Consider the following 55,736-nt stretch of genomic DNA (forward strand, 5'->3'; position numbering starts at 1 on the left):
CTGGACTCCCGCTTGCGCGGGAGTGATGACAGGGGGGCGGGCGTGACGGCAAAAGGGCAGCGTGACGGCAAGAGAGCAGAGCGACGGCAAGAGGGCAGAAGGCAAAAGGGTGGGACCGACGGTAAGGAGCGCTTCCGTCGGGGGCATGCGGCCTTCTCGGGCGTCACGGTCAGGGGCTTTTTCAGGGCCTACTCAGAACTTTTTCTCTCCCAGCAGGGCGGCGGCCTCGCCGGTCAGGCGGCCGTTGCGGGCGCAGTCGTTCATGGCGATGCCCCGGTACGCGTTGCCGGTCAGGTGCAGGCCCGGATAACGGCCCACGTGTGCCATCAGACGATCCATAGCTTCGATGTGACCCACCGGATACCCAGGCAGACCCCGCGGCCATTTCTTCACGAACTGTACGTCAGGCGAGACATCGATCCCCAGGGCCTTGCTGACGCCGTCGCGCGCGTGGGCAATGAGGGCGTCGTCATCCAGGTCGACCATGTGTGGATCCCGTTGTCCGCCCAGCATCACGCGCACGCATTTCATGCCTTCCGGGGCGCGATCAGGGAAGATGGAACTGTCCCAAAGGATGCCGAGGAAAGGCATGCGGGCGGCAGCCGTGGTCAGTACCCCGAAGCCGTCCAGAGGATGATCCAGGTGCTTCCAGCCGAAGCCCACCACGGCGATGGGGGCGTAGTTGACCGCATCCAACTGCCGTTCCAGTTCCTGATCCAACCCTGCCAGGATGCGGGCGGCCACATGGGCCGGCACGGCCAGGATCACCTGATCCACGGTAGCCGACTGGTCGCCGGCTTCGACCCGGAAACCCTTGCCTTCTTGAACCACGGCTTCCACCGGTGTGTCCAGGTGCCATTCGGCCTTGATCGTCTTATGCAGATGTTCCGTCAGGGCATTCATGCCACCCTTGAAACTCATCAGCACGCCGCCGGGGCCGGCGCTCTGCTTGCGGCGGGCGATCATGCCCTTGAACAAGCCGCCATGCTTACGTTCCAACTCCGTCACCAGGGGGAAGGCGGCCTTCACGGAGACCCGGTCGGCGGTGGTGCCGTAAATGCCGGCAGTCATGGCATCCAGGAAGATGTCGGTGAAGGCCTTGCCCAGACGACGGTAGCCGAAGGACTGCAGGGTTTCATCGCTGTCATCCCGCTTGGGGCGGATGAACAACTCGCCCATCACCCGCAGTTTCTGCGGCCAGTTGAGCAGTTCGGTCTTGAGGAATTTGCCCGGAGAGTCGGGCATGGGGTGCATGCGGTCGGTGTAAATGAAGCGTCTGCGGGAGGCATCCTGACTGCGCATGAGCACGTCGCCGGCGCCGCAGTCCGTGACCAGTTGCAGCATGTCCGGTTTGTTGCTCAGAAAACCGTTGCCGCCTTCCTCAAAGCGAAAGCCTTCGATGTCAATGGTGTGCAGGGTGCCGCCCACGTGGGGGTTGGCTTCGTAGATTACAATCTCCGCATCGCTTCGGGCGCGTTGCAGATAAAAGGCCGTGGCCAGACCGCTGATACCGGCCCCGATAATGGCTACCCGCATGGGTGTCTCCCTATTTTGTCTCTGAAATCGATGTTGTCAGGCCGCGATTCAGCCTGAAATGCTTGATGGCAATCGGATCATGTGCCCTGACATCCGGCACATCACATGGTGGCGGATGCCCCCGGTTTGCGGGCGATGAAGCGCGTCGAGATTCCCAGAAATTCATCCTTGACCTCCACCAACTCAAACCCGGCCTGGGTGAGTTTGTCACAGAGTTGCTGTGTGCTCATGAAGCCCTGGATGGACTCCGGCAGATAGGTGTAGGCCTCCTTGTCCCGGGAAATCATGGCACCGACACGGGGCAGCACCTTGCTCATGTACAGGCGGTTCATCCGATCCATCAGCGTGAGTTTTTCATGGCTCATGAACTCCAGGATCACCGCCAGCCCGCCCGGTGCCAGCACCCGGTGAAACTCCCTCAGGGCGCCTTCCACGTCGAGCACGTTGCGAATGCCGTAGCTGATGCTCACCAGGTCGGCGCTCCCATCCTCCAGGGGCAGGGCAGTGGCCGGCGCCTCCATGAACGTCGCATCATCCACCTTACGGCGGGCCAGTTCCAGCATCCCTACCGCCGGGTCCACGCCGGTGGCCCGTTCGATGGTCGTTCCACAGAATGCCGCCGCTTCGCGCCAGAACAGGATCAGGTCGCCTGTGCCGGTGGCCACATCCACCAGGTGCCGCACCGGACCGCCGTGGATCTGCATGGCTGCCCGGCATCCGTTGCGGCGCCACTGCCGGTCCACCCCGAAGCTGAGAATGCGGTTCAGTTTGTCGTAGGTAGGGGAGATGTCGTTGAACATCTGGATGATGCGTTGCTGTTTGTCCATGCAGGGTTCCAGTGCAAAGGGAGGGTGACGTGCGCCGCGACGTTATGTCTTTGATGGGGGCGGGCCATTGCGGCGCTGCGCCGCCTGGTCTTCGATCAAGGAACGGCGGATGCGTTCGAAGGCCTGGCGACTGATGTGATGAATGATCGGTCTGGCCACTCGGCCCACGGTCTTGTCCAGCAGTCGGGTGGGCAGATGGTATTCAATGGTGAGTTGCACCCGAGTGCCTCCGGGGACGGAGGAAAAGCGATAGTGCCCGGTATTGCGGATACCGCTGAGGGACTGCCAGCGGATCATGTGCGGCGGCTTCTCGTCGACGATGGTCACATCCCAATGAAAGACCATGCCGTTGGCGCGGACCTGCCAGCGATAGGTCTTCTCGTTCAGGGGCGTGACGGATTCCACGGCATCGGCGTAGCGCGGAAACTCATCCACTCGACGGATCATCCCGAAGACTTCTTCCTGTTCCGCCGGAAACAGCATGTCATGATCAACGACCGGCATCTGGTAATCAGCTCCCATGAACGGCGGGGTAAGAAAGACCCCGCGTGGTTATGTCAAACACCGCCGGATGGGTCAAGAGACGGGACGGTTTCGGCCCGCCGGGCGATCCCCTCGGCCAGCCCCTTGAAGACAAAGGCATGGGCCGGTGCCATCAGGTACCAGTACAGTAGCCCCCACACACCGGCCGGGTGCCAGTAGTTGGTAACGGTGATCCGGGTTCCCTGGTCCTCCGGCATCAGTTCGATTTCCAGGACACCCGCCCCGGGGGCGCGCATCCCGAATCCCAGGGTGAGGCGTCTTTCCTGTTCGATGGCCATCACCCGCCAGGAGTCCACCATGTCGCCGAGGCGCAGTTCGGTTGGGTGACGGCGCCCATAGTTGCGGCCGGGGCCTCCCAGCAGCCAGTCGATGCCTTCGCGGAGCTTCCACAGGGTCTCATAGGCAAAGTAGCGATTTTCTCCGCCGATGCGACTGACTACCTCCCAGACCTGGGTCGGGGTCGCCCGAGCCAGGGCGCTGCCACAGGCCCGCTTGGCGTAATAGGCGTAGTCCACCCGGTAGTCACGGAACATGAATGCCCCTTCGGTCCAGCGGGCGGCGACCGCGTGGGATTGTTCGGCTGCGAAGGTGGCGCGCACCGCAGTGCGAAAATCCATCAGGTCCTGGGGCATGAGACTGCGGGTACGCACATCATCGGCCACATAGTCTTCCTTGAGACCTTCGATCAGCGCCTGGGCGATGGCGGTGGGCACGGAGGTGACCAGGCGCAGCCAATAGGAGGACAGTTTGGGTGACAGCAGCGGGACCGGGACGATCCGTGGCGGTCTGCGCCCGGCCTCCTCGGCCAGGGTGCGCATCATGTCCGCGTAGGTGAGGTACTCAGGACCACCGGTGTCCAGGATCTCGCCGGCGGCCTCCGGGATGCGGGGGGCGCGCTCCAGGTAGTCGAGCAGATTATCCAAGGCGATGGGTGGGGACATGCGGGAGACCCACTTGGGGGTGACCATGACCGGCAGATGCAGGACCAGATCGCGCATCACTTCAAAGGCCGCCGAGCCGGGGCCGACGATGATGCCCGCGCGCAGTTCGGTGACCGGGACGCTGCCCTTGCGCAGTTCGTCACCGGTGAGGCGCCGGGAGACGATATGCTCGCTGCGGGCGGAGGCCGGGGCCAGCCCGCCCAGGTAGACGATGCGCCGGACACCGGCCTCGGCGGCGGCTTGGGCAAAATTCCTTGCCGCCTCCAGATCCAGACGGCCAAAGGACTTACCGGCACCCATGGAATGGACCAGATAGTAGGCGATCTGGACATCCTTGAGGGCCGGCCCCAGGGTCTCGGGCTTGAGGGCGTCGGCCGGGACCAGTTCGGCCCCCGTCCAGCCCCGGGCCTCCAGCACGCTCAGCGTACGTGAGCAGGCCCGAACCCGGATGCCCCGGTCCAGCAGGCGGGGTACCAGATTACTGCCGATGTAGCCGCTGGCGCCGAAAACCAGGGTCAGGGCATCCGGGCTGATCGCATTGTCTGCGGGTGTCTTCGAGGTGCCGGGTGTCGCCATGGGAGATCTCCGGTGAGGGCTTGTCACTTTACTATACGGGGTTTTTCTCCTGCCTTGATGAACGTCTGTGTTTGACAGGTTTGGGTGTCAGGGCGCCGACGAGGAAGATCGTTCCCTGAGCAGCACCGTCAGTCGGCAGACGCAGACGGTTGTCTCTGCCTCGTCCTCCAGCCGGATCTCCCAGACTTGGGTGTTGCGTCCCAGGTGTAGTGGCCGGGCACAGCCGAGGATCCGGCCGTGGCGGACGGACTTGAGATGACTGGCGCTGATCTCCATGCCCGCCGCCATCCATCCCGGAGGCGCCGCCAGGTTGGCGGCCACGCTGCCCAGGGTTTCGGCCAGGGCCACGGAGGCACCGCCGTGGAGCAGACCATGGGGTTGGCGGGTACGTGCGTCCACAGGTAGCGTCCCGAACAGGGCCGTGTCGGTGATTCGGGTGATCTCGATCCCCAGGGCTTCCATGAGGGTGCCCTGGTGGACGGCATTGATCGCCTCGAGGTCTATGGGGCGTTGCCACAGTGGCATCATGGTCAGCGCTCCCGAGGATGCGGGGTATTGGCCAGCCGGATCAATTCTCGGCGCTGAATCTTGAGATCGCCGGTGGGCGGCATGGGCAAGAAGGTCGTCGGCACCATGAAGGGCTTGAGTTGTTCCCTGAGCCAGGTGCGCAGGGCATGGTCGTCCAGTTCCGCGTTGGACTGGATGAAGGCCACGGGACGGTGGCCGAACTCTGCGTCCTGTCGCGGCACCACCACCGCCCGGAGGATATCGGGGTGGGTATGCAGCAGGTGCTCAATGGCTTCCGGCTGAATGTTTTCACCACCGCTTATGAACTGATTGTCCAGTCTCCCCACCACCTGGAAACGGCCGTCCTCCCATCGGCCCAGGTCACGGGTATGGAACCAGCCTTCCCCGTCGGTCGAGGGGAGGATGCCGCCCGAGTCCCGATACCCCAGGAACAGGGTGCCGCCGCGGACCAGGATCTCGCCATCGGCGTCCAGACGGCATTCCCGGTGCGGCAGGATGCGGGCCGGCCCTTCCGGGGGCTGGGCGATCACCTGGGAACTCATTTCGGTCAGCCCATAGCTGGTCCAGCAGGGCAGGCCCTGCCGGCGTGCCTGTTCCAGCAGGGAGGCACGCACCGGTCCTCCCCCCAAGAGCAGGCACCGCAGGGTCGAAGAAGCAGGGTTTCCCTGCTTCAGCAGACGGTGTAGCTGGGTTTCCACCATGGAGACATGGGTGACGCCCATGTGCAGCAGAAAGCCGGCATTCTCGGCACGCCCGTCCAGCACCAGGGCTGCGCCCCCCAGCAGGCAGCGAAACACGATGGCCAGGCCACCCACATGGTAGGTAGGCAGGGATAGCAGGTACCGGTCTCCCGGCCACAACGGGATGAGTGCCGCAGAACCGGCCGCACTGAGGACATGGTTGGCATAGCTGTGGACGGCCAGCTTCGGCCGGCCGGTGGAGCCGGAGGTCAGGATGCCCGTGCAAGGTGTGTGTGCCTGAAATCGGTGGCGTAGCGCCATGGCGGCAGGTGGCGAGGCCGAGGTGGTGACATCCCGATCGATCCTGACGCTTGGTTGGAGGGGCCGACCAGGCTCCCGAACCAGCCAGCGGATACCCTGTTCTTGCAGCAATGTGCCCAGCGGGGTTTCCGGTATTGCCGGATTGACGGGTAACAGACAGGCGCCGCTGCGGAGTACGGCCAGCAGGTCGATGACGCCGGCCACCGTAGCCCGGGTGCGCAGGGCAATCCAGTCTCCGGCCTGAACACCCCGGGCCAGAAAGGTTATGGCCCGCTGATCCACCCGTGCCTCCAACTCGGCGAAGCTCAGGCTGTCTTCGGGGGTGATGATGGCGGGTTCTTCGGCATGACGTCTGCCTGCCTTCTGCAGCAGGCAGGGCATGTCGGCACAGGGCGGGTGGGGGCTCATGTCCAGCATCCAAGGTATTCCAGTTCGGCTTGTGGTGTGATCGGCAATGCGTGGTGTTCCGGTTGGCTGAGAATGGGCATCAGCAGTGCCCGGGCAAATATACCGAAGGTATCCAGACCTTGGGGACCCCGGATGTCCCAGTGGTGGACGAGGCGTGCATAGAGGTCCAGGCTGAGATTGCTTTCGTAGGCGGCACTGAGAATGGCGGGAATGCCTCGTCGGCGGGCCTGATGAACCAGGATGCTGCTGCGGTTCAGGCCGGTGAGCATGGGCTTGATGACCAGGGCGCCCAGTCCCGGTGTCCACAGATCGGGTGTCTTCCCCTCTCTCAAGGTCTCATCCCAGGCGAAGGGGATGCCGGTGTGCGGCCACCACTGTCGGTAGTCGCTGCCGGCCCGCAGGGGTTCCTCGATGAATTGAATCCGTTGCCGGTCAATGGCCTGACAGAGCGTTTCGGCCTGTTCCAGGTTCCAGGAACGGTTGGCATCCAGACGCAGCCACTGGCCTTCGGCAAGTTGTGCCGCCACATGCTGGATCCTGTCGATATCCGTCGCCAGGGCGTCACGTCCCACCTTGAGTTTGAAGCAAAGGGGTTCCGGATCATCCGCAAGGTCCAGGGCGTCGTCGTGACGGATCAGGCAGCACCGCGGGACCGAGGCCGCTGGTGGCAGGTGTTGAGTCCATTGCAGCAGCCCGGCTTCCAGGCCGAAACGCACTTCCGGTGCGGTCGTGGTCGGCAGATGACGGAAGCGGTCGGCCGGTGCGCCGCCCCGGTCCAGGATCTGCCGGATCTGCTGCAGGCACTGATCCAGCGTGGCCTGGCTGAAACCGGGCAGGGGGCTGATTTCGGACCAGAGGCTGTCCGCGCGGGGACGACACCACTCCAGCAACAGTCCCTCTCGTTGGGTCAGGCGGTGCCCCGGCATGGGCAATGGCTGCCTGAGGGGAAGGGAGAAACGCCAGAGCCGCATTTCATGAGGGGGGCGTGCTTCCATGGGTGGTCCGTTCCTGTCGGTGGCCAGCCCCGGGTTTGCGCCCCTCTCCATGAAGAGGGGCCGGCACGGGTCAGGGCTGGCGTCTGAATTTACGGAAATCGGGCTGGCGCTTCTCCAGATAGGCGTTGCGGCCTTCCTGTCCCTCTTCGGTCATATAGAAGAGCATGGTGGCGTTGCCGGCCAGTTCCTGGATGCCGGCCTGGCCGTCGACCCCGGCATTGAAGGCGGATTTGAGCATCCGCAGGGCGATGGGGGAGTGCTCCAAGATCCGGCGACACCAGGCCACGGTCTCCTGCTCCAGTTGCGCCAGCGGAACCACGGTATTGACCAGACCCATGTCCAGGGCTTCCCGGGCATCGTACTGACGGCACAGGAACCAGATCTCCCGGGCCTTTTTCTGGCCCACCACACTGGCCATATAGCTGGCACCGAAGCCGCCGTCAAAGGAGCCCACCTTGGGGCCGGTCTGGCCGAAGCGGGCATTGTCCGCGGCAATGCTCAGGTCGCAGATCAGGTGCAGCACATGGCCGCCGCCGATGGCGTAGCCGGCCACCATGGCGATCACCGGCTTGGGGCAGGAGCGGATTTCTTTCTGCAGGTCCAATACGTTCAGATGATGGACGCCCTGTTCATCCTGGTAGCCGGAATCACCGCGGACTCGCTGATCACCCCCGGAGCAGAAGGCCAGATCCCCCCGGCCGGTGAGGACGATGACGCCGACCGCTTCGTCAAAGCGGGCATCCGACAGGGCCTGGCGCAGTTCCTTGACCGTCCGGGGACGGAAGGCGTTGCGGACCTCCGGGCGATTGATGGTGATTTTCGCGATGCCCTCGGCTTTGTGGTACAGGATATCTTCATAAGGGGCCGAATGGTCCTGCCAGTCCAGTGCCGGGGTGATGGAAGAGACTGCTGCTGTACTCATGAGGATGCTGTACTCGTTTGTGTGAAGTGCATGGGATGGCAGAGTCGGCGCATGACGGCGGCCACCTGCTCGGGTGCCTGAGCGTGGCAGTTATGCCCCAGACCGTCCAGTTTGACAAGTTCAAGCCCCGGGCAGGCATGGGTCAGCCCCTGCCCCAGGGCGCTGAATTTGGTGTCCCGGGTGCCTGCGATGAAGGCCCGGGCACAGGTCAGTCCAGCCAGACCGGGGCGAAGATCCGGCTGACCACTCAGACCAGCGGCACGCAGTACCCGGGCCAGTGTCATCGGGTTCTGACAGGATCGGGCCTGGACGAAGGCATCACGCTGGGCGGGGGACAGGTCGGCAAACACCGGTTGCTGATACCAGTCCTCCAGGACCCGGGGCCAGGGTTCCTGTTCGAGCCGCCGGGCCCAGGCCTCGTCATGGCGCCGCCGCGCCAGCCGCTCCGTTTCGCTATTCAGGCCCGGGTGGGCGCCCTCCAGGAGTAGGACGGCGATGCGTTCGGGATGGCGGATTGCCAGCCAGGCGGCTATGCGCCCACCCATGGAATAGCCCGCCAGGCCGACGTGCGGAGGCAGTGCTGGCGCCAGTTGCTGCCAGAGCCGTTCACAATACTCCTCGAAGTTCAGGTCCGCGGAAAGGGATTGACCGGCATGGCCCGGCAGGTCGGGCATCAGGCAGTGGTACCGGTCTGAAAGTAGCCGGGCCGTTTGCAGCCAGTCATGGCCGCTGCCCATGAAGCCGTGGAGCAGGACCAGGGTGGGGTGATGGACGGCGCCCAGTGACGCTATGACGGGTTGCCGGGTCATGTCTCATAGCGGACTTCCACCAGGGCGCTGATCAGGCCCTTGATGATCCGGCTGCTCTGGTTGTGGGGAAAGTTCAGTTCGATCAGGGTAACACCGCCCTTGCGGCAGGCATCGCTATAGGTTTTTTCAAAACCGGCGGCCGAATCCGGGTTTGCGTAGGCCAGGCCGAACAGGGCCGCCGCGCTGCGAAACGTCAGGCCATGGGGCAACTGGAACAGGGCTTGGAAATGCTCCTTCTGTTCCGCGGCGGGTAGCAGATTGAAGATCCCGCCGCCGTCATTGTTGAGGACCACGATGATCAGCGGGTGGTGACAGCGGGGTGCCAGTGCCAGGCTGTTCAGATCATGGAGCAGGGACAGATCGCCGATCAGCAGGGTCGCCCCGGCTGGATGACCCATGGCCAGGCCCATGGCCGTGGCCACCAGCCCGTCGATGCCGCTGGCCCCCCGGTTGGTGATGCAGCGATTGCCCCGTCCAGGCCGGGCGACCATGTCCAGCAGCCGGATGCTCAGACTGTTGCCGGGCAGCAGCAGCATGTTCTCGGGGATCATGTCGGCGATGATGCGGGCAGCGGCCGGCTCCGAGAAGGGATAGGTCAGCGTCAGCTCCAGATGTTCGCTGAGTTGGGACTGCAGGGATTCGATACCCAGCCCCCGCTGAGGCGGGACTCGGAGCTGGTTGCAGAACTCAGGAATCGAGGCCTGTATCTGGGTGGCGTGGTGCTCCGGGTCCAGGCCGTCCTCATGGGGGCTCACCAGCCAGTACTGGCCCTGGAAGCACGCCAGCCATTGGTTGATTCGCTTACTGGTAATGCGGCCGCCGAACTGGACCACCTGATGCATGGCCTTGAGACGGCGCCTGACGTGGGTGATCGCCAGCAGCAGGTCCGGATGGGCCAGCACGCAGGGGTGCTCCCGGAGACGTAATTGACTGCCGATGTCGGCCAGAATGGGCACTGAGGCCGTTTCGGCCAGGGCCAGGACCGCCTCAGCCTCTTCGGTGTCCAGCTGGCCGGCGACGAAGATCACCGGCTCCCTGAGCCGGTGCAGGCTGAAACCGGGATGCGGGGGCGGAGACATTTCCACCGGCGGCACGTCGGCCAGCCAGGGACCGAAGTCGATGGAGTCCGAGGTGCCGTAGAGCGGTTCACGAAACGGCACATTGATGTGGACCGGCCCCCGGTCAGGTCCTCGCAGTCGGGCAAGGACCGCATCCAGCTGCTGGGCCAGCCAGCCGCCGGACAGCGTGGCGTCGGGGGGCGGCAGATTCAGGGCCGCCCGCGTATGGCTCTGGAAGATCCCCGGCTGGACGATGGCCTGGTTGGCGCCGCAGCCCACCAGTTCCTCAGGGCGATCGGCGGTGACCGCCACCAGGGGCTGATGGGTCTGGAAGGCCTCCACCAGGGCCGGGTGCAGGTTGGGTACGGCGGTGCCCGAGGTGGTGATCAGGGCGACCGGACGTTGCCCGGCCTTGCATAGCCCCAGACCCAGGAAGGCCAGGCCCCGCTCATCGAAGTGGGTATGCAGCCCCAGGTCGGGATGGTCGTCACGATAGCGGGCGGCCGCCAGGGACAGCGGTGCACTGCGACTGCCCGGCGCCAGACAAATATCGCGGACGCCGTGCTGATAGAGACGGTCTATCAGGAGGTGCGCCCACGCCTCGTTGATATGAGTGAATGCTGCCCGCATGATCGACACTCAGGATTCCAGCACGGCGAGAAAGGATTCGATCTTGGCTTCCAGCTCGTTCCATTCCGCCTCGGGATCGGAGCCTTCCACGATGCCGACACCGGAGTAGCACAGTGCCTGGTTGCGATGGAGCAGGGTGGAACGGATGGCCACGGCAAATTCCGAGCGCTGCGGACAGATCCTGCCGATCACGCCGCTGTACCAGCCGCGGTGGGCGGTCTCCTGTCGGCTGATCAGGTCCCGGGCCTCGCTGCGGGGAAAGCCGCAGACCGCCGGGGTGGGGTGCAGGGCGGCCAGCAACTGGTCATCGCGCACACCTTCCCTGAGGGTGGCGTGAATGGGCAGGTAACGGTGCTGGATGCGGTCCAGCTTGAAGATGCGGGCCTGGGCGGGACCCTCGATCTGTGTGATCCAGGGGGCGATCTGCTCGCGCACATACCGGGTGACCAGTTCATGCTCATGGATTAACTTGGGGTCCTGCAGCAGGATGCGCTCCAGTGCCGTGTCTTCTTGTGCCGTGCCGCCGCGGCGTACGGTGCCGGCCAGGGATTCGGTGAACACGTGGCGGCCCACGCGACTGAACAGCCGCTCCGGGGAGCATCCCATGAACAACCGTTCTCCGTTTTCCATGGCAAAGCAGAAACTGCCCGGGTTGCTCTGGTGCCAGCGCTCCAGGGTCAGGAAGGCAGGTGGGGGGGCAGTCAGCTGCAGATCCACCCGTCGGGCCAGCACCACCTTGCGGATGAGGCCCTGGGTGATGTGTGTGAGGATGTTGCCGATATGCCGACTGCAGGTGTCAAAATCCATGTGATCGACGCGCCGGGTGATGCGGACCGGCGGAGGGAGCGGACCGTCCGCCGTTGTCTGACGCAGGTGGCACAGGGCGGCGATGAGTCGCGTCTTGCGGGTCATGAAATCCCGCCGCGAGCCCGCCAGCAGGTTGACGCCCAGGCGGTATTGTCCCGCCTGTCGGCGCAGCTCGATGGCCGGCAGCACGAAGCGGGCCGCAGGAAACCCCTCCCAGTCATCCCGTCCGGGCAGGCCGTCGAAGGAGAGGCCGCCGATGAAGGCGGTGGCTTGTCCACCGAGGGTGTCATGGACCCGGCGCAGCAGGGCAGGATAGGCGGCGGCTTCCCGGGCGCTCAGCTCCACGGCGATGCCGATGCCGGCGATGCTTTCGTCCCCTTCCCGATTCTGCCACAGGCTGCGCTCGCCGGCCGGTGCGGCCTGCAGCCAGCGGAAGGGACTGGTCCTCGGGACGGGCACGCTCAGGTGCAGCAGGTGGTCGCTGCGGAAGGACCAGTTCTTGATCCGGCCCAGCAGGGTTTCCACCGCCCCATGCAGGGGGCTGCCGGTATCCAGACAGTCGCCTCCGGCATCTCGGCCCACGCCCGGAGTACCGGCGCCCAGGGGCTGGTCGAGTGATACCGGATATTGACTGACTGATGACACGGTACATCCTCTGAACAAGTGGCCGGCCTCGCGCTCCCGTTCCGGATCGCCCGGCGGCTCCGGGGGGCGGGCAGGATCCGTCGCCGTCGTGAAGCGCCGCCCGCCGAAAATTATAAAAACCGGTTAATGAGGGCAGATATGACTTATATCACTTTGGATTGTGCCACAGGAGGGACGTTCCGAAATGCCGTGATAGCGGCATCATGGATCACCGGGTCAGCTATATGTTAATAAAAATGGGTTGCAAGTCAGTCCTGCTTGAAAGCCCGCTGCCCCGGCCCAATATCCAGGATTAATCTGACATAGTCTCAAGGGGTTTTGCCACCATGCGCATGGACAAATTCACCAGCAAGTTCCAGATGGCACTGGCCGATGCCCAGTCCCTGGCGGTGGGCCGTGATCACCAGATGATCGAACCGATACATCTGATGATCGCCCTGCTGGACCAGGCGGGGGGATCGGTACGGCCCCTCCTGGCCCAGGCCGGTGTCAATGTGAACCTGCTGCGGTCCCAGTTGGGGGAGGCCCTGGAGCGCCTGCCCAGTGTGGAGGGGGCCGCCGGTGACCTGCATATCTCCAACGACCTGGGCCGGCTACTGAATCTGTGCGACAAGCTGGCGCAGGATCGCAAGGACCAGTTCATCTCCTCCGAGCTGTTCGTGCTGGCGGCCCTGGAACATCAGGGGCAGCTGGGAGAAGTGCTCAGAAAGACCGGGGCGGCCAAGGGGGCCATCGACCGGGCCGTCAACGATCTGCGCGGTGGTCAGCGGGTGGAGGACCCCAACGCGGAGGAACAGCGCAAGGCCCTGGAAAAATACACCATCGACCTCACCGAGCGGGCCGAGCAGGGCAAGCTGGATCCGGTGATCGGTCGTGACGAGGAAATCCGCCGTGCCATTCAGGTGCTGCAGCGCCGCACCAAGAACAACCCCGTTCTCATCGGTGAGCCCGGCGTGGGCAAGACCGCCATCGTTGAGGGGCTGGCCCAGCGCATCGTCGACGGCGCGGTGCCCGAGGGTCTCAAGGACCGGCGGCTGCTGTCTCTGGACATGGGATCACTCATCGCCGGGGCCAAGTTCCGCGGCGATTTCGAAGAGCGTCTCAAAGCGGTGCTCAGCGACCTGGCCAAGCAGGAGGGGCGAGTGATCCTGTTCATCGACGAGCTGCACACCATGGTGGGTGCCGGCAAGGCGGAAGGCTCCATGGACGCGGGCAACATGCTCAAGCCCGCCCTGGCCCGAGGCGAGCTCCACTGCATCGGTGCCACCACCCTGGACGAATACCGCAAGTACGTGGAAAAGGATGCCGCCCTGGAGCGGCGTTTTCAGAAAGTGCTGGTGAACGAGCCCAATGTGGAAGACACCATCGCCATCCTGCGCGGCCTGAAGGAACGCTATGAAGTCCATCATGGGGTGGACATCACGGATCCTGCCATCGTCGCCGCCGCGACCCTCTCCCATCGCTACATCACGGATCGGCAGCTACCGGATAAGGCCATCGACCTGGTGGATGAGGCAGCCAGTCGCATCCGCATGGAGATCGACTCCAAGCCTGAGAGCATGGATCGTCTGGAACGGCGTCTGATTCAGCTCAAGATCGAGCGCGAAGCCCTGAAGAAAGAATCCGATGAAGCCTCCCGCAAGCGTCTGGAGGCCCTGGAGGTGGAGATCGAAAAGCTGGAGCGGGAGTATTCGGACCTGGATGAGATCTGGAAGGCGGAAAAGGCCGCCCTGTCCGGCACCGCCTCCATAAAGGAGGAGTTGGAGCGGGCCCGTCTGGAACTGGAGACCGCCCGCCGGGCCGGCGACCTGGGCCGCATGTCCGAGCTGCAGTACGGCCGCATTCCCGAGTTGGAACGGCAACTGGACATGGCCGCCCAGGCGGAAATGCATGAGATGCGACTGTTGCGCAACAAGGTGACCGAGGAAGAAATCGCTGATGTGGTGTCCCGTTGGACCGGCATCCCCGTCTCCAAGATGCTGGAAGGTGAGCGGGAAAAGCTGCTGCGCATGGAAGAAGCCCTCACCCGGCGCGTCGTGGGTCAGGGCGAGGCGGTCAAGGCCGTCGCCGACGCCATCCGCCGTGCGCGGGCAGGGCTTTCCGATCCCAACCGCCCCAATGGTTCCTTCCTGTTCCTGGGCCCCACCGGGGTGGGCAAGACCGAACTGACCAAGGCCCTGGCTGCGTTCCTGTTCGACACCGAAGAGGCCATGGTGCGCATCGATATGTCGGAATTCATGGAGAAACATTCCGTGGCCCGGCTCATCGGTGCCCCGCCGGGCTATGTGGGGTACGAAGAAGGTGGCTATCTGACCGAGGCGGTCAGGCGCAAGCCCTACTCGGTGATCCTGCTGGATGAGGTGGAAAAGGCCCATTCGGACGTCTTCAACGTGCTGTTGCAGGTGCTTGATGACGGCCGTCTCACCGATGGCCAGGGTCGCACCGTGGATTTTCGCAACTGCGTGATCGTGATGACCTCCAATCTGGGTTCCCAGTTGATCCAGGAGATGGCCGGAGAGGAACGCTACGACGAGATGAAGGCAGCGGTGATGGAGGTGGTCGGCACCCATTTCCGCCCCGAGTTCATCAATCGTGTGGATGAGGTGGTGGTCTTCCACCCTCTGGGTCGGGAACAGATTCGCGCCATCACCACCATCCAGCTGGATTATCTGCGCCGCCGCCTGGCGGAGCGCGACCTGCAGCTCACGGTGTCCGAGGCGGCCTTGGACCGGCTGGGCGAGGCCGGGTTCGATCCGGTCTACGGGGCCAGACCCCTGAAGCGGGCGATTCAGCAGCAACTGGAAAACCCGCTGGCCCAGCGTATCCTGCGGGGCGAGTATCATCCCGGTGACGCCGTGGTGGTGGATTGCGCCGGGGAGGGGCTGACCTTCGGCAAGGATCGTCCGAGCTGAAGGAAAAAAGGACCGGGGAGGGGGCGGGTGGACCGCCCTTCGGGCTTTTCCATTTTTCCATTTCATCATATGCTTCGTCCATGAGCGAAACACTGCAATTATCAGGTGAACTGGTCCAGCAGCTTCAGGAGGTGCTGGCGAGTCACGATCCCCGCTGTGGGGACCCTCTGGTCGCGGTCCAGTACATGGCCGCCGTTACCGGCTATTTACTGGCCTGCCAGCATGTGCCGGATGATCGGCGCCGGGAGTTTCTGGAGCAACTGCAGTCCTTCATGGGGAGTGTGTTCGAGGACGTGGCGGCACAGCAGCGCCAAGTGCCGCCGGAACCTGTACACGCCCCTCAGGAGGCCTTCGGTATCTGGCGTCCGGGCGATCCGTGATCTCCCGGATGGTTTTCAGGTCCTGTCACGCGATGTGCGCCGACCCTTGTCGGCCTTCAACAGTGCCCTCAGCATGGCCTCTTGCTGATTGAACGCAGCCGGTTGTTCCCCGAGAGAAGGATCCTTTGCCGTTTCCGGCGCGTCCCTTCGCCCCTGATAGCCCGGTGGCGGCCGGTGTCCCGGTTGCAGGAAGTGACGCATGCGCAGGGCCTTGTTGAGGTGTGTAATACGGCGGTCGATCCAGAACAGGTCGAAGACCAGGGCGCCCAGCAGGCCCAGGCCCGGTAGCAGCAGCCAGACCCGGGTCCCGAGGAACAGGCCGGCGAGCAGCCACAGGGTCAGGAGCAGATAAGCCGCCCCGCCGAGGGGCTCCTTCAAATAGAATCGATGCAGGCCCAGCGGGAAACCGGCCATCAGACCGTAAGCAACCATAGGGCGGCGCATGTCGCGGACGTAGCGGGCATTCATCTGCTGCAGACCTGCCCCCTTGAGGTCCAGGCGCTTCCAGTCTCGGCCCATGCGTATCCTCCTGCTGCAATCAAGATGCCGACCATCAGAGTGTAGGACGAAATCAGGGATATCCCATCATGGCTGACCGACGACTGCAGGTGTTCTATACGGTGGCGCGACTGTTGTCGTTCACCAAAGCGGCGGAGGCCCTGCACATGACCCAGCCGGCGGTCACCTTCCAGGTCCGCCAGCTGGAAGAGCATTTCAATACGCGGCTGTTCGATCGTACCCATAACCGGGTCAGCCTCACGGAGGCCGGCCGGACCGCCTACGGCTATGCCGAGCGTATCTTCGAGGCCTATGCGGAGATGGATAATGCCATCCGGGAGATCACGGGCGATATTACCGGGGCCCTGACCCTGGGGGCCAGCACCACCATTGCCGAGTACATGCTCCCGGCCCTGCTGGGCAACTTCAAGCAGAAGTACCCGGAGGTGAGCCTGCGCCTGAAGGTGTCCAATTCCGAGGGGATCGTCTCCATGGTGGAGAACAACGTCATCGATCTGGGGGTGGTGGAAGGACCTGTTTCCAACCGCAACCTTCAGGTGGAGGTGTGTCGCTTGGATCAGCTGGTGGTCATCGTGCCGCCCTCTCACCCACTGGCGGCGAAGGATTGCGTGAGCATCGCAGAGGTCCTGCCGTTCCCGTTCATCTGCCGGGAGGAAGGCTCCGGCACCCGCGAGGTGATCATGGACTATCTGGCGGCCCAGGATGTGGATCGCAATGCCCTGGCCATCTGCCTGGAACTGGGCAGCCCCGAGGCGATCAAAGGCGCTGTCGAGGCCGGCATGGGTGTATCCATCCTCTCCCGCTCCACCATCGACAAGGAACTGGCCCTGGCGCGTCTGGTGGGCATCCCGCTGGAGCCGCCCCTGACGCGGCAGTTTTCGTTCGTGCATCAGCGTCAGAAGTTCCGGTTGCGGGCCATGGAGGAGTTGCTCTCCTTCGCTCGCGATTACTGCGAAACCCAGTCCGCTGCTGAAGGGGAGCGCTGTCTGTCTTCTTGATCGTGCAGGTTCGGGACCGGGTGTTTTCAGGCCGCGAGACCCTGCAGGGAGTCCGCCATGAAGAACTACGCGGTTGTACAGCACAGCTATGCGGAATTTCTCGGGCTGATCGAGAGCCATCTCGAGCGGCGGGACATTGGGTTCAGTTATTTCCGTCCCTTCGTGGGGCAGGGACTGCCGGGCTCCGCCGCCCCGTTCGATGGCCTCTGGCTGTTGGGTGGCGCCTGGTCCACCGCCGACGAGACCCACAATCCCCAGGTGCCCGACGAGTTGCATCTGATCGGTATTTTTCAGAAGGCTCGGCGTCCGGTGGTGGGGCTGGGCATGGGGGGGCTGCTGGTGGCGCAGGCGTCCGGTGGCGAGGCCTCGCGGGAGCCTGCCTTCAGGGCGGGTTTCGTCACCGCCCGCAAGACGGTGACAGGCGAGGGTGATCCGCTGGCGGAAGCCGTGGATGGGCGGCAGGTGCTGGTCATGCACCACGGCAGTGTGGCATTGCCTGAAGGACTCACCCCGATCCTGGTGGATGACTCGGGCCGCTGGCTGGCGATACGACCGGACCCCATGACCTACGGCCTGCTGTTCCGCCCCGAGCTCAAGCCGGGCATGCTGGAGGACATCATCATGGAGCCGGGCCACAACCCGCCGCCGAACATCACCGAACTGCTGGTGCAGGCCCGAGAGGCCTGGCCGGGGATGCAGGACTTGACGGCGCAGGTGGTGGCGGCCCTGGTGACCGCGCTGGGCCTGATGCAGGAACGTCGCAAGATGCCCGTGTTTAATCTCAAACTGGAGCCTAAGTGAGTCTGCCCCCCCCTTCCACCCATCGCGCCCCTGCGGCCTCCGAACGACGTCTGCGGGACCTGTATCGTGGCCTGTCGGCCCCGGATCAGGAGACCCTGCTGGCCTTTGCGGAGTTTCTTGCCGGCCGCACTCCGGCGGTGCCGGTCTCCATCCCCTTACCGGAACCCATTCCCCGCCCCGCCGAGGAAACGGTGATCCGGGCCATGAAGCGCCTGTCGGCCACCTATCCCGCGCTGGACAAGGCGCGTCTGCTCAACGAGACTTCTCAGCTCATGACGCAACATGTGATGCAGGGGCGTGGGGCCGTGGAAGTGATTGATGAACTGGAGGCGGTGTTTGCCCGCCATTATCAGCGTCTGTGCGAGAAGCCTGAATGATCCCGGTCCTGCGTCGCTGGTACGAACGCCATTTTTCCGATCCCCAGGTGGTGATCCTGGCGTTCCTGCTGTTGGTGGGTTTTGCCGTGGTACTGTTTGCCGGCAAGCTGTTGGCGCCGCTGCTGGCCAGCATCATCATTGCCTATCTGCTGGAGGGGGCCGTACGCCGCCTGCACGGCTGGCGTATTCCGAGAATGGCGGCGGTCACCCTGGTCTTCCTGGTGTTCATGGCCCTATTGGTGGCCACCCTGCTGGTGGTGGTGCCGGTAATGAGCCAGCAGATCACACAGCTGGTGCGCGAGCTGCCCAATATGGTGGTGCAGGGACAGAACATCCTGCTGCAATTGCCCGAGCGCTATCCCCAGTTCATCACCGAGGAGCAGGTGCGAGAGATCATGGGCGCCATCCGCGCCGAGTCCATCGCCCTGGGGCAGCGGGTGGTGAACCTGACCTTGGCATCGGCCATGCATGCGGTCACCATCATGGTCTATCTGGTCATCGTGCCCATCATGGTGTTCTTCCTGCTCAAGGACAAGGATGCCATTCTGGGCTGGATCACCGGTTTCCTGCCCCGGGACCGGGGACTGGCCAACGAGGTCTGGGCCGAGGTGAACATGAAGATCGCCAGCTATGTGCGCGGCAAGTTCGTGGAGATCCTCATCGTCTGGGCCGCCAGTTACCTGACCTTCATCTATTTCAACCTCAACTATGCCCTGTTGCTGTCCTTCATGGTGGGGTTATCGGTGATCATCCCTTACATCGGCGCCGCCCTGGTCACCATTCCGGTGGCGGTGGTGGCCTATTTCCAGTTCGGGGTGAGCAGCGAGTTCACCTATGTGCTCATCGCCTATGCGGTGATCCAGTTTCTGGACGGTAACGTGCTGGTGCCCCTGCTGTTCTCCGAGGTGGTGAACCTGCATCCGGTGGCCATCATCACCGCGGTGATCCTGTTCGGTGGGTTGTGGGGGCTGTGGGGGGTCTTCTTCGCCATCCCGCTGGCCACTCTGATCCAGGCGGTGATCCGTTCCTGGCCCCGCTACGACAACATAAACGATCATGAGGAACAGGCGGCCAGCTACGACGATGAGGCGGTTTGAACCGACGTTCAGAGATGCTCAGAGGCAAAATCCGCCAGCCGTGAGCGTTCACCTCGTTGCAGCAGTACATGGCCGGCGTGGGCCCAGTCCTTGAAACGATCCACCACATAGGTCAGGCCCGAGGTGGTTTCCGTCAGGTAGGGGGTGTCGATCTGACCCACGTTGCCCAGACAGACCACCTTGGTCCCGGGGCCGGCCCGGGTGATCAGGGTCTTCATCTGCTTTGAGGTGAGGTTTTGAGCCTCGTCCAGAATGATGAAGCGATTGAGGAAGGTGCGTCCACGCATGAAGTTCAGGGAACGGATCTTGATCCGGCTTCCGATCAGGTCGTTGGTCGCCGCCCGGCCCCAGTCCCCCCCGGTTTCCGAGCGGGTGAGCACCTCCAGATTGTCCATCAGGGCCCCCATCCATGGGGTCATCTTCTCTTCTTCGGTGCCGGGCAGAAAGCCGATGTCCTCCCCGACCGGTACCGTCACCCGGGTCATGATGATCTCCCGGTAACGGTTGTCTTCCAGGGTCTGCGCCAGACCCGCCGCCAGGGTAAGCAGAGTCTTGCCGGTGCCGGCGGTACCGACCAGCGAGACAAAGTCCACCGCCGGATCCATGAGCAGGTTCAGGGCGAAGTTCTGCTCCCGGTTGCGGGCGTGGATACCCCAGACCGTGTGCCGAGAACCGGTGTAGTCCCGAGCCAGTTCCACTATTGCGGCATCGCCCTCCCGGCTCCGCACCATGGCGGTGAACGAAGGATCGTCTTCCCGATAGAGGCACTGGTTGGGGTACCACTGGCCCACCATGGGGCCGGTGACGCGATAGAACGTGCGGCCGCTTTCCTGCCAGGACTCCATGGACCGGCCGTGGCTGTCCCAAAAATCCGTCGGCAGTTCGCAAGTTCCCCGGTAGAGCAGATTCACATCGTCCAGGACCTGGTCGTTGTAGTAATCCTCCGCATGGATGCCCAGTACCGCCGCCTTGATGCGCAGGTTGATGTCCTTGGAGACCAGGGTGACGGCCTCGTCCGGACGTTCTCCCTGCAGGGCCAGTGCCGTGCCCAAGATGGTGTGATCCGGGGTGCGTCCCGGTAGGCTGTCCGGCAGGTGGGAAGACAATACCCGGGTCTGGAAGAACAGCCGGCCGCCGCCGGCGGCGTCCATATCGCCCAGGCGTGCGCCGGCCAGCGACAGTCCCTGGGCAATCTGGGCATGGCTGGCATCAGCCATCAGTTCATCGATGAAACGGCTGGCCTGGCGCACGTTGCGGGCGACCTCCGAGACCCCTTTCTTGGCCTTGTCCAGTTCCTCCAGCACGACCATGGGCAGGAATACATCATGCTCCTTGAAGCGGAACAGCGCCGCCGGGTCATGCATGAGCACGTTGGTATCCAACACGAACAGGCGCTTGCCGTGGATCTCCTTCTTGACCATGGGAGGGCTCCGGGACGGGGGAGGGTGGGTCAGAGCGCGTCGATGGCCTCAAGCACCTCGTCTACGTGGCCGGCCACTTTCACCTTGCGCCATTCCCGGCGCAGGATGCCGTCACGATCGATGAGAAAGGTGCTGCGCTCGATACCTCGTACCTGTTTACCGTACATGTTTTTCAGCTTCATGACTCCGAACAGCTCACAGACCGCCTCGGACTCATCGGCAAGCAGTTCGAAGGGAAAGCCGTGTTTGGCCTTGAACTTTTCGTGAGACTTGAGGGCATCCCGGGAGATCCCGATCACCGCGACGCCGGCGGCGCGAAAATCTTCGTGCCGGGCGGTGAAATCCTTGCCTTCCGTGGTGCAGCCGGCGGTATCGTCTTTGGGGTAGAAGTAGATCACCACGGGTCCCGCCGCCAGCAGCCTGGAGAGCCGGATGGGTTCACCGCCGGTGGCGGGGAGTTCAAAATCGGGCACTGCCTTGCCGGTTTCGATCACGCTGTCCGTCATGGTCCTGGTCTCCTGGGCATGCCATCACTGAAAAAACAGCCGGGCGGGGAGGCGTTGCGTGGTGCGAACCTACCCCTTGATGGGTTCGATGACACCATCCAGATTCAGTTCATCACAGAAATCCAGAAAATCCTCCCGAAGGGAGGCGATGTGTTCCGTGGTGGGGATCTCCACCGACATGTGGGCATTGAACATGGGTGTCCCGGAGTGGGAGGCGACATAGGCGTGGCTGTTCAGCTCCCGGATGCCCACCCCGCGGGCGGTGAAGAAGCCCACCAGTTGATGCACGATCCCCGGCTGGTCCAGGGAAACCACATCCACGGAATAGGGCAGGCTTGGCCCCGTGTCCTGACACGGCCCCGTGCGCCGGGAGAGGATTTCCAGATCCGCCTGTCGCCCCAGGGCCGCCATCGCGCCGTCCAGCTTGCTCAGGGTGTTCCAGTTGCCCGATACCAGCATCAGGGCGGCAAATGTACCGCCCAGGGCCGACATGTGGCTGTCTTGGATACTGCACCCGCTTTCCAGGATCACCCGCGACAAGTGTTCCGCCAGTCCCGGTCGGTCATCTCCCATGGCTGAAATAACCAGATGGGTCGTGCGTGGATGCTTGGTGGGCTGGGGCATGGTCACGGGCAGGCAATGATGATGGAGCAAAGGGTATCAGTTTCCGGTTGCCTCGCCTATCAAGGCCGGCGGTAGAACATCGCCGCCGGCAGCGCGGAAACAATCCTGCAGGCATCACCGCCATGGCTTGATGGTGAGGAGGGCGGACATTACTATGTCCGCTTGCATTCAGCGCGGAGGTTTCGATGTTTCACGGCAGCATGGTGGCACTGGTCACACCCATGGAGGAGGATGGCTTCATCTCCGAATCGGCGCTGGAGCGGTTGGTGGAGTTCCATATCAGTCAGGGGACCGACGCCATCGTCGCGGTGGGTACGACCGGGGAGTCCGCCACCCTGGATGTGGACGAGCACTGCCGGGTCCTGCGTCTGGTGATGGAGTTCGCGGCCGGTCGCGTGCCCGTGATTGCCGGTACCGGGGCCAATTCCACGGCCGAGGCCATCGACCTCACCCGGGTGGCCATGCAGATGGGCGTCGATGCCTGCCTGCTGGTGACCCCCTATTACAACAAGCCCACCCAGGAAGGTCTGTACCGTCACTACCGTGCCATCGCCGATGCGGTGCCCATCCCCCAGATCCTTTACAATGTTCCCGGGCGTACCGCCGTGGACCTGCTGCCTGAAACCGTGGAACGCCTGGCGGATATCTCCAACATCGTCGGCCTCAAGGAGGCCACGGGTGACCTTGAGCGTGCTCGCCTCCTGCTGGAACGGTGCGGGGACCGTCTGGATCTGTATAGTGGTGACGATGCCACCGGCCTGGAATTCATGCTGGCCGGCGGCAAAGGCGTCATCTCGGTCACGGCCAACGTGGCACCGGGCGCCATGCACGACATGTGTGCCGCGGCACTGGCCGGTGACAGGGAGGCCGCTGTTGCCGCCGATGCTCCCGTCAAGGGGCTGCACGAGGCCCTGTTCCTGGAGTCAAACCCCATTCCGGTCAAGTGGGCCCTGCACGAGATGGGACTGATCCCCCAGGGGATTCGTCTACCGCTGACGCCCCTGTCCGAAAACCTGCGCGAGCCCCTGCGGGAAGCCCTGCGGGCCGCCGGCATACCTTTGAGTACCTATCCTGCATGAAGACATACCGCATTATGGCCAAGGCCTGGATACTGCTGCCGGGCCTGACTGCCGTCATGGTACTGACTGCCTGCGGGAGCCTTGGCTCCCGCGACGGTCATGCCGACAGTCAAGAAACCCGTGCCCTGGAGATCCCGCCTGATCTGGTGGCCCCGAACGTGGATCCGAGCTTCCGTATTCCCGATCAGACCGCGACCAGGGCGAGTGCCCTGGATGACCGCCGGCCGGTACGGGGGGACGCGCCCATCACCCAGGTCCGGACGCCGGTCCTGGTGGATGCGGCCACGTTGCAGCTTCGGCGTGAAGGCAATGTACGCTGGCTGGAGGTGCAAGACACGCCGCCTGTGGATCTCTGGCCCCAGCTGCGGGCCTTCTTCCAGGCTCAGGCGTTGCCCTTGAACCGGGAGGAGCCGGTGCTCGGGATTTTGGAAACCGAGTGGTTCCAGGCCCGTGCTCAGGTCCCCATGCAGGGCGGTATACGCGGTTTGCTGGGAAGGCTGTTCGGGGATTTCTATGATGCCAGCACTCGGGATCAGTACCGCATGCGGGTGGAGCCCCAAGGTGATTCCGGCACGGCGATCTTTGTCAGTCACCGCAGTGTCGAGGAGGTGGCCGAGCGGGAAGACATCGTGCGCTGGCGCGTCCGCCCCTCCGATCCGGAAGCCGAGGCCGAGATGCTGGTGCGCCTGATGGTGCATCTGGGGCTGGAACCCGAGCAGGCCGCCGAGGCGCTGGGACGGGCTCCCGATCTCACCCCAGGCCTTCGCCTGAGTGAGACGGACGGAGAAATGGCCCTGGAGGTTCGGGGAGAGTTCGCCGGACTGTGGCGCCGCATGGGGGTGTTGCTGGATCGTGCCGCCCTGCTGGTGGATGACCAGGATCGCAGTGAAGGCGTGTACTACGTGACCTTCCGGCCGGAGGCCCATGAGCGCCGGGGTGGTGGGTTCCTCAGTCGCCTGTTCAGTACCGGAGAGAGTGCCAGGTTACGGTCGGATACCCAGTACCAGATCCATCTGCGGCAGGCGGGTGAGTGGGTGCGAGTGATCCCACGCTCACAGACCGGGCAGGCCCTCTCCGCCAACGAGGCTGCGGCGGTACTGGAGCGGATCGAGCAGGAGTTTAGTCCCGGGGGCGAAGGGTAGGTAGGGCCATGCGTCCATGAAAGCAGGGGCATGGCCATGCCCCTGCTAGCCTGCCTTGTTCTTCTCGATCAGGGCGTAGGCGGAATGGTTGTGGATGGACTCGAAATTCTCCGAGGACACGGAATAAGCGCTGATCCGCTCATCCGCATTCAGGCGAATGGCAATGTCACGCACCAGGTCTTCCACGAACTTGGGATTGTCGTAGGCCCGTTCCGTCACATGCTTCTCATCCGGGCGCTTGAGTAGTCCGTAGAGTTCGCAGGAGGCCTGGGATTCCACCAGGTCGATGAGTTCCTCCACCCAGACGAACTGTTCCACCCGTGCGTTGACGGTGACGTGGGAACGCTGATTGTGGGCGCCATATTCGGAGATGCCCTTGGAACAGGGGCAGAGGCTGGTGACCGGCACCACTACCTGGATGTTCATGCATGGCTTGCCGTCACTGATCTCGCCGATGAAGGTGACCTCGTAGTCCATCAGGCTCTGCACGCCGGATACCGGTGCCGCCTTGTTGACGAAGAAGGGGAAGCGCATCTCGATGTGGCCGGTGGCGGCTTCCAGGCGCTCCGCCATCTCATGCAGCATGCTCTTGAAGGAGTCCACGGTGATCTCGTATTCGTGGGTATTGAGGATCTCCACGAAGCGGGACATGTGGGTGCCCTTGAAGTCCTGGGGCAGGTTCACGTACATGTTGAAGGAGGCCACCGTATGCTGTTCCTTGCCGGTGCGATCCCGCACCCGTACCGGGTGGCGGATGTCCTTGATGCCCACCTTGTTGATGGGGATGCGCCGGGTATCGGCACTGGACTGCACGTCGGGGATGGCCGAGGTGCGGGCCGGGGAGAGGGGTGTGCTCATGACGGTGTCCTTTGACTACGCTTCCGTATAGCGGACGCAGGCCCGCTCGGTCTCCCACAGGGTGATGGCGCTGACCCGGACGCCCGGTGCGTTCAGGCGGGCAGCCATCTCCCGGAAGAACCAGGCCGCAATGTTTTCGGCCGTGGGATTCACGTCCCGGAAGGGTGCCAGATCGTTGAGATAGGTATGATCCAGTTCGCCGGCAATCTCTCTTGCCAGCGACTTGATGGTCTTGAAGTCCACGGCCATGCCCAGGGGATCCAGCACCGTGGCCTCCACTTCGGCTTCGACCTTCCAGTTATGACCATGCAGGCGGGAACAGTTCCCCGGATAATCACGGAGCGTATGTGCCGACGCGAAATCGGTCAGCACCTTGAGTGTATATTTGGGCACGGGGGACTATTGTTTACCAGTTTTGTCGGATATTACGCGACTGTCATGAGCGGCACAAGCCGGCTGATCACAGGCGTGCCTTGATGGCGGCCTCAATGCCTGCCGCGTCCAGCCCCGCATCGGCAAGGAGTTCCTCGCGGGTGCCATGGCTCTGGAAGCGGTCGGGGAGGCCCAAGTGGAGCAGGCGGGCGGCCACGTCATGGCGTGCCAGGCACTCGGCCACGGCACTGCCGGCGCCACCGGCGACCACATTGTCCTCAATGGTGACGATCAGGCCATGGCGGCGTGCGGCTTCCAGCACCCGGGTTTCGTCCAGGGGACGGACGAAACGCATGTTGATCACTGTCGCATCCAGGCGTTCGGCTACTTCCAGGGCCTGGGTAAGCAGGGTGCCGAAGGCCAGGATGGCCACGTCCTTGCCCTTGCGGCGGATTTCGGCCTCGCCCAAGGGCAGGGGGATCAGACCTTCGTCGACAGTCACGCCGGTTCCCTTGCCGCGGGGATAGCGCACCGCCGCCGGCTGATCCAGCAGGTAGCCGGTAGACAGCATGCGGCGGCATTCATTTTCGTCGGAGGGGGTCATGATGACCATGCCGGGGATGCAGCGCAGGAAGGAGAGGTCGAAACTGCCCGCGTGGGTGGGACCGTCGGGACCCACCACGCCGGCCCGGTCGATGGCCAGCAACACCGGCAGGTCCTGCAGCACCACGTCGTGGATCAGCTGGTCGTAGGCACGTTGCAGGAAGGTGGAATAAATGGCCACCACCGGCTTGAGGCCCTCGCAGGCCATGCCGGCCGCCAGGGTGACGGCATGCTGTTCGGCGATACCCACGTCGTGGTAGCGCTCCGGATATTTGCAAGCGAAGGTCCGCATGCCCGAGCCTTCGCACATGGCCGGGGTGATGGCCACCATGCGCTCGTCGGCCGCGGCCTGGTCGCATAGCCAGTCACCGAAGACCTGGGTGTAGGTGGGGGTGCCGCCGCCGCTCTTGCCGCTCTGGATGCCCTGTTCCGGATCGAAGCTGCCCACGCCATGGTAGGTGCAGGGGTCTTCTTCCGCCGGGGCGTAGCCGCGGCCCTTGTGAGTCACTACATGCAGCAGCAACGGCCCGTCCATAGCTTGCAGGTTGCGCAGCATCTTGACCAGGCTGACCACGTCATGACCGTCGATGGGGCCGTAATAGTTCAGGCCCAATTCCTCGAACAGGGTGCCGGGGATGATCATACCCTTGACGTGCTCTTCGGCACGGCGCATGAACTCGCGCATGGGCGGCATGTGTTCCAGGACCTTCTTGCTGCCTTCCCGCATGGTTGAGTAGATGGGGCCGGACAGCAGACGGGCCAGATAGCGGTTCATCGCGCCCACATTGGCCGAGATGGACATGTTGTTGTCGTTGAGGATGACCAGCAGGTCGGCCTTTTCATCTCCGGCGTGGTTGAGGGCCTCGAAGGCCATGCCGGCGGTCATGGCGCCGTCACCGATGATGGCGATGGATTTACGTTTTTCCCCTTTCTGGCGGGCCGCCAGGGCCATGCCCAGGGCTGCGCCGATGGAGGTGCTGGAGTGACCGACACCAAAAGCGTCGTAGGGACTCTCTTCCCGCTTGGGGAAGCCGGCCAGGCCATCCTTCTTGCGCAGGGTATGCATGGCATCGCGCCGACCGCTGAGGATCTTGTGGGTGTAGCTCTGATGACCCACATCCCAGACCAGTCGGTCTTCCGGCGTGGCGAAGGTGTAGTGCAGGGCGATGGTCAGTTCCACCGTGCCCAGATTGGCCGCCAGGTGACCGCCGGTGCGTGAGACCGATTCCAGCAGGAAGGCGCGCAACTCGTCCGCCAGTACGGGGAGCTCGTTGAGCGAGCACTTGCGCACGTCTTCCGGCGAATGGATGCGAGACAGCAGAGGGTACGAAACGGTTTGTGTCATTTCACTGTCGACCGGCTAAAAGTGCATTATCCGGGGGGGCGCCCAGCCACGCAAGCCGAAACCTGCAGGGTCTGGGTGCCGCGGCGGTGGCTCAATGGATGCGTTCGATGATGTAGCGGGCGATCCAACGCAGCAGGTCGGCGCCTTCATCCAGATCCGTGAGGCTGTCCAGGGCGCGATCCACCAGTTCCCGGGCCTGCTGCTTGGACGCCTCCAGGCCGATGATCGCCGGATAGGTGGCCTTGCCCAAGGCCTGGTCCGCCCCCTGGGTCTTGCCCAGGGTCTGGGTGTCGCTTTCGATGTCGAGGATATCGTCACGGATCTGGAAGGCCAGTCCGATGGACTTGGCGAAGCAGTCCAGCTTGCCGGCCAGCGTCTCGTCCACCCCCGGGCAGCTGCTGAAACCCAGCATCACTGCGGCCCGGATCAGGGCGCCGGTCTTGTGGATGTGCATGTTCTCCAGTTGGGCGATATCCGGCGTCTGTCCTTCGAAGCCTAGATCGATGGCCTGCCCGCCGACCATGCCTCGTGAGCCGGAGGCCCGCGCCAGGTGCTCGATCATGCGCAGCCGGGCCCTGGGATCGTCCACCATGGCAGGGTCCCCGGCCAGGATCTGGAAGGCCAGGGCCTGCATGGCGTCACCGGCCAGGATTGCGGTGGCCTCGTCATAGGCCTTGTGGCAGGTGGGTTTACCGCGGCGCAGGTCGTCGTCGTCCATGGCCGGGAGGTCATCATGGATGAGGGAGTAGACGTGGATCAGTTCGACGGCGCAGGCAGGGCCATCCAGACGTTCCAGGGGGACGCCCAAGGCGGTGCCGGTGGCGTAGGTCAGGATGGGACGAATGCGCTTGCCGCCGTTGAGGGCCGAGTAGCGCATGGCCTCGTGCAGGCGCGCCGGGAGGATGGCATCCCCCGGCAGCCAACCGGCCAGGGCGTTTTCAAACCGTTGCTGCAGTTCGGAAATGCGTGACTCCACTCAGCGTTCTCCTTCCTCATCGGACCCTTGGCCCGGCGTGTCAAAGTCGATATCGGTGCCGCTCTCGGTGAGTTGGCGGACCTTCTGTTCAGCCTGGGTCAGGGCCTGCTGGCACCGGCGGGTAAGGGCGATGCCGTGTTCGAATTCCTTGAGCGAGGCCTCCAGGCTCAGTTCCCCCTGCTCCATGCGGGCGACCAGTGCCTCCAGTGCCTCCAGATCCTGCTCGAAGGCGGCGGGGTCGGTGGGCGGGGGCGTCTTTTTCGCCATCACTTCTGATCCTTGCCTGAAAGGGGATGTACCTGAAAGGCTGCTAACTTATAGGAATCCGGCGGGGCGGGAAAGCCCGGCGGTGAGTTTGCTTGTCCTGGGACGGATCAGATCCAGTCCAGCACGTCACCCAGGCGCTTGGCAGACATCACCTCCATGCCGTCGATGGGCTTTCGGGGCGCGTTGCCCATGGGCACGATGGCTCGGGTAAAGCCGTGCTTGGCGGCTTCCCGCAGGCGTTCCTCGCCGTTGGGGACGGGGCGGATCTCGCCGGCCAGTCCCACCTCGCCGAAGCTCACCAGTTCGTGGGGCAGGGGGCGGTCGCGGAAACTGGACAGGGCCGCCAGCAGCATGGGCAGGTCCGCCGCTGTCTCGGTGACCCTGACCCCACCGACCACGTTGACGAAGACATCCTGATCATAGAGGGCCAGCCCGCCATGGCGATGGAGCACCGCCAGCAGCATGGTGAGACGGTTCTGCTCCAGGCCCACGGTGATGCGGCGGGGCTGCGGGGCGTGGCTCTCGGCCACCAGGGCCTGGACCTCCACCATCAGCGGCCTGGTCCCCTCGCGGGTGACCATGATGACGCTGCCGGAGACGGGGGCTTCGTGGCGGGACAGAAAGATGGCCGAAGGGTTGGTGACCGGCTTGAGGCCTGTTTCCAGCATGGCGAACACGCCCAGCTCATTGACCGCACCGAAGCGGTTCTTGACCGCCCGCAGGACCCGGTAACGTCCCCCCGGATCACCCTCGAAATAGAGTACGGTATCCACCATGTGCTCCAGTACCCGGGGGCCGGCGATCTGGCCTTCTTTGGTGACATGACCGACGATGAACAGGGCGGTCCCCGTCTGCTTCGCGTAGCGTACCAGGACGGCGGCACTCTCCCGCACCTGGGCGACCGAGCCGGGGGCAGACTGCAGTTGTTCCGAATAGATCGTCTGGATGGAATCCACCACCATCACCTGGGGGCGCTCTTGTTGCGCGTGGGTGGTGATGCGCTCGACACAGGTCTCGGTCAGCAGACGCAGGTCATCACAGGGCAGGCCCAGACGGTGTCCGCGCAGGGAGACCTGTTCCGGTGACTCCTCGCCGGTGACATAGAGGCTGCGCAGGTCGGGCAGGGTGGCCAGGGTCTGCAGCAGCAGGGTGGACTTGCCGATGCCCGGGTCGCCGCCGATCAGGACCACCGAGCCCTGCACCAGTCCACCGCCCAACACCCGGTCCAGTTCGGAGATGCCGGTGCTGGTACGGGCCTGTCCGCCACCGGTGACCTCGCCCAGGCGGCGAACCTGTGGGGCGGCGATGCCGGCGTAGCCGGCAAAACGGCTGCCGACGGCGGCGGCTGGAGCGGAGACCGCGGTCTCCATCGCATTCCAGGCGCCGCAGTCCGGGCACTGGCCGCTCCACTTGGGAGACAGTGCCCCGCAGGCGGTGCACTGGTATTGGGTCCTGGGCTTGGCCATGGGGCGGTTCAGTCCTGCCCCGTCGGGTGTGGCGGCAGGCGCGGGCTGATGCGCACGGTACGGATGGCGTTGTTCTTCACCTGCACGATCTCCATGGGGTAGCCATCCATGAGGACGCTGATGTTGGCATCGGGGATGGTTTCCAGGTGTTCCAGCAGCAGCCCGTTGAGGGTGCGGGGGCCGTCCAGGGGGAAGTGGGATCCCAGTAGCCGGTTGAGTTCACGCAGGTGGATGGTGGCATCCACCAGGTAGCTGCCGTCCGCCTGGGGGAGGACTTCCGGGGTGATGGCGCCCGGGTCCGAGGTGAATTCGCCCACTACTTCTTCCAGTAGGTCCTCCAGGGTGACCAGTCCCTGAATGTCGCCGTATTCATCCACCACCAGGCCGATGCGGCGTTTCTCCCGCTGGAAGTTGAGGAGCTGGCGATTGAGGTTGGTGCCCTCGGGAATGAAATAGGGAGGTCGCAGGGACTCGCGCAACTGTTCGGGGGCCAGTTCATTGCGGTAGACCATGGGCAGGACCCGGCGCAGATGGATGAAGCCCAGGATGTTGTCCACGTTGCCTTCGAACACCGGCAGCCGGGTGTATTGGCTGTGGATGAGCTGTTGGGTGATCTCGTCCCAGTCATCTTCCAGGTCGATGCCCACGATCTCGTTACGGGGCACCATGATGTCTTCCACGGTGGCCTTTTCCAGATCCAGCAGGTTCACCAGCATGCGCTGATGCCGGGCCGGGATCAGGGCGCCGGCCTCATTCACGGCAACCCGAAGCTCCTCGCTGGAGAGGGCGTGCTGAGCACGGGTCTGGGCGCGCACGCCGAGCAGGCGCAGGACGGTGTTGGACAGTAGGTTGACCGTCCACACCAGGGGGTAAGCCACGACCATGAGGGGGGTGTAGACGTAGGCGGCCGGGTAGGCCACCTTCTCCGAGTGCAAGGCCGCCAGTGTCTTGGGGGCCACCTCGGCGAAGACCAGCAGGGCCAGGGTCAGTAGTCCGGTAGCGATGGCGATGCCGGCATCGCCGTAGACCCGGAAGCCGATGTAGGTGGCCAATTGGGTGATGATGATGTTGACGAAGTTGTTACCCAGCAGAATCAGGCCGATGAGTCGGTCCGGTTTGTCCAGCAACCGCTGGGCTCGGCCGGCGCCGCCGTGTCCGGCCTGGGCCAGATGGCGCATGCGGTAGCGGTTGAGCGACATCAGCGCGGTTTCGGAGCCGGAGAAAAAGGCGGAGCACAAGAACAGCGTCACCAGCAATATGGCCAGTACACTTAAGGGTATTTGTTCCAAGGGAGGTCCGGTACCACGGGGGGGTTGCACACCTGTGGAATTACACGTGCCGGATCAGGGGGATGTCAAGGGGGAAATGCCCCGGGACGGCAGGCCGAGGCCGTGTGGCCCGGGCCGCCGGGGGGCAGTCGTCGGTCTTGTCAGAGGCCCAGCACCATTTCCAGGACCATCTTGCTGCCCACGTACGCCACGAATAACAGGGCAAACCCGATCAGGGTCCAGCGGGCGGCGAGCCGGCCTCGCCAGCCGAAGCGGAAGCGGCCGATCAGCAGGGCGGCGAAGATCAGCCAGGCAATGATGGCGAACACCACCTTGTGAGCCAGGTGTTGGGCAAAGAGGTCGTCCAGCACGAACAGGCCGGTCAACAGGGCGGCAGTCAGGAAGATGAAGCCCCAGCCGATGACATGAAACAGCATGGAATCCATGGTGGACAGCGGCGGCAGGGCGCGGATCAGCCCGCCGGGGCGATGGTTATGCAGGCTGTAGTTCTGCAGGGTCAACAGGGCGGCCTGGATGGCGGCAATGGTCAGTAGGCTGAAGGCGATCATGGCCAGCAGCATGTGGGCGCGAAGCCCCGGGTCGGCGGCGGCGGTGGTGTGAAGGTCGCCCGCCAGGGCCAGTTCCAGGGAGACCGTGACCCCGGCAAAGGGGAGCAGCAGGATCCCCAGGATATGAATGGGGTAGCGGATGGAGGCCACCAGCAGGAAGAAGGCGATGAGCCAGGCCACCATGGAGACCACGCTGAAGACCCCCATGCCGGTGCCGTTGGCACTGAATATGTGGAGGTAGAGCAGCAGGGCGTGCAGGGCGACCGCACCCCCCCAAACGGAAAACAGGAGTATCTTGCCCCGGGCGGGCGGCGCGGCGCCACCGGAACCCTTGCGCAGCCGCTGCATGAGCAGGGCGCCCCCTGTGAAGTAGAGCACGGTGGTGATAAATCCGATGGCGGCTACGAACATTTATGAGCACCAAACCTTAGATTTCAATTGAGAATCATTGCATAAATTCCCTTCTCGGTGAAGGGATCAATCTTGATATCGGTCCCTGCGGACAGCGTGTTACGATCGGGTCCAATGTTCTGGTCCAGCAAGGTGCGCAAGGAGCATGCAGATCACGGTCCTGGGTTGCAGCGGCGGCATTGGCGACGGCCGTCGTACCACTTCCATCATGATCGATGACGACATCCTCATCGACTGTGGTACCGGGGTGGGTGATCTTTCCCTGGAAGCCATGGCCAGGATAAGGCATCTGCTGATCACGCATACCCACCTGGATCATATTGCCTGCCTTCCGCTGCTGGTGGATACCCTGTTCAGTCGGCTTCAGTCCCGGCCGCTGGTGATCCATGCCCGCGCAGATTGCATGCACATTATCCATGATCACATTTTCAATTGGCAGATCTGGCCGGATTTCTTCGAGCTGCCGGAGCGGGAGCGCCCGGTGGTGCAGTTCGATGCCATGGTGCCTGATATTCCCCTCCATCTGGACGGGCGTCGTATCGACATGCTGCCGGTGGCCCACTCGGTGCCGGCGGTAGGATACCGGGTGGAGCGGGACGGGGTGGCGTTTGCCTTCAGCGGTGATACCACCAGCAACGACGTCTTCTGGGATGCCCTCAACGCCCATGATGCCCTGGATCTGCTGTTCGTGGAATGTGCTTTCCCTGATCGGGATCAGGCTCTGGGTCAGCGAGCCGGACATTACTGTCCGTCGCTGCTGGCAAAGGATCTTGCCAAGCTGCGCCATGCGCCTCGTGTCGGTATCACCCATCTCAAGCCCGGTGAAGAAGACGGTGTGTTTGAGGCGCTGGAGGCCCAGGTCACCGGGCGTGATCTGCTGCGGCTCTGCAGTGGTGATATTTTCACGATATAATCCCTGACCCTTCCAACCGGTTGCATGCGGCGCCGCGGCGCTCCCAAGCCTATGTTTGACAGCCTTTCAGAACGCCTTCAGGGCACCATCAAGCGCCTTCGCGGCCAGGCTCGCCTGACCGAGGAGAACATCCAGGACACCATTCGTGAGGTCCGCAAGGCCTTGCTGGAAGCAGACGTGGCCCTGCCGGTGGTGCGTGAATTCATTGCCCGGGTGAAGGAGCGGGCGGTGGGGCAGGAGGTGCTGGCCAGCCTGACCCCGGGCCAGGCCCTGGTCAAGGTGGTGAACGACGAGCTGATCAAGGTCATGGGCGAAGCCAATGACGGCCTCAAGCTCAATGTGCAGCCGCCGGCGGTGATCCTCATGGCCGGCTTGCAGGGAGCGGGCAAGACCACCACCGTGGCCAAGCTGGCGCGCTGGCTCAAGGAGCGTCAGGACAAGAAGGTGATGGTAGCCAGCTGTGACGTCTACCGTCCCGCCGCTATCCGGCAGCTGCAGACCCTGGCCGGCGAAGTGGGCGTGAACTTCTTTCCCAGCGAGGCCGGTCAGGCCCCCCTGGATATTGCCGCCGCCGCCCTGGAGCAGGCCCGCAGACAGCACCAGGATGTGCTGATCGTGGATACCGCCGGTCGCCTGCACATCGACGGGGAGATGATGGATGAGATCCGTCGCCTGCACGAGCGCCTGAATCCCGCCGAAACCCTGTTCGTGGTGGACAGCATGACCGGCCAGGATGCCGCCAACACCGCCAAGGCCTTCAATGACGCCCTCCCGCTCACCGGGGTGGTGCTCACCAAGGCTGATGGTGATGCCCGGGGTGGTGCGGCCCTGTCGGTGCGTCATATCACCGGCAAGCCCATCAAGTTCCTTGGCATGGGGGAGAAGACCGCAGCCCTGGAGCCCTTCCATCCCGACCGCCTCGCCTCCCGCATCCTGGGTATGGGGGATGTCCTCAGCCTGGTGGAAGAGGCTTCCCGTCAGGTGGATCAGGACAAGGCCGAGAAGCTGGCCCGCAAGATCAAGAAGGGCAAGACCTTTGATCTGGAAGACCTGCGGGATCAGCTCGGTCAGATGTCCAAGATGGGGGGGATGAGCTCACTGCTGGAGAAGTTGCCCGGGGCGGGTGATCTGCCCGATGCCATCAAGAACAAGTCCCATGACAAGGATCTGCAGCGCATGGTGGCCATCATCAACTCCATGACCCCCAAAGAGCGGCGCAATCCGGATATCATCAAGGGCTCACGCAAGCGGCGCATCGCCGCCGGGTCCGGGACCCAGGTGCAGGATGTGAACCGCCTGCTCAAACAGCACCTGCAGATGAGCAAGATGGTCAAGCAGTTTTCCAAGGGCGGCATGAGTAAGATGATGAAATCCCTCAAGGGACGTATGCCGGGGGGGCGTTTGCCCTTCTGAAGCTTGTGCCTTGACGATGCGCGTGTATAATGGCGCGCTTTTCCGGGGCATGTCCCCCAAACGATACCAGACAAGCAGGGCTAACAGCAGATGGTAACGATTCGACTGGCTCGCGGCGGCGCCAAGAAGGCGCCTTTCTACCACATCGTGGTGACCGACTCCCGCAGCCGCCGCGACAGCGGCTATATTGAGCGTGTGGGCTACTTCAACCCCGTGGCCCGTGGTCAGGAGGTGCGTCTGCACCTGGATACCCAGCGCGTGGAGCACTGGCTGTCCAAGGGCGCTGCGGCTTCCGACCGTGCCGCCAGGCTGATCAAGGAATTCACCAAGCAGAACGCTGCCGCCGCCTGAGGCGACGGCCCGTTCGAGTCGCCCCGCAGATGAACCGTCCGGACTGGATCATACTGGGACGCATTGCCGGGGTGTACGGCGTCAAGGGCTGGGTCAAGCTGTTTTCCGAGACCGAGCCCCGTGAGGGCATCCTGGCCTATAACCCGCTGTCCATCCAGATTGACGGCGAGTGGCGAGTCCTCAGTGTGGAGTCCGGCCGGGCCCATGGTAAGGGTGTGGTGGCCAAGCTGACAGGCATCGACGATCGCGACGCAGCGGCCGTACTGGTCGGTGCTCCGATCGGCATTCGTCCGGAACAGCTGGAGCCCTTGCCGGAAGGCGAGTATTACTGGGCCGACCTGGTCGGGCTTGAGGTGATCAACCTGGAGGCCGTCAGTCTGGGCTGGGTGGATCACCTCATGGAGACCGGCGCCAACGATGTCCTGGTGGTGAGTGGTGATCGGGAACGTCTGATACCCTACGTCAGGGATCAGGTCATCCTGGAGATTGATCTGGAGGCAGGTATCATTCGCGTGGACTGGGATCCGGATTTCTAGGCCCGCCACGGTGCGATTCGATGTCATCAGCCTGTTCCCCGAGTGGGCTGCCTCGGTAGCCGACTGGGGCATTACGGGCCGCGCCCGCGAACGCGGACTGTTGTCCGTCCACTGCTGGGATCCGCGGGACTACACCCACGACCGGCATCGGACCGTGGATGATCGCCCTTACGGGGGTGGTCCCGGCATGGTGATGAAGGTAGAACCCCTGCGGCAGGCCATTTGGGCTGCTCGGGCCGATGACGAGGTACCGGCCCGGGTGATCTACATGAGCCCTCAGGGGCGGCCTCTGGATCAGGCCGGCGTGCGGCAGCTGGCAACCCTGCCAAGGGTCATTTTGCTGGCAGGCCGCTACGAAGGTATTGATGAACGGCTGATCCGGCTGGAAGTGGACGAGGAATGGTCCATCGGTGACTACGTGCTGTCCGGTGGCGAGTTGGCGGCCATGGTGGTGATCGATGCCTGCGCCCGGCTCTTGCCCGGGGCCCTGGGGGACGAATTGTCCGCCATGCAGGACTCCTTCAGCCAGGGACTGCTGGATTGTCCTCACTACACCCGGCCGGAGGTGGTGGACGGATTGGGCGTACCGGAGGTGCTTCGTTGCGGCGACCATGGCCGAATCGAGCGCTGGCGTCGCAAGCAGGCCCTGGGTCGAACCTTGGAACGGCGGCCCGACATATTGGCACAACTGGAATTAAGCGAGGCGGACTGCCGCCTGCTGGAAGAATATCAACGCGAGCTGGCGGACGCGCAGGCCGCGCCGAGCAGTGACTGACAGGGGTCGAAACATGAGCAACATCATCCAGCAACTGGAAGCCGAGCAGATGAACCGCGAGGTGCCCGATTTCACGCCAGGCGACACCGTTGTCGTCCAGGTGAAGGTGAAGGAAGGCAGCCGCGAGCGTCTGCAGGCCTTTGAAGGCGTGGTCATCGCCAAGCGCAACCGCGGCATCAATTCCGCCTTCACGGTGCGCAAGATCTCCCATGGCGAAGGCGTGGAGCGCGTGTTCCAGACCTACAGCCCGGTCGTGGCCGAGATCCAAGTGAAGCGTCGTGGCGCCGTGCGCCGCGCCAAGCTGTATTACCTGCGTGGGCGTACCGGCAAGGCTGCCCGCATCAAGGAAGACATCAAGTAACATTGATGGCCTTGAGGGGCATGAAGAAAGCGCTTCGGGAAACCGGGGCGCTTTTTTTTCGTCTGCATGAATGGGCCGCCGGAGGATGTGGTCAAGGAGTATCGTCATGCCTGGTTTGCTGATGCCGAAGGTTTTCCTGGTCTTTTTCCTGATGAGTCTGGTGCTGGGCTGGATGCCGCGGGTCCTTGCCGACCCGGTGGTGGATGAGGCCATGGCCCTGTCACGCCTGGGCGCTACCGACCTGGCCTTGGGGGTGCTGGCGAGGCAGTCGCTGGATCACCAGGCCCAGCCGGGACGCTGGATGGCCCGGGAACAGGCGCGTATCGAGATCCTCGGGACCAGCGAGCGCTGGGAACAGGTGGTGGAGCGGGCTCGGGGCGTGCCGGTGGAACTGCCGGTGGATTTCGTGATCTGGACCCGCACCCGACAGGCCCACGCCCTCATCGCCCTGGAACGAGGGGGGGAAGCGCGGGATGTACTCAGACCCCTGATCTGGTTTGGCGCCCCCAATGCCACGGAACAATGGTTTCGGGCCTGGCGCCGCATGCTGGCGGAATCCTACAGTCTGGATGGTCGGCCGGAAGACGCCCTGACCGCGCTGCGCCGTTACCGCCAGGATTACGGCCGCGAGGCCGGAGATGCCGCGTTGCTGGAAGCGCGCATCCTGCTCTCGGTGGGGCGGCATGAGGAAGCGGTCAATGCCCTGAGCGGCGTGGACGGTCACGAGGCCGGTGCTCTGCGAATCCTGGCCCGGTTCCGGGCCGGCGCGCTTTCCGCCGAGGATGCGGTTAGTCAGGCCGGTCGCGCCGCTCGTGTACAGGAAAAGGACTCGGTGGTGGCAGCTCGCTACCTGGCGGTGGCGGCCATGGCGGCCCAGTCGCTACGGGACCCGATGCAGCAGATTCCGGTGCTGGAATCCGCCCTGGTGGCGCAATCTCGGCTGGGTGCTGGGGATGACCTGTATCGGCTGACGGCACAGCCCCTTTGGCAGAGTTATCTGCGCCTGGGGGAGCGACTGGCCAACGAGCGTCAGCTTCTGATCGGCGATGATGAGCCCTGGTTCAAACTGGCGGATAGCCTGGAGGCCGGGCAGCCCCTGGCCTTCCGTGGCCTGCTGGCGGTTGTGGCCTTGAGAAGCCCCATGCCCCAGGGGCAGGCTCGGGCCCACCGCCGTCTGAGCGAGCAACTGGCGGGTATCGAAGGATTGGGTGAGCCGCTGCTGCAGGCCCTCTACCTTGGCGATGGCCCGTTCGGACAGGCCGATCGTGTCCCGGCACCGGTGCGCCATCTGTTGGCGGAAACCGCCCTGAGCCAAGGAGATCTGAATACCGCCTCCCGCCTGATGGCCGGGCTGGACCGGGCGCCCGACGGGGTGGACCCCTTCCTGTGGGGCTTGCGTCGGGCACGTACCCTGATCCTGGGCGGGCAGGAAGAGGCGGGTATCGATGGTCTCTACCGGGTGTTGTCCGCTGTTCGACAGCTGGAAGGGGAGGCGGCGGACCGTTTCATGCAGGTGCTGTTCGATCTGCAGGCGGTCCGCCGTCATCAGGACGCCCTGAACCTGTTCCAGGTGGTCGCTCCCCGATTGACGGAGCGTCGCAGGTTGCGGGAGCTGATGTTCTGGCAAGCCGATTCCCACGGTGCCCTGGGGGAGCATGAGCAGGCCGCCCGGCTGTATCTTCGTTCCGCCCTGCTGGGGGACAGTACCGACATGTGGGCGCTCAGCGCCCGGTTCCAGGCAGCCGAGGCCTTGGGCGAGGCGGGACTGGTCGGGGATGCCGGGGTCATCTACGAGGACCTGATCCGTCGTACCCCGGAGCCGGAGCGCCGGGTGATGCTCCGGCAGCGCTTGCAGCAGTTGCAGTTACAGCAGTAGGCTTGTGGGCATGGCCTCACCCATGCCCCGCAGTCCCGATTACGATCTGGTACTGGATTCGCCCTTGGGGCGACTGGCCCTGCGCTGTTCCGGGCAGGGTCTGACGGCGCTGGATTATGTCGCCGACGAAGTGCCCCTGCGCGATCCCTGCAATACCCTTTCCTCCCAGGCCGCGGAGCAACTGCGGCACTATTTCAAGGACCCCTCCTTCGTCTTCGATCTGCCTCTGGATCTGCAGGGGACCCCGTTTCAGCAGCGTATCTGGTCAGCCCTGATCCGTATTCCCAGTGGCAAGGTGCTCAGCTATGGGGCGCTTGCCCGCCTGGTGGGGTCCGGTCCCCGTGCGATCGGCGGTGCCTGCCGGGCCAATCCCCTCCCCGTGATCGTGCCCTGTCATCGCGTGATATCGACCCGCGGTGGCCTGGGTGGCTATGGGGGGGCAACCTGTGGGGCAGGACTGGAGGTCAAGTCCTGGTTGCTGGTTCACGAGGGAGCACTGTCGGGGTTTTCGTAGTGGGTCATTCCTTGCGGTTCTTAGGATATTTCCTTTTTATTGACATTTGTCCATGTTGCTCGCAGTCTATGGGGCAGGGCTTCGGGTGTCTGGTTGCAGGGGTTACGGGAGACTCGAAAACACAACAAAGACGTTGAAAAAACGTGTGGAGGACAGGGGTATGCTCAAAAAATTCTTGGCCGGCGTGGCGCTGGCCGGGGGGCTGGTGGGTGGTGCCATGGCCTCCGACTCGCCGTACCTGACCGGGCGCGAGCAGTTGTTGATGCTGGCCGACGATAATCCGGCGGAACTGACCCTGTGGCGTGGCGAAGAACTGTTTCATGAGGTTCGGGGGCCGAAAAATGTGTCCCTGGAACGCTGTGATTTCGGCCTTGGGCCCGGCGTGCTGAAAGGGGCCTATGTGAGGATGCCGCGCTGGTTCGAGGACGCAGGCAAGGTCATGGACCTGGAATCCAGGATCATCCATTGCATGAAGACCCTGCAAGGCTTTACCGACGAGGACGACCCTGTCGCCCGCAAGCACTCCAGTGATACCCGCGAGGCGGACCTGGTGGCCATCTACACCTACGTTGCCAGTCAGTCCAACGGCATGAAATGGAACCCTCCCATGAATCACCCCATGGAACGCCTGACCCGCAATGCAGGGGAGGTGCTGTTCCATCGTCGTGCCGGCAGCATGGATTTTGCCTGCGCCACCTGTCACTCCACACCCCGCAAGCGTATCCGGCTGTCCTTCCTGCCGGTGGCATCCAACGTTGAGGAATGGTCAAAGGCCGTTTCCTGGCCTGCCTACCGCATCGGTCATGGGGTGGTGCGCACTTCCCAGCACCGGGTCCGGGGCTGCTATTACCAGATGCGCCAGGCCGGCATCCAGTTCGGTTCGGATGCCTCCATTGCCATCATTTCCTACTGGACCCATCAGGCCCAGGGTGGTGTGGCTACGTTGCCTGATCTCAAGCGCTGATAATGGGGGGCGCAGACCATGAACAAACAGAACAATATTGTCGGACATACCCTCATTGCTATCGGCATGGCGCTGGTTTCGGTGACACTGATGGCCGGTTGTGCCCAGCCCAGGCCGGATACCCAGGCCGAACGGGACTTCAGTCGTCTCTCCCCGGAGGCCTATGCCGAGTATCTGATCTTCCGCTCGGGCAGTTTCAATCTCGCCCAGGAGACCCAGGAAGGCGGCACCGCGGCAGATCGCATGGCGCAGGATGTCCTGCAGCGCATGTGCAGCGAGGCTCGTAACCGTCCCCAGCCCGAGATGGCGGTGCGTATCGTCGGTGCGGCCCGGGACAGCATCGTCTATCCCGAGGGAGGGATTCAGCTGGGAGACTGGCGCCAGGGGGCTGAACTGGCCCGCAGCGGGACGGGGTTCCGTATTGGCCACAACGTGGATGACCACAGCCGGCCCGTGGGCGGGAACTGCTACGCCTGCCACCAGCTGGACCCGGATGAACTGGGTTTCGGCAATCTGGGCCCCAGCCTGGCCGCCTACGGCGCCCTGCGGGGGGACAGCGAGGCGGTGCGCAGGTTCGTCTATGACATGATTTATAATCCCCACAGTTATTTTCCCTGCACCCAGATGCCTCGCTTTGGTGTCAGCCAGTTCCTGAATCAGGAGAGCATCTCCCACATCATGGCCTATCTGCTGGATCCGCAGTCGCCGGTGAATGTCCGCCACAGCCGATAATGGTCACGCCGGGGACAGGGATGTCCCTAATCTTCCCCCTGGTTGCTGCAAAAGCTCTATCATTCCCACCGAGTACATCGGGCTTTCCGGTGGGCGGCCGTGTCTGTCCGCCGGTTTTCGTCCGTGCCATCTTCCTTGCCGCAAGTCTCGAGAGAGCCCCTATATGTTGAGTTACCGTCACGGCTTTCACGCCGGCAATTTTGCCGATGTGCACAAGCACGCGCTGCTGGCCTGTGTGCTGACGGCCCTGACCCGCAAGGACAAGCCCCTGGCGGTGGTGGATACCCATGCCGGGGCCGGTCTGTATGACCTGCAGGATCCGCTGGCACTCAAGACCGCCGAATACCGGATGGGGGTCTTGCGGGTGCTGACTGCACCCGATGCGCCTCCGGCCCTGGCGCCCTATCTGGGGATTATCCGTGCCCTGAATCCGTTGCTCGGGGAGCCGCAGCTTTATCCGGGTTCGCCGAAAGTGGCCCGCGCACTGATGCGCGAAGACGATCGGCTGATCCTCAACGAACTGCATCCGGCGGACCATGCCGTGCTGCGGGCCAACTTCAGTGATGACCCGCAGGTGGCCGTGCATCAGCGGGACGCCCGCGAAGTCCCCCGGTCCCTGCTGCCGCCGGTCATCCGACGCGGGCTGGTGCTGGTGGATCCACCCTATGAGCGGGACCGGGACTACCGGGTGACCCTGGACCTGGTGTTGGAGGCCCATCGTCGCTGGCCGACGGCGGTCTTCATGATCTGGTATCCCATTCTGGCGGCGGGACGCCACCGAAGCCTGGTCCAGGGGCTGGTGCGGGGCGGGGTGAAGGATCTGTTGGTGAGTGAGCTGTGCGTTGCGCCGCCGGAGACGCCCATGGGGCTCAATGGCTCCGGCATGGCCGTCATCAATGCGCCCTGGCAGCTGGATCGGACCCTGGCCGAGCTTCAGCCCTGGCTGCACGCGTGTCTGGACCCGCAGGGGCAGGGGGGCAGCACGCTGGCGTGGCGGGGTGTCCCCGCAAGCGCATTGAAATAACCCCCTTGAAACCTCGTTGATCGTCCCCAGATATCTCACGCTCGATCAGACCCAAAATCCTTAACCGCGGAGCATCCATGAGCGTCGATACCCACAAGGAAACCCGACAGTTCCAGACCGAGGTCAGCCAGTTGCTGCACCTGATGATCAACGCGCTGTACTCCAACAAGGAGATCTTCCTGCGCGAACTCATCTCCAATGCCGCCGATGCCTGTGATAAGCTGCGCTTCGAGGCCCTGTCCGATGATGCCCTGATGGAAGGGCAGGGCGACCTGCAGATCCAGGTGAGCTTCGACAAGGACGCCCGCACCGTCACCGTGCGTGACAACGGCATCGGCATGAGTCGGGAAGAGGTGATTCAGAACATCGGCACCATCGCCCGATCCGGCACCCGAGAGTTCATCGGCAAGCTCACCGGCGACCAGAAGAAGGACGCCCATCTCATCGGCCAGTTCGGTGTGGGCTTCTACTCCGCCTTCATCGTCGCCGACCAGGTGACCCTCACCACCCGCCGTGCCGGCATGACCCCGGAGCATGGTGTGTGCTGGACCTCCGATGGCTCCGGCGAATTCTCCGTGGAGACCGTGGAAAAGGCCGAGCGCGGCACCGAGGTGGTCCTGCACCTGAAGGCGGACGAGGACGAGTTCCTGGATCAGTGGCGGCTGCGTCACATCATCACCCGCTACTCCGATCATATCCCCCTGCCCATCAGCATGCCGGGCACCGATGACAAGGGCGAACCCAACGATGAATGGGAAACGGTGAACCGGGCCAACGCCCTGTGGACCCGTCCCAAATCGGAGATCACCGACGACGAGTACAAGGCCTTCTACAAGCACGTGGGGCACGACTTCGAAGATCCCCTGGTCTGGACCCACAATCGGGTGGAGGGTCGACAGGAATACACCTCCCTGCTGTACATCCCCGCCCGCGCGCCCTTCGACCTGTGGGACCGGGACCGTCGCCACGGCATCAAACTGTATGTACAGCGGGTGTTCATCATGGACGACGCCGAGCACCTGATGCCGACCTATCTGCGCTTCGTGCGCGGCGTGGTGGACTCCAGCGACCTGCCCCTGAACATCTCCCGCGAGATCCTGCAAAGCAATAAGCTCATCGACGGCATGCGCTCCGGTTCGGTGAAGAAGGTACTGGGACTGCTGGAGGACATGGCCGCCAACGAGCCCGAGAAGTACCAGGGCTTCTGGGACGCCTTTGGCCGGGTGATGAAGGAAGGCCCCGGTGAGGACTACGCCAACCGGGAGCAGATCGCCCGTCTGCTGCGCTTTGCCAGCACCCACACCGGTGATGCCGCCCAGATCGTCTCCCTGTCGGACTATGTGGCGCGGATGAAGGAGGGGCAACAGCACATCTACTTCATTACCGCCGACAGCCACACGGCAGCCCTGCACAGCCCCCATCTGGAGGTCTTCCGCAAGCGCGGCATCGAGGTGCTGCTGCTGTCCGACCGGGTGGACGAATGGCTGGTGTCCCACCTGCACGAGTTCGAGGGCAAATCCCTCAAGTCCGTGGCCAAGGGCGAACTGGACCTGGGAGACACCGAGACCGAGGAAGAAAAGCAGGCTCAGCAGGCCGCCGAGGAGAAGGTCAAGGACCTGTTGCCGCGCATCAAGGCGGCTCTGGAGGAGCGGGTGGAAGACGTGCGCTTCTCCCACCGTCTCACCGACTCCCCGGCCTGTATCGTCCTTTCCGAGCACGACATGGCCCTGTACATGCAGCAGCTGCTCAAGCAGGCGGGCCAGAACTTGCCGGATACCCGTCCGGTGCTGGAGGTCAACCCGGCCCATCGCCTCATCGAGCGCATGGGCGAGGAGACCGACGACGCCCGTTTCGCCGACTGGGCCAGGCTGCTCATGGATCAGGCGATTCTGGCCGAAGGCGGCCAGCTGGAAGACCCCGCGGGCTTCGTGCGGCGTCTGAACGCCTTGATCACCAGCGGCTGACGGCGTTGATCATGCCCTTCTCTCCCGCAGCGGGGGAGAAGGGACAGGCCCCTCACGAATACCCCAAAACCAGGATTACCCCAGCCAGAGCATTCGGATCGGCATCCAGATGGCCATGGCGATCATCATCAGGTTCTCCGTCAGGGAGACGAAGCCGAGCGGTACGTTGCTCGAGCCGCCCACGCAGGCGCACTTGAGCTCGCGCCTGTCAATGTAGACGGCCTTGAAGACCGAGGCCGCGCCGACGGTTCCGATGAACAGCGCGACGGGAGACGCGATCCAGATCAGCGCGCCGGCGATCATCAGGACACCGGCCAGTGCCTCGCCGAAGGGATAGATGTACCCGTAGCGGACCCAGCGTCGCGCCAGCAGATCGTAATTCAGGAACATCGTCGAGAAGCTCTCGATATCCTGGAGCTTTTGGATGGCGAGGATGCACATGCTGATCGCGATGAACCACTCCACAGTCCTGACGCTGAACACGGTGCCGAACGTGTACCAGCTGACCGACAGGGCCATGAGGAAAGCGACCGAGAAAATCGCAACGACCGGCCCGTAGCTGGTCTCGTCCGCGTCCTTGACCTCCTTGCCGAAATGGGCGCGAAGATCTTCATAGCCGCCGATCCGATCTCCATCGATGAAGGTCTGCGGGGTCGTCTCGACGCCATGCTCCTTCTTGAACGCTTCGGTCTCGTCCTGCGTCGTAAGCGGGTGATCCTCGACGATGAAGCCCTGCCGCTCGAGGAGATCCTTCGACTTGAGCCCAAATGGGCAAAGATGGTCGGGCATGACCATCCGGTAGAGGGTCGCTGTTTTGCTATTGTGATCCAAGGCCATGTGGTCTCCTTGCAGGGATTTTTGCCCGCTCAACGGCCACCCAGCGCCATCTGGTGATGTGCTCTTGGTGGAAACGGTGACCGTCGATGGCCCGACATGCCTCGTGCGGCACACCCGCACATCGGCGCTCACTCTAGATTGTGGCCGCCGTAGTTTCCGTTCGCTGGCCCACATTGATGGCTGTCGCAAGGGCTCAGAAACCGCATCCCACCATGGCCAATATCAAACTCGGTGGGGAAGGCCGTCAGGCCGCAGATCGTCGCCGCTGTTGCCGGTGCAGGGCCTCAAACTGAGAGAGCCGTCCTTTTTTGTGCCTGCACATAGCCTATTCCCCACCGTTTTTCCAGCTTGAATTTCTCTCTCTCAGAGTCTAGTCTTGCCCCACGAAATTCCCCTATGTTGTGCCTATTCATTCCACAAGGCACAACAAGTTGTATCTTCAAAAGGAACGCCCCCATGAAACTCCAGGCCGAACAAGCCCTTGCGAATCCATCTTCACGGGAGGTGCCGATGCAGCCGGCCTCCCTGGATATCTGGGACAAGAAGTACCGTCTCAAGACCCGCACCGACGAGACCCTGGATGAGACCCTGGATGACACCTGGAAGCGCATCGCTCGGGCCCTGGCCGATGTGGAGGCCACCCCCGAACTGCGGGAAAAATGGTACGGCAAGTTCCTCTGGGCCCTGCGCCAGGGGGCGATCCCGGCCGGGCGTATCATCGCCAATGCCGGTGCCTGGGAGCACAAGCCTGCCACCTCCACCATCAACTGCACCGTATCGGGCACCATCCATGACTCCATGGACGACATCCTGCAGAAACTCCACGAGGCGGGGCTGACCCTGAAGGCCGGCAGCGGTATCGGCTATGACTTCTCCACCCTGCGTCCCCGGGGGGCCTATGTCTCCGGCGCCGGTGCCTATACCTCCGGGCCTTTGTCGTTCATGGATATCTACGACAAGATGTGCTTCACCGTGTCCTCCGCCGGGGGGCGCCGGGGGGCGCAGATGGGCACCTTCGACATCGGTCATCCGGACGTGGTGGATTTCATCCGCGCCAAGCGTGCGGACGGTAGCCTGCGCCAGTTCAACCTCTCCCTGCTCATCACCGCCGATTTCATGCAGGCGGTGAAGGATGACGCCGAATGGCCCCTGGCCTTCCCCATGACCCTGCAGGAGGCGGAGCAGGACGGCATCGACCTGGATGATCCGGCGCAGGTGCTGTGGCGCGACTGGCCCGATCCCGCCGACTACATCACCAATAACGATGGCCTGGTGGCCTGCCGCATCTACCGACGCCTGCTTGCCCGCAAGCTGTGGAATGTGGTCATGACCTCCACTTATGACTATGCCGAGCCGGGCTTCGTGCTCATCGACAAGGTCAACGAGATGAACAACAACTGGTGGTGCGAGCAGATCCGGGCGACGAACCCATGCGGCGAGCAGCCCTTGCCGCCCTACGGCGCCTGTCTCTTGGGCTCCATCAACCTCACCAAGTTCGTGCGCGAGCCCTTCACCGCCAAGGCCCGGTTCGACTGGGAACAGTTCCGGGAGACCGTCGCCGTCTTTACCCGCATGCTGGACAACGTGGTGGAGATCAACGGCCTGCCGCTGCCCCAGCAGCGGGAGGAGATCATCCGCAAGCGCCGCCACGGCATGGGCTACCTGGGGCTGGGCTCCGCCATCACCATGCTGGGCATGAAGTACGGCGAGGAAAGATCCCTGCGCTTCACCGAGGACGTCACCCGGGAGATGGCCCTGTCGGGCTGGCGCACCGGTCTGTCCCTGGCTCGGGAGAAGGGACCGGCGCCCATCATGGAAGAAGAGTTCGAAGTGACCCCCACCATGCTGCGCCTGCGCCCGGAGATGGAGCAGGACGGCATCAAGGTGGGCGACCGGATCAAGGGCAAGGTGCTGCATGCCCGCTACAGCCGCTATATGCAGCAGGTGGCCCAGGTGGACCCTGAGCTGGTGAAGGTCTTGGCGGCCCAGGGTTGCCGTTTCACCCACCACACCTCCATCGCGCCTACGGGGACCATCTCCCTGTCCCTGGCCAACAATGCCAGTAACGGGATCGAGCCCTCGTTCGCCCACCACTATGCCCGCAACGTGATCCGCTCCGGCAAGAAGACCAAGGAAAAGGTGGACGTGTACTCCTTCGAACTGCTGGCTTACCGGCACCTGGTCAATCCCGAGGCCATGCCCTATGCGGAAGACCCCAAGGCCCAGTTGCCCGAGTATTTCATCACCGCCGACGAGATCGATCCCAAGGCCCATGTGGATGTGCAGGCGGCGGCACAGAGGTGGATCGACTCGTCCATTTCCAAGACCATCAACGTGCCCACGGCCCATCTGTTCGACGACTTCAAGGACATCTACATGTATGCCTATGAGCAGGGGCTCAAGGGCTGCACCACCTTCCGCTTCAATCCGGAGGCCTTCCAGGGCGTGCTGGTGAAGGAAAAGGATCTGGAGAACACCACCTATCGCTTCGTGCTGGAAGACGGCAGCGTGGTGCTGGCCAAGGGCAATGAAGAAATCGAATACGACGGCGAGACCCATAACGCCGCCAATCTCTACGATGCCCTGAAGGAAGGGTATTACGGTAAATTCTGAACAAGGGCATCATCATGACCATCAAGATCAGTAGCAAGATCGTGGATTTCGGCATCAGCCGCGAGCCTCGCCCCGATGGCGAGAGCCAGCCGCCGGCGATACCCCAAGAGGAACCGGCGCCCGCAGCGGCGCCGGCCGTGGACACGGCCGACAAGGCCCCCAAGGTGGTGCACATGCATGAGAAGCTGGAACGGCCTGAGATGCTGCTGGGGTCCACCTACAAGCTGAAGACCCCGCTCTCCGAGCATGCCCTGTACGTGACCATCAACGATGTGATCCTGAACCCGGGCACCGAGCACGAGCTGCGGCGTCCCTTCGAGATCTTCATCAACTCCAAGAATATGGATCACTTCCAGTGGATCGTGGCCCTGACCCGCATCATCTCGGCGGTATTCAGAAAGGGTGGCGACGTCACCTTCCTGGTGGAGGAGCTGCGCTCCGTGTTCGATCCCCGGGGCGGCTATTTCAAGAAGGGCGGCAAGTACATGCCTTCCCTGGTGGCCGAGATCGGCGATGCCATCGAGAGCCACATGCGCATGATCGGTCTGATCAAGGATGAGGGTCTGGACGAACATCAGCGCCGCCTGGTGGAGGAAAAGCGCGCCCAGTACGAGGCCAGCGTGCATCAGGCCAGCGACGATCCCCAGGCCCGGGAGAGCTTCCCCCCCGGTGCCCAGCTCTGCGGCAAGTGCCACACCAAGGCCGTGGTGGTGATGGACAACTGCCTCACCTGCCTGAACTGCGGCGACAGCAAGTGCGGCTGATGGGAAATGAAATGATGTGACATGAAAAAAGCCCCCGCCGATGGATCATCGGCGGGGGCTTTTTTAGATGCGCCTAGCGGGTTGATGCCTGTGGGGGCACCCGGATCAGGCGCCCTGGCCCTCGATCTTTGCCCAGGTATCCCGCAGGGTGACGGCCCGGTTGAATACCGGCCGCTCCGGGGTGCCGTCCGGGTCGGCGGCGAAGTACCCCAGGCGCTCGAACTGGAAGGAGTCGCCGGGCCGGGCCTTGGCCGTCTCGGGTTCGATGCGGGCATCCGGGATCACCACCAGGGATTCCGGGTTCAGATGCTCGGTGAAGTCTACGGCCTTGTCGCCGGCGGGATCGGGCACCTGGAACAGACGGTCGTAGAGCCGGACTTCGGTCTGCACCGAGTGGACGGCCGAGACCCAGTGGATGGTGCCCTTGACCTTGCGGTTGGCGCCGGGTTGGCCGGAACGGGTGTCCGGATCCAGGCTGCAGCGCAGTTCCACCACCTGGCCGCCTGTATCCTTGATCACCTCGTCACAGCGGATGATGAAGGCATTGCGCAGGCGTACTTCACCGCCGGGCTTGAGGCGGAAGAACTTCTTGGGCGCCTCTTCCATGAAGTCGTCGGCTTCGATGTAGATCTCCCGGGTCATGGCTACCCGGCGGGTGCCCATGTCCGGCTTCTGTGGGTGGACCGCCGCGTCCAGCCATTCCGTCTCGCCTTCGGGGAAGTTGGTCAGCACCAGCTTGAGGGGACGCAGGACGGCCATGGTGCGGGGGGCGCGTTCGTTCAGATCGTTGCGCAGGGCGTTTTCCAGCACGCCGAAGGGGATGATGGAGTCGGACTTGGTGACGCCGATCTCGGCACAGAAGGTGCGGATGGCTTCGGGGGTGAAGCCCCGACGACGCACCCCGGCCAGGGTGGGCATGCGGGGGTCATCCCAGCCGCTGACATGGCCTTCGTCCACCAGGCGGGTGAGGCGGCGCTTGGAGAGGACGGTGAAGTCCAGGTTGAGCCGGGAGAATTCAATCTGCACCGGGTGGGAAGGCACCGGCAGGTGCGCCAGCAGCCATTCGTAGAGGGGGCGGTGATCCTCGAATTCCAGGGTGCACAGGGAGTGGGTGATGTGCTCGATGGCATCACTTTGTCCATGGGCGTAGTCATAGCTGGGATAGATGCACCACTGGTCACCGGTGCGCGGGTGGGTCAGGTGGCGGATGCGATAGATGACCGGGTCCCGCAGATTGATGTTGCCGGAGGCCATGTCAATCTTCGCCCGCAACACGTGGGCGCCGTCCGCGAACTCGCCGGCGCGCATGCGCTGGAACAGGTCGCGGCTTTCCTCGCTGGGGCGATTGCGGAAGGGGCTTTCCACGCCGGGTTCGGTGAGGGTGCCGCGCTGGGCGCGGATGCTCTCCGCATCCTGGCTGTCCACGTAGGCCAGGCCATGGTCGATCAGGTGCAGGGCCCACGCATAGAGCTGTTCGAAGTAGTCGGAGGCGTGGCGCTCGTGCTTCCAGGTGTAGCCCAGCCAGCGCACATCTTCCTTGATGGCGTCGATGTACCGCTGCTCCTCCTTGGCCGGGTTGGTGTCGTCGAAGCGAAGATTGGTGTGCCCGCCGAACGCCTCGGCCACGCTGAAGTTCAGGGCGATGGATTTGGCATGCCCCAGATGCAGGTAGCCGTTGGGCTCCGGCGGAAAACGGGTGACGATCTGCTGATACTGGCCTGCATCCAGCTCCTTGCGGATACGGTTGCGGATGAAGTGGGTAGGGCCCTGGATGTCCGGTTCAGTCATTGCCTGATGCGTGCTTGGGGGAAGCCGCTCAGTATACGGGGGAGGTCGTGGCGGCGCCAATATGGGCGAGGCGTCGAGAGGTCAACAAAAAAGCCCCCTGAAACAGGGGGCTTGAGGCAGGAACACGTTATTGATCTCAGGTCACATCGAAGAACCGACTGGATTCCGCCGGACGGTTGGGATCGGGGAACATGTCCCGAACAATGCGTGATTCCAGACGTTCCTGCATCTCGGTCACGCCGGGCCGGCCGGTTTCATCGCCGGGTGCGGGACCGGTCGCTGCGGCAGCGGCATCACCTGCGGTGCTTGCGGGTGCTTGCCGGGCAGATTCGGGATCCGCCAGTTGGGCGGGATCGACACCAAAGCCGGCCGGGGCGGTTTCCGCCTCGCGGGCCGCCTGGAGCCGGGCCTGGGCCGCCAGTTCGCTACCGCCTTGCTGACGGGCAATGGCCTCCTCCTGGGAGCGTGCCGCGTCGGGTCGGCCTTGCTCGACCTCCTCGCTATTGAGCACGGCCCGATCGAATTCGGTAGGGGTCACCGTGCCGCCGCCACCCTCACGTTCCACAGGGGCGGGGATCACCGGGTTGGGAATCACCGGTTGGACGGGGTTCATGACTGGGGTCGTGACCATCATGGCTTGGACTCCTCGCCGTTAGGCCTTCACGTTGATAAGTGTGCCCAGCATCCGGTCTTCCGTCTGCAGGACCTTGACGGAGGCCTCCACCTGGGTGGCATGCTGAATCTGCTCGACCAGGGGTTCCATCAGACTGCGTTGCGCCGTGCCGTTCATCTGTCCGGCACCAGCGATCTCCGCCGCGTTTCCGCGCAGCCCCTGCATGCCGGTGTGGATCCCGGACAGCGCACTGTAGCTTGCGGTTGTGATGACCATTGGCTTGTTCTGGATTGAGGCTTACTACAAGTCTAGTTGAATGATGGGCGAATGTCTTCCCATCGGGCGGATTCTTCGCGCCGTCCGGCGGCCGCGCCCGCCCCCCGGTCAGGGGATGTTAATCTTGCCCATTCCACGGCGCTTCCCACTGTGACCACATCATGTTCAAAAAGATCCTGTTGACCCTATCCGTTGCCATCCCCTTTTTCGGGTTGGCCTTTCTGCTGACCGGCTCGCCGCCCCGGACCCATTACGATGATCTGCCCTGGGATGTGGAGGTCCATGCCGACGGGACCTCCAGCGTCTTCGGCATTCACCTGGAACAGACGCCGCTGTCGGACCTGCGGGAACGGTTCATGGCATTTCCCAGCCTGGCCCTGTTTCAGACCCGGGAGGATGGGAAGAGCCTGGAGGCCTATTTCGGGCCGGTGAAACTGGGGCCCTTCGAGGCCAATTTCCTGGCGGTACTGGTGGCGGATGAGGAGATCCTGTCAGGCTTTGCCGAGCGGGCGGTCCATGGCAAGGCCACCCCCAGCGGCGCACGCCGTCTGGAACTGTCGGAAAGCGACACCCGGGCCGCGCTGGCGCTGCCGGTGGCGGAGATCACCTATGTGCCAAGGGCCCGTTATGATGAGGAATCCGTGCTGGCCCGTTTTGGTGAGCCCTACCAGCGCCTGCCCATGGATGATGGTCGCCGCTACTGGCTGTATCCGGAGCAGGGGCTGGTGCTGATGTTCAATCGCCGGGGCCGGGATGTGTTGCACTACGTCGCACCGGCCCGTTTCGACGAGGCCCAGGGGCGCATCCTGGCCGGCGAGGGCCTGGATCGGCTGCAGCCATGACCGGGGCATTGCTCAAGCCCGGTTTCTGGGAAGGCCGGCCGCTGGCCGACCTGGACGATCATGAATGGGAAGCACTCTGTGACGGCTGCGGACGCTGCTGCCTGCACAAGCTGCAGGACGAGGATACCGACGAGATTTACTACACGGACGTGGCCTGCCGTCTGCTGGACCCCCAGAGCTGCCGCTGCAGCCGGTATGAGGATCGCCTGTCTCAGGTACCGGACTGTGTCCGGCTGACCCCGGCTGAAGTGACCCAGGTGGCGTGGCTGCCGCCTACCTGCGCCTATCGCCGCCTCCATGAGGGTAGGGGGCTGCCGTCGTGGCATCCTCTGCTTACCGGTGATCCGGAGAGCGTCCATCGGGCGGGCGTGTCCGTGCAAGGCCGCATCCTCTGCGAGCAGAGGATGCGGGATGACTGGCAGACCCGGATCGTCATCTGGCCCTGCCAAGACGGGCCGGGTTGACCGCTCCTTCTCAACCCGGAATCCTTGCAAACTGCCGGGGGCCGTGCCCCTCCTTGGTCTGTAGATAGGCCTTGAGGCGGGCGGCGAAATCCGGCACCACGGACGTCTTGACTGCATCCAGGGCATTGAGTCGGTCCGCCCAGGCCTGGATTCGGGGGAAGTCGGCCCCGTCGAGCAGAGGTATGGCCCGGTTCAGTAGGGTATAGCGCATGAACAGGGGGGCGTAGGCGGCATCCACCAGGGAGAAGGCCTCGCCGTTGAACCAGGGGCCTTCACCGAGGGCCGCTTCCAGGCGGCGCAGTCCGGCGATGGCGGCGGCCAGATGCTGTTCCAGGTCATGTTCCGTTTCAGCCATCATGAGCCGGTACTGGTCGATGATGGCCTGGCTGCCGAACTCGATCCAGGCCCGGTTCAGGGCCAGGGTCAGCGGGTCGGTGGGCTTGAGGCCGGGTGGGGTGATGTCATCGATGAATTCGTTGATGACGGCGGATTCGAACAGGACCGTCCGCTGGTCCACCTGCAGCACCGGGACCTTGCCGGTGGGGGAGAGGGCGAGAAACCATTCCGGCGGGTGTTCCAGGTCGATATAGTCGATCTCGTAGGGGGCCTGCTTGTAGCGCAGGGTGATGACGCTGCGCTGGACGAAGGGGCAGAGTTCGAAGCTGATGAGTCTCAAGTGCATGGAGAGGTGCGGGTCCCTGGTTTGGTAAGCTGTCCAGTGTATCAATCCACGCGGACCTGGTTCATGAGTGATGCATTGAGTGCTGTGCGAATCGATAAATGGCTCTGGGCCGCCCGTTTCTTCAAGACTCGCGCCCTGGCCGCCGAAGCGGTGAGCGGAGGACATGTCCATGTGAACGGGCAGCGGGTCAAGCCGGCCCGGACCGTCAAGGTGGGCGATCAGCTTCGCATCACGCGCAATGCCGAGGCCTGGGAGGTGGCGGTGCTGGGGCTGAACGACCGGCGCCGGCCCGCCACTGAGGCTCAGGCCCTGTACCGGGAGTCGGAAGAGAGCCGTATTCGACGTGCCGAGGAGGCCGAGGCACGGCGTTTGGCCCGGCTGGCCGTGCCCCATACGGAGCATCGCCCGGATCGCCGTGACCGGCGTCATATCCGCCGCTTCATCGGTAAGGAGTAGACCCGTGCCCAGACCCGTGACACCGCTCATCGCCGCTGACGTGATCATTCGTCTGAAGGATCAGGCCGATCGCATCGTGCTGATCGAGCGCCTGAATCCGCCCCATGGCTGGGCCTTGCCCGGCGGTTTCATGGATGTGGGGGAACCACTAGAGCAGGCCGCGGTCCGCGAGGCCCGGGAGGAAACCGGATTGGTGGTGCGACTGGAGGCCCTGCTGGGCTGCTATTCGGACCCTGGCCGGGATGAACGGGGGCATACGGTGAGTGCCGTCTATGCGGCGGTGGCCCGGGGGATGCCGGTGGCGGCGGATGATGCCAAGGCGGTCTGGGTCGTGGCCCCGGACCGGGTGGACCGGCCCCTGGCCTTCGATCATCGCCGGATACTGGATGACTATCTGGAATTCCGGCGCACGGGCCGGGTGGCTCCGCTAAGGTCGTTCTGAATGCATCATCCCTTGGCGTGAGCCATTCCCGCCTCTGAGTCTGTCATTATCCGTGCTGAGTCGGTCGTCAGTTTTTGAATCAGTCATTCCCGCGTACGCGGGAATCCACTCGCGGCTTGGGAACCCTGGACTCCCGCTTTCGCGGGAGTGACGGCCAGAGGGACTGTAGATGCAGTGAGGGAGTGATTCAGCGCTTCCCGCAGGGACTCATGGCAGTTCCCTCTCCCCCGATGGGAGAGAGGGGCGGAGGGGGGATTGATTAACCCCGTTCCTTGACCCACTTGCCGATGGCCGGCGGTACGGTCTTTTGTGCCTTGCCGCTCACATAGATGCCGATATGGCCGCCGGGGAAGGACAGTTCGGTGTAGTCCTTGGTGCCTACCTTTCCGGCCATGGCCTTGGAGGCATCCGGCGGTACCAGGTGATCCTGCTCGGCAAAGATGTTCAGCACCGGCATGGTCACATTGGCCAGGTCGATCTCGTGCTCGCCGATGTGCAGGCCACCGTTCATCAGCTTGTTCTGTTGGTAGAAGTCCTTGATGAACTGGCGATAGGTCTCGCCCGCCTGGTCCGGGCTGTCGAAGATCCACTTCTCCATGCGCAGGAAGTTATCCAGCTTGTCCTTGTCCTGCAGCACTTCCACCATGTCCAGATACTTCTGGCCCATGAGCTGGTAGGGCTTGAGGTTAAGGAAGGTCCAGTTGAGCAGTTCACCGGGGATATTGCCCATGGTGTCCACCAGGGTGTCCACATCCACATGCTTGACCCAGTGGGAGAGGATGTTGCCCGGGGTGTGGAAGTCCACCGGAGTCACCATGGTGATCAGGTTCTGCACCTTTTCCGGATGCATGGCGCTGTAGCACAGGCTGAAGGTGCCGCCCTGACAGATGCCCAGGAGGTTGATCTTGTCCAGCTTGTGGCGACGGCAGATCTCATCCACGCAGCGGTCCACGTACCCGTTGAGGTAATCATCCATGGTCAGGAAACGGTCGGCCCGGTCCGGGTAGCCCCAGTCGATCAGGTAGACGTCCATGCCGGCGTCCAGCAGACCCTTGACCGTGGAGCGGTCATCCTGCAGATCGGTCATGTAGGGGCGGTTCACCAGGGCGTAGACGATCAGCACCGGTACCGGATGCTGCACCACGGAGGCCGGTGCCTGGAAACGGTACAGGGTGAGCTTGTCTTCCTTGTAGACCGCTTCTTTGGGCGTCACGCCGGCAGGGATGTCGCCGGCGTCGGCCAGGTTCTGCAAGCCCTGGGTGAGCTTGTTCTGGAAGGTGGTCAGCTCGTCCATGACCTGATCGGGTCTGATCTGAATCGGAATCATTGGCCGTCTCTCCTTTTAGTCGCTCTGCTTGGCCTTGGTGGATGCGGTCTGGCGCTTGGTGGCCGTGCTACGCCCGCGGGTGCCGGTTGCGGCACTTTCTCCGCTTTCAGCGACCCCTTTGCTTTCAGCCTTGGCTTCAGCCTGCGCCGGCGTGGCATCGCCGTTCGCCTGTTCGGTCAGTTTGCGCACGGCGGTCTTGAGGGCCTGCATCTCACGACGGCTTTCCTGGAGGCGGCGGTGCAGGGTGTTGACCTCGCGGCGGGTGGGCATGTTCAGGCTTTCGGTAACCTCGTCCATGAGACGGGTGCCCTGGCGCTTTACTGCCATCAGGCTGTTGACCATCTCGCCGTAGATCTTGGCGTACTCCTCGGACATGACGAATTCGCCATAGACCTCTTCACAGACGTCCACCCACTCATCGTAGAGAGTACGCATGGAGGTAATGGGTTTGTCCTGACGGCCGGCATCGTCCAGTCGGGCCCGGAAACGGTCGATGGAGTCCATGCCTACCTTGTTGAAGGCGCCCTGGTAGTTCTGCATGGCCTGCTGGTAGTTGACCATCAGTTTGGCCAGATTCTGGTACTGCTCCTGGGATTCGCGGGTGTAGCCGACACCGGGTACGGACAGGAAGCGGTCCAGCTGTTCCTGGACCGCATCGCCATAGGGCGCGCGGGCCGGTGGCCGCAGGGCCTGCATGAAGTCGCCCGGCATGGGCATGAAGGAGGATGTGGCGCGGCTCCATGTGTCCAGGGGCATCTGCCAGAAGGCCTTGGCATCCTTGCTGGCACCAGGCATGTTGGTGAAACCCTGGAAGGCATTGCTCATCTGGTCCAGCCATTTGTTCACGGCTTCGGCGGCATTCTGCTGCCCGTTGTTGCCGCGATAGAGGTTCTCGGCCATGGAGAAATAGCCGCGACCCACGTTCATCATCTGTTCCAGGGCATCGTTGCCGGACAAGGGCATGCCGGTGGAGGCGGTCTTCCACCACTGGT

The 55,736-nt window shown here is 63.6% G+C and carries 56 protein-coding genes (1 of these 56 running past the window's edge); 26 read left to right on the forward strand and 30 right to left on the reverse strand.

The genetic code is table 11. From position 1 onward, the window contains the following. Positions 1-192: 192 nt before the first annotated feature. From hemG to LQ956_RS13545, 11 genes are all read right to left on the reverse strand, one after another. The gene (gene hemG, locus LQ956_RS13495; protein WP_238630179.1) at positions 193-1,536 is read right to left on the reverse strand and encodes a protoporphyrinogen oxidase; all 1,344 of its coding nucleotides are present in this window, start codon (positions 1,534-1,536) and stop codon (positions 193-195) included. A gap of 101 nt (positions 1,537-1,637) precedes the next feature. Then, positions 1,638-2,363: a bifunctional demethylmenaquinone methyltransferase/2-methoxy-6-polyprenyl-1,4-benzoquinol methylase UbiE gene (gene ubiE, locus LQ956_RS13500; protein WP_238620737.1), complete on the reverse strand. Its 726-nt coding sequence runs from the start codon at positions 2,361-2,363 to the stop codon at positions 1,638-1,640. A 42-nt stretch (positions 2,364-2,405) separates the two neighbouring features. Next, on the reverse strand, positions 2,406-2,867 hold the full coding sequence (locus LQ956_RS13505) for an SRPBCC family protein (RefSeq protein ID WP_238620736.1): 462 nt from the start codon (positions 2,865-2,867) through the stop codon (positions 2,406-2,408). A 53-nt stretch (positions 2,868-2,920) separates the two neighbouring features. Continuing rightward, positions 2,921-4,423 (reverse strand): DUF2867 domain-containing protein, encoded by a 1,503-nt coding sequence (locus LQ956_RS13510; protein WP_238620734.1) that lies wholly within the window; start codon positions 4,421-4,423, stop codon positions 2,921-2,923. 87 nt (positions 4,424-4,510) lie between these two features. Beyond that, positions 4,511-4,951: a hotdog fold thioesterase gene (locus LQ956_RS13515; RefSeq protein WP_238630180.1), complete on the reverse strand. Its 441-nt coding sequence runs from the start codon at positions 4,949-4,951 to the stop codon at positions 4,511-4,513. Between the two features lie 2 nt (positions 4,952-4,953). Beyond that, positions 4,954-6,360, reverse strand: a complete 1,407-nt coding sequence (menE, locus tag LQ956_RS13520; protein WP_238630181.1) for an o-succinylbenzoate--CoA ligase — start codon at positions 6,358-6,360, stop codon at positions 4,954-4,956. Beyond that, positions 6,357-7,355, reverse strand: coding sequence for an o-succinylbenzoate synthase (gene menC / locus LQ956_RS13525; protein ID WP_238630182.1), 999 nt, complete (start codon positions 7,353-7,355; stop codon positions 6,357-6,359). Before menC ends, menE begins: the two co-directional genes overlap by 4 nt. A 70-nt stretch (positions 7,356-7,425) precedes the next feature. Further along, positions 7,426-8,277 carry a 1,4-dihydroxy-2-naphthoyl-CoA synthase gene (gene menB / locus LQ956_RS13530; RefSeq protein ID WP_238620727.1) on the reverse strand — a complete coding sequence of 284 codons (852 nt, stop codon included), beginning with the start codon at positions 8,275-8,277 and terminating at the stop codon, positions 7,426-7,428. After that, entirely contained in the window at positions 8,274-9,086 is an 813-nt protein-coding gene (gene menH, locus LQ956_RS13535) for a 2-succinyl-6-hydroxy-2,4-cyclohexadiene-1-carboxylate synthase (RefSeq protein WP_238620725.1), read from the reverse strand. Before menH ends, menB begins: the two co-directional genes overlap by 4 nt. Further along, entirely contained in the window at positions 9,083-10,774 is a 1,692-nt protein-coding gene (gene menD, locus LQ956_RS13540) for a 2-succinyl-5-enolpyruvyl-6-hydroxy-3-cyclohexene-1-carboxylic-acid synthase (RefSeq protein WP_238620723.1), read from the reverse strand. Before menD ends, menH begins: the two co-directional genes overlap by 4 nt. 9 nt (positions 10,775-10,783) lie before the next feature. After that, positions 10,784-12,226, reverse strand: a complete 1,443-nt coding sequence (locus tag LQ956_RS13545) for an isochorismate synthase (RefSeq protein ID WP_238620720.1) — start codon at positions 12,224-12,226, stop codon at positions 10,784-10,786. Between the two features lie 326 nt (positions 12,227-12,552). On the opposite strand from LQ956_RS13545, the gene clpB reads away from it, so the two are divergent. Both clpB and LQ956_RS13555 read left to right on the forward strand, forming a co-directional pair. Beyond that, the gene (gene clpB, locus LQ956_RS13550; RefSeq protein WP_238630183.1) at positions 12,553-15,138 is read left to right on the forward strand and encodes an ATP-dependent chaperone ClpB; all 2,586 of its coding nucleotides are present in this window, start codon (positions 12,553-12,555) and stop codon (positions 15,136-15,138) included. Positions 15,139-15,218: 80 nt separating this feature from the next. Beyond that, complete coding sequence (locus tag LQ956_RS13555; RefSeq protein WP_238620716.1) at positions 15,219-15,518, forward strand: hypothetical protein; 300 nt, start codon at positions 15,219-15,221, stop codon at positions 15,516-15,518. Positions 15,519-15,533: 15 nt separating this feature from the next. On the opposite strand, the gene LQ956_RS13560 is transcribed toward LQ956_RS13555, so the two are convergent. Continuing rightward, positions 15,534-16,037, reverse strand: coding sequence for a TM2 domain-containing protein (locus LQ956_RS13560; protein WP_238620715.1), 504 nt, complete (start codon positions 16,035-16,037; stop codon positions 15,534-15,536). A gap of 68 nt (positions 16,038-16,105) precedes the next feature. Here LQ956_RS13560 and LQ956_RS13565 point away from each other — a divergent pair, with 68 nt between their 5' ends. Genes LQ956_RS13565 through LQ956_RS13580 form a run of 4 tightly spaced genes read left to right on the forward strand, consistent with a single transcriptional unit; the run spans position 16,106 to position 19,310 of the window. Next, positions 16,106-17,035, forward strand: coding sequence for a LysR family transcriptional regulator (locus LQ956_RS13565; RefSeq protein WP_238620713.1), 930 nt, complete (start codon positions 16,106-16,108; stop codon positions 17,033-17,035). Positions 17,036-17,092: 57 nt separating this feature from the next. Further along, positions 17,093-17,836 (forward strand): type 1 glutamine amidotransferase, encoded by a 744-nt coding sequence (locus LQ956_RS13570; RefSeq protein WP_238620711.1) that lies wholly within the window; start codon positions 17,093-17,095, stop codon positions 17,834-17,836. Then, complete coding sequence (locus LQ956_RS13575; protein WP_430733427.1) at positions 17,833-18,213, forward strand: Crp/Fnr family transcriptional regulator; 381 nt, start codon at positions 17,833-17,835, stop codon at positions 18,211-18,213. The genes LQ956_RS13570 and LQ956_RS13575 overlap by 4 nt, the downstream gene beginning before the upstream one ends. Beyond that, positions 18,210-19,310 (forward strand): AI-2E family transporter, encoded by a 1,101-nt coding sequence (locus tag LQ956_RS13580; protein ID WP_238620709.1) that lies wholly within the window; start codon positions 18,210-18,212, stop codon positions 19,308-19,310. The genes LQ956_RS13575 and LQ956_RS13580 overlap by 4 nt, the downstream gene beginning before the upstream one ends. 8 nt (positions 19,311-19,318) lie before the next feature. Here LQ956_RS13580 and LQ956_RS13585 read toward each other — a convergent pair whose 3' ends face one another. The 3 genes from LQ956_RS13585 to LQ956_RS13595 form a co-directional block, all read right to left on the reverse strand. Next, positions 19,319-20,731 carry a PhoH family protein gene (locus LQ956_RS13585; protein ID WP_238620708.1) on the reverse strand — a complete coding sequence of 471 codons (1,413 nt, stop codon included), beginning with the start codon at positions 20,729-20,731 and terminating at the stop codon, positions 19,319-19,321. 29 nt (positions 20,732-20,760) lie between these two features. After that, a complete protein-coding gene (locus tag LQ956_RS13590; RefSeq protein ID WP_238630184.1) occupies positions 20,761-21,237 on the reverse strand; it encodes a peroxiredoxin in 477 nt (158 codons plus the stop codon). 69 nt (positions 21,238-21,306) lie between these two features. Beyond that, the gene (locus LQ956_RS13595; RefSeq protein ID WP_238620798.1) at positions 21,307-21,861 is read right to left on the reverse strand and encodes a glycine cleavage system transcriptional repressor; all 555 of its coding nucleotides are present in this window, start codon (positions 21,859-21,861) and stop codon (positions 21,307-21,309) included. A gap of 185 nt (positions 21,862-22,046) precedes the next feature. On the opposite strand from LQ956_RS13595, the gene dapA reads away from it, so the two are divergent. After that, entirely contained in the window at positions 22,047-22,940 is an 894-nt protein-coding gene (gene dapA / locus LQ956_RS13600; protein ID WP_238620705.1) for a 4-hydroxy-tetrahydrodipicolinate synthase, read from the forward strand. Further along, complete coding sequence (gene bamC / locus LQ956_RS13605) at positions 22,937-24,082, forward strand: NlpB/DapX family lipoprotein (RefSeq protein ID WP_238630185.1); 1,146 nt, start codon at positions 22,937-22,939, stop codon at positions 24,080-24,082. The genes dapA and bamC overlap by 4 nt, the downstream gene beginning before the upstream one ends. Before the next feature lie 45 nt (positions 24,083-24,127). On the opposite strand, the gene folE2 is transcribed toward bamC, so the two are convergent. The 8 genes from folE2 to LQ956_RS13645 form a co-directional block, all read right to left on the reverse strand. Beyond that, positions 24,128-24,940 carry a GTP cyclohydrolase FolE2 gene (gene folE2, locus LQ956_RS13610; RefSeq protein ID WP_238620703.1) on the reverse strand — a complete coding sequence of 271 codons (813 nt, stop codon included), beginning with the start codon at positions 24,938-24,940 and terminating at the stop codon, positions 24,128-24,130. Between the two features lie 15 nt (positions 24,941-24,955). After that, entirely contained in the window at positions 24,956-25,333 is a 378-nt protein-coding gene (gene queD / locus LQ956_RS13615) for a 6-carboxytetrahydropterin synthase QueD (RefSeq protein ID WP_238620702.1), read from the reverse strand. 67 nt (positions 25,334-25,400) lie between these two features. After that, positions 25,401-27,260, reverse strand: coding sequence for a 1-deoxy-D-xylulose-5-phosphate synthase (gene dxs, locus LQ956_RS13620; RefSeq protein ID WP_238620701.1), 1,860 nt, complete (start codon positions 27,258-27,260; stop codon positions 25,401-25,403). Positions 27,261-27,351: 91 nt separating this feature from the next. Then, entirely contained in the window at positions 27,352-28,236 is an 885-nt protein-coding gene (ispA, locus tag LQ956_RS13625; protein ID WP_238620700.1) for a (2E,6E)-farnesyl diphosphate synthase, read from the reverse strand. Next, on the reverse strand, positions 28,237-28,503 hold the full coding sequence (locus LQ956_RS13630; RefSeq protein ID WP_238620699.1) for an exodeoxyribonuclease VII small subunit: 267 nt from the start codon (positions 28,501-28,503) through the stop codon (positions 28,237-28,239). It abuts the gene before it with no gap. A 107-nt stretch (positions 28,504-28,610) separates the two neighbouring features. Further along, a complete protein-coding gene (radA, locus tag LQ956_RS13635) occupies positions 28,611-29,969 on the reverse strand; it encodes a DNA repair protein RadA (protein ID WP_238620698.1) in 1,359 nt (452 codons plus the stop codon). Between the two features lie 8 nt (positions 29,970-29,977). Continuing rightward, a complete protein-coding gene (locus LQ956_RS13640; protein WP_238620697.1) occupies positions 29,978-31,258 on the reverse strand; it encodes an HlyC/CorC family transporter in 1,281 nt (426 codons plus the stop codon). A 140-nt stretch (positions 31,259-31,398) separates the two neighbouring features. Further along, positions 31,399-32,217, reverse strand: coding sequence for a cytochrome C assembly family protein (locus LQ956_RS13645; RefSeq protein WP_238620696.1), 819 nt, complete (start codon positions 32,215-32,217; stop codon positions 31,399-31,401). Between the two features lie 145 nt (positions 32,218-32,362). Here LQ956_RS13645 and LQ956_RS13650 point away from each other — a divergent pair, with 145 nt between their 5' ends. The 12 genes from LQ956_RS13650 to htpG all read left to right on the forward strand — a co-directional run bounded on the left by LQ956_RS13650 (position 32,363) and on the right by htpG (position 43,640). Next, the gene (locus tag LQ956_RS13650; RefSeq protein ID WP_238620695.1) at positions 32,363-33,130 is read left to right on the forward strand and encodes a 3',5'-cyclic-nucleotide phosphodiesterase; all 768 of its coding nucleotides are present in this window, start codon (positions 32,363-32,365) and stop codon (positions 33,128-33,130) included. A gap of 51 nt (positions 33,131-33,181) precedes the next feature. After that, entirely contained in the window at positions 33,182-34,543 is a 1,362-nt protein-coding gene (gene ffh / locus LQ956_RS13655) for a signal recognition particle protein (RefSeq protein ID WP_238620694.1), read from the forward strand. A 90-nt stretch (positions 34,544-34,633) separates the two neighbouring features. After that, positions 34,634-34,894 (forward strand): 30S ribosomal protein S16, encoded by a 261-nt coding sequence (rpsP, locus tag LQ956_RS13660; RefSeq protein WP_238620693.1) that lies wholly within the window; start codon positions 34,634-34,636, stop codon positions 34,892-34,894. 29 nt (positions 34,895-34,923) lie between these two features. Beyond that, a complete protein-coding gene (rimM, locus tag LQ956_RS13665; RefSeq protein ID WP_238620692.1) occupies positions 34,924-35,430 on the forward strand; it encodes a ribosome maturation factor RimM in 507 nt (168 codons plus the stop codon). Positions 35,431-35,440: 10 nt separating this feature from the next. Further along, the gene (gene trmD / locus LQ956_RS13670) at positions 35,441-36,205 is read left to right on the forward strand and encodes a tRNA (guanosine(37)-N1)-methyltransferase TrmD (protein WP_238620691.1); all 765 of its coding nucleotides are present in this window, start codon (positions 35,441-35,443) and stop codon (positions 36,203-36,205) included. A 13-nt stretch (positions 36,206-36,218) separates the two neighbouring features. Next, positions 36,219-36,566 carry a 50S ribosomal protein L19 gene (rplS, locus tag LQ956_RS13675; RefSeq protein WP_238620690.1) on the forward strand — a complete coding sequence of 116 codons (348 nt, stop codon included), beginning with the start codon at positions 36,219-36,221 and terminating at the stop codon, positions 36,564-36,566. A 106-nt stretch (positions 36,567-36,672) separates the two neighbouring features. Beyond that, entirely contained in the window at positions 36,673-38,442 is a 1,770-nt protein-coding gene (locus LQ956_RS13680; protein WP_238620689.1) for a hypothetical protein, read from the forward strand. A gap of 10 nt (positions 38,443-38,452) precedes the next feature. Continuing rightward, positions 38,453-38,956 (forward strand): methylated-DNA--[protein]-cysteine S-methyltransferase, encoded by a 504-nt coding sequence (locus LQ956_RS13685; RefSeq protein ID WP_238620688.1) that lies wholly within the window; start codon positions 38,453-38,455, stop codon positions 38,954-38,956. A 160-nt stretch (positions 38,957-39,116) separates the two neighbouring features. Further along, on the forward strand, positions 39,117-39,920 hold the full coding sequence (gene soxA / locus LQ956_RS13690; protein ID WP_238620687.1) for a sulfur oxidation c-type cytochrome SoxA: 804 nt from the start codon (positions 39,117-39,119) through the stop codon (positions 39,918-39,920). 66 nt (positions 39,921-39,986) lie between these two features. Next, positions 39,987-40,652: a sulfur oxidation c-type cytochrome SoxX gene (gene soxX / locus LQ956_RS13695; RefSeq protein WP_430733428.1), complete on the forward strand. Its 666-nt coding sequence runs from the start codon at positions 39,987-39,989 to the stop codon at positions 40,650-40,652. Between the two features lie 163 nt (positions 40,653-40,815). Continuing rightward, entirely contained in the window at positions 40,816-41,676 is an 861-nt protein-coding gene (locus LQ956_RS13700; RefSeq protein WP_238620685.1) for a 23S rRNA (adenine(2030)-N(6))-methyltransferase RlmJ, read from the forward strand. 77 nt (positions 41,677-41,753) lie between these two features. Continuing rightward, positions 41,754-43,640: a molecular chaperone HtpG gene (htpG, locus tag LQ956_RS13705; RefSeq protein ID WP_238620684.1), complete on the forward strand. Its 1,887-nt coding sequence runs from the start codon at positions 41,754-41,756 to the stop codon at positions 43,638-43,640. Between the two features lie 75 nt (positions 43,641-43,715). Here the strand turns inward: htpG and LQ956_RS13710 are convergent, their stop codons facing one another. Continuing rightward, on the reverse strand, positions 43,716-44,477 hold the full coding sequence (locus tag LQ956_RS13710) for a glutaredoxin family protein (RefSeq protein WP_238620683.1): 762 nt from the start codon (positions 44,475-44,477) through the stop codon (positions 43,716-43,718). 456 nt (positions 44,478-44,933) lie between these two features. Between LQ956_RS13710 and LQ956_RS13715 the strand changes: the two genes are divergently transcribed. Continuing rightward, positions 44,934-47,090 carry an adenosylcobalamin-dependent ribonucleoside-diphosphate reductase gene (locus LQ956_RS13715; protein ID WP_238630186.1) on the forward strand — a complete coding sequence of 719 codons (2,157 nt, stop codon included), beginning with the start codon at positions 44,934-44,936 and terminating at the stop codon, positions 47,088-47,090. Positions 47,091-47,104: 14 nt separating this feature from the next. After that, positions 47,105-47,854, forward strand: a complete 750-nt coding sequence (locus LQ956_RS13720) for a TSCPD domain-containing protein (protein ID WP_238630187.1) — start codon at positions 47,105-47,107, stop codon at positions 47,852-47,854. A 105-nt stretch (positions 47,855-47,959) separates the two neighbouring features. On the opposite strand, the gene LQ956_RS13725 is transcribed toward LQ956_RS13720, so the two are convergent. The 3 genes from LQ956_RS13725 to LQ956_RS13735 form a co-directional block, all read right to left on the reverse strand. Beyond that, complete coding sequence (locus LQ956_RS13725) at positions 47,960-49,642, reverse strand: glutamine--tRNA ligase/YqeY domain fusion protein (protein WP_238620681.1); 1,683 nt, start codon at positions 49,640-49,642, stop codon at positions 47,960-47,962. Positions 49,643-49,778: 136 nt separating this feature from the next. Continuing rightward, positions 49,779-50,276: a hypothetical protein gene (locus LQ956_RS13730; protein WP_238620680.1), complete on the reverse strand. Its 498-nt coding sequence runs from the start codon at positions 50,274-50,276 to the stop codon at positions 49,779-49,781. An 18-nt stretch (positions 50,277-50,294) separates the two neighbouring features. Next, positions 50,295-50,531: a flagellar basal body rod C-terminal domain-containing protein gene (locus LQ956_RS13735; protein WP_238620679.1), complete on the reverse strand. Its 237-nt coding sequence runs from the start codon at positions 50,529-50,531 to the stop codon at positions 50,295-50,297. Positions 50,532-50,692: 161 nt separating this feature from the next. Between LQ956_RS13735 and LQ956_RS13740 the strand changes: the two genes are divergently transcribed. Next, positions 50,693-51,373 (forward strand): hypothetical protein, encoded by a 681-nt coding sequence (locus tag LQ956_RS13740; RefSeq protein ID WP_238620678.1) that lies wholly within the window; start codon positions 50,693-50,695, stop codon positions 51,371-51,373. A gap of 8 nt (positions 51,374-51,381) precedes the next feature. Beyond that, on the forward strand, positions 51,382-51,837 hold the full coding sequence (locus tag LQ956_RS13745; RefSeq protein ID WP_430733429.1) for a YcgN family cysteine cluster protein: 456 nt from the start codon (positions 51,382-51,384) through the stop codon (positions 51,835-51,837). A gap of 10 nt (positions 51,838-51,847) precedes the next feature. Here the strand turns inward: LQ956_RS13745 and LQ956_RS13750 are convergent, their stop codons facing one another. After that, positions 51,848-52,519 (reverse strand): glutathione S-transferase family protein, encoded by a 672-nt coding sequence (locus LQ956_RS13750; RefSeq protein ID WP_238630188.1) that lies wholly within the window; start codon positions 52,517-52,519, stop codon positions 51,848-51,850. 63 nt (positions 52,520-52,582) lie between these two features. Between LQ956_RS13750 and LQ956_RS13755 the strand changes: the two genes are divergently transcribed. Both LQ956_RS13755 and LQ956_RS13760 read left to right on the forward strand, forming a co-directional pair. Next, on the forward strand, positions 52,583-52,975 hold the full coding sequence (locus LQ956_RS13755) for an RNA-binding S4 domain-containing protein (protein WP_238621588.1): 393 nt from the start codon (positions 52,583-52,585) through the stop codon (positions 52,973-52,975). 4 nt (positions 52,976-52,979) lie between these two features. Next, positions 52,980-53,417, forward strand: coding sequence for an NUDIX domain-containing protein (locus LQ956_RS13760; RefSeq protein WP_238621585.1), 438 nt, complete (start codon positions 52,980-52,982; stop codon positions 53,415-53,417). Between the two features lie 259 nt (positions 53,418-53,676). On the opposite strand, the gene LQ956_RS13765 is transcribed toward LQ956_RS13760, so the two are convergent. Together LQ956_RS13765 and phaE are read right to left on the reverse strand one after the other, a co-directional pair. Further along, a complete protein-coding gene (locus tag LQ956_RS13765) occupies positions 53,677-54,744 on the reverse strand; it encodes a class III poly(R)-hydroxyalkanoic acid synthase subunit PhaC (protein ID WP_238621584.1) in 1,068 nt (355 codons plus the stop codon). A gap of 15 nt (positions 54,745-54,759) precedes the next feature. Beyond that, positions 54,760-55,736, reverse strand: partial view of a class III poly(R)-hydroxyalkanoic acid synthase subunit PhaE gene (gene phaE, locus LQ956_RS13770; RefSeq protein ID WP_238630189.1) — the 3' portion only. 133 nt of this gene lie beyond the right edge of the window; the window shows 977 of its 1,110 coding nt (coding positions 134-1,110); its start codon lies beyond the right edge, outside the window — the gene reads right to left on this strand; the stop codon is at positions 54,760-54,762.

Origin of the sequence: Ectothiorhodospira lacustris, from assembly GCF_022227845.1 — a bacterium.
In the GTDB taxonomy this organism is placed as follows: domain Bacteria; phylum Pseudomonadota; class Gammaproteobacteria; order Ectothiorhodospirales; family Ectothiorhodospiraceae; genus Ectothiorhodospira; species Ectothiorhodospira lacustris.

Excerpts from the sequence above, each read along its gene's own strand:
- LQ956_RS13725 (WP_238620681.1), bottom strand. The coding sequence starts at position 49,642 with ATGACTGAACCGGACATCCAGGGCCCTACCCACTTCATCCGCAACCGT.
- soxA (WP_238620687.1), top strand. The coding sequence starts at position 39,117 with ATGCTCAAAAAATTCTTGGCCGGCGTGGCGCTGGCCGGGGGGCTGGTG.
- LQ956_RS13755 (WP_238621588.1), top strand. The coding sequence starts at position 52,583 with ATGAGTGATGCATTGAGTGCTGTGCGAATCGATAAATGGCTCTGGGCC.
- menC (WP_238630182.1), bottom strand. The coding sequence starts at position 7,355 with ATGGAAGCACGCCCCCCTCATGAAATGCGGCTCTGGCGTTTCTCCCTT.
- LQ956_RS13505 (WP_238620736.1), bottom strand. The coding sequence starts at position 2,867 with ATGCCGGTCGTTGATCATGACATGCTGTTTCCGGCGGAACAGGAAGAA.
- LQ956_RS13685 (WP_238620688.1), top strand. The coding sequence starts at position 38,453 with ATGGCCTCACCCATGCCCCGCAGTCCCGATTACGATCTGGTACTGGAT.
- LQ956_RS13735 (WP_238620679.1), bottom strand. The coding sequence starts at position 50,531 with ATGGTCATCACAACCGCAAGCTACAGTGCGCTGTCCGGGATCCACACC.
- menE (WP_238630181.1), bottom strand. The coding sequence starts at position 6,360 with ATGAGCCCCCACCCGCCCTGTGCCGACATGCCCTGCCTGCTGCAGAAG.
- bamC (WP_238630185.1), top strand. The coding sequence starts at position 22,937 with ATGAAGACATACCGCATTATGGCCAAGGCCTGGATACTGCTGCCGGGC.
- LQ956_RS13595 (WP_238620798.1), bottom strand. The coding sequence starts at position 21,861 with ATGCCCCAGCCCACCAAGCATCCACGCACGACCCATCTGGTTATTTCA.
- LQ956_RS13720 (WP_238630187.1), top strand. The coding sequence starts at position 47,105 with ATGACCATCAAGATCAGTAGCAAGATCGTGGATTTCGGCATCAGCCGC.
- menD (WP_238620723.1), bottom strand. The coding sequence starts at position 10,774 with ATGCGGGCAGCATTCACTCATATCAACGAGGCGTGGGCGCACCTCCTG.
- dapA (WP_238620705.1), top strand. The coding sequence starts at position 22,047 with ATGTTTCACGGCAGCATGGTGGCACTGGTCACACCCATGGAGGAGGAT.
- rimM (WP_238620692.1), top strand. The coding sequence starts at position 34,924 with ATGAACCGTCCGGACTGGATCATACTGGGACGCATTGCCGGGGTGTAC.
- LQ956_RS13555 (WP_238620716.1), top strand. The coding sequence starts at position 15,219 with ATGAGCGAAACACTGCAATTATCAGGTGAACTGGTCCAGCAGCTTCAG.
- LQ956_RS13580 (WP_238620709.1), top strand. The coding sequence starts at position 18,210 with ATGATCCCGGTCCTGCGTCGCTGGTACGAACGCCATTTTTCCGATCCC.
- LQ956_RS13570 (WP_238620711.1), top strand. The coding sequence starts at position 17,093 with ATGAAGAACTACGCGGTTGTACAGCACAGCTATGCGGAATTTCTCGGG.
- LQ956_RS13565 (WP_238620713.1), top strand. The coding sequence starts at position 16,106 with ATGGCTGACCGACGACTGCAGGTGTTCTATACGGTGGCGCGACTGTTG.
- LQ956_RS13645 (WP_238620696.1), bottom strand. The coding sequence starts at position 32,217 with ATGTTCGTAGCCGCCATCGGATTTATCACCACCGTGCTCTACTTCACA.
- LQ956_RS13765 (WP_238621584.1), bottom strand. The coding sequence starts at position 54,744 with ATGATTCCGATTCAGATCAGACCCGATCAGGTCATGGACGAGCTGACC.
- folE2 (WP_238620703.1), bottom strand. The coding sequence starts at position 24,940 with ATGAGCACACCCCTCTCCCCGGCCCGCACCTCGGCCATCCCCGACGTG.
- LQ956_RS13680 (WP_238620689.1), top strand. The coding sequence starts at position 36,673 with ATGCCTGGTTTGCTGATGCCGAAGGTTTTCCTGGTCTTTTTCCTGATG.
- ubiE (WP_238620737.1), bottom strand. The coding sequence starts at position 2,363 with ATGGACAAACAGCAACGCATCATCCAGATGTTCAACGACATCTCCCCT.
- LQ956_RS13560 (WP_238620715.1), bottom strand. The coding sequence starts at position 16,037 with ATGGGCCGAGACTGGAAGCGCCTGGACCTCAAGGGGGCAGGTCTGCAG.
- rpsP (WP_238620693.1), top strand. The coding sequence starts at position 34,634 with ATGGTAACGATTCGACTGGCTCGCGGCGGCGCCAAGAAGGCGCCTTTC.
- LQ956_RS13715 (WP_238630186.1), top strand. The coding sequence starts at position 44,934 with ATGAAACTCCAGGCCGAACAAGCCCTTGCGAATCCATCTTCACGGGAG.
- menH (WP_238620725.1), bottom strand. The coding sequence starts at position 9,086 with ATGACCCGGCAACCCGTCATAGCGTCACTGGGCGCCGTCCATCACCCC.
- clpB (WP_238630183.1), top strand. The coding sequence starts at position 12,553 with ATGCGCATGGACAAATTCACCAGCAAGTTCCAGATGGCACTGGCCGAT.
- LQ956_RS13590 (WP_238630184.1), bottom strand. The coding sequence starts at position 21,237 with ATGACGGACAGCGTGATCGAAACCGGCAAGGCAGTGCCCGATTTTGAA.
- LQ956_RS13630 (WP_238620699.1), bottom strand. The coding sequence starts at position 28,503 with ATGGCGAAAAAGACGCCCCCGCCCACCGACCCCGCCGCCTTCGAGCAG.
- LQ956_RS13650 (WP_238620695.1), top strand. The coding sequence starts at position 32,363 with ATGCAGATCACGGTCCTGGGTTGCAGCGGCGGCATTGGCGACGGCCGT.
- LQ956_RS13700 (WP_238620685.1), top strand. The coding sequence starts at position 40,816 with ATGTTGAGTTACCGTCACGGCTTTCACGCCGGCAATTTTGCCGATGTG.
- LQ956_RS13515 (WP_238630180.1), bottom strand. The coding sequence starts at position 4,951 with ATGATGCCACTGTGGCAACGCCCCATAGACCTCGAGGCGATCAATGCC.
- soxX (WP_430733428.1), top strand. The coding sequence starts at position 39,987 with ATGGCGCTGGTTTCGGTGACACTGATGGCCGGTTGTGCCCAGCCCAGG.
- LQ956_RS13710 (WP_238620683.1), bottom strand. The coding sequence starts at position 44,477 with ATGGCCTTGGATCACAATAGCAAAACAGCGACCCTCTACCGGATGGTC.
- LQ956_RS13510 (WP_238620734.1), bottom strand. The coding sequence starts at position 4,423 with ATGGCGACACCCGGCACCTCGAAGACACCCGCAGACAATGCGATCAGC.
- LQ956_RS13740 (WP_238620678.1), top strand. The coding sequence starts at position 50,693 with ATGTTCAAAAAGATCCTGTTGACCCTATCCGTTGCCATCCCCTTTTTC.
- htpG (WP_238620684.1), top strand. The coding sequence starts at position 41,754 with ATGAGCGTCGATACCCACAAGGAAACCCGACAGTTCCAGACCGAGGTC.
- hemG (WP_238630179.1), bottom strand. The coding sequence starts at position 1,536 with ATGCGGGTAGCCATTATCGGGGCCGGTATCAGCGGTCTGGCCACGGCC.
- rplS (WP_238620690.1), top strand. The coding sequence starts at position 36,219 with ATGAGCAACATCATCCAGCAACTGGAAGCCGAGCAGATGAACCGCGAG.
- LQ956_RS13585 (WP_238620708.1), bottom strand. The coding sequence starts at position 20,731 with ATGGTCAAGAAGGAGATCCACGGCAAGCGCCTGTTCGTGTTGGATACC.
- LQ956_RS13750 (WP_238630188.1), bottom strand. The coding sequence starts at position 52,519 with ATGCACTTGAGACTCATCAGCTTCGAACTCTGCCCCTTCGTCCAGCGC.
- menB (WP_238620727.1), bottom strand. The coding sequence starts at position 8,277 with ATGAGTACAGCAGCAGTCTCTTCCATCACCCCGGCACTGGACTGGCAG.
- dxs (WP_238620701.1), bottom strand. The coding sequence starts at position 27,260 with ATGACACAAACCGTTTCGTACCCTCTGCTGTCTCGCATCCATTCGCCG.
- LQ956_RS13730 (WP_238620680.1), bottom strand. The coding sequence starts at position 50,276 with ATGATGGTCACGACCCCAGTCATGAACCCCGTCCAACCGGTGATTCCC.
- ffh (WP_238620694.1), top strand. The coding sequence starts at position 33,182 with ATGTTTGACAGCCTTTCAGAACGCCTTCAGGGCACCATCAAGCGCCTT.
- radA (WP_238620698.1), bottom strand. The coding sequence starts at position 29,969 with ATGGCCAAGCCCAGGACCCAATACCAGTGCACCGCCTGCGGGGCACTG.